Annotated in this window: 51 protein-coding genes (2 of these 51 only partly in view); 24 read left to right on the top strand and 27 right to left on the bottom strand. The window is 39.7% G+C overall.

From position 1 onward, the window contains the following. A protein-coding gene (gene mutY / locus HJC33_RS05915) for an A/G-specific adenine glycosylase (RefSeq protein WP_171657877.1) crosses the window boundary here: on the bottom strand, positions 1-26 show its start. The gene continues 1,012 nt to the left of window position 1, outside the view; 26 of the gene's 1,038 nt are visible here — the first part of the coding sequence; it begins with the start codon at positions 24-26; its stop codon lies beyond the left edge, outside the window. A 122-nt stretch (positions 27-148) separates the two neighbouring features. Between mutY and HJC33_RS05910 the strand changes: the two genes are divergently transcribed. The 4 genes from HJC33_RS05910 to HJC33_RS05895 all read left to right on the top strand — a co-directional run bounded on the left by HJC33_RS05910 (position 149) and on the right by HJC33_RS05895 (position 5,201). Beyond that, positions 149-439 (top strand): HU family DNA-binding protein, encoded by a 291-nt coding sequence (locus HJC33_RS05910; protein ID WP_036380395.1) that lies wholly within the window; start codon positions 149-151, stop codon positions 437-439. Positions 440-711: 272 nt separating this feature from the next. After that, positions 712-2,259, top strand: a complete 1,548-nt coding sequence (locus tag HJC33_RS05905) for an Rne/Rng family ribonuclease (RefSeq protein ID WP_171657876.1) — start codon at positions 712-714, stop codon at positions 2,257-2,259. 91 nt (positions 2,260-2,350) lie between these two features. Next, positions 2,351-4,714: an alpha-L-rhamnosidase-related protein gene (locus HJC33_RS05900; protein WP_171657875.1), complete on the top strand. Its 2,364-nt coding sequence runs from the start codon at positions 2,351-2,353 to the stop codon at positions 4,712-4,714. Between the two features lie 4 nt (positions 4,715-4,718). After that, a complete protein-coding gene (locus HJC33_RS05895) occupies positions 4,719-5,201 on the top strand; it encodes a regulatory protein RecX (protein ID WP_171657874.1) in 483 nt (160 codons plus the stop codon). A gap of 4 nt (positions 5,202-5,205) precedes the next feature. Here HJC33_RS05895 and HJC33_RS05890 read toward each other — a convergent pair whose 3' ends face one another. The 6 genes from HJC33_RS05890 to bioA form a co-directional block, all read right to left on the bottom strand. Further along, positions 5,206-6,075: a cupin-like domain-containing protein gene (locus HJC33_RS05890; protein ID WP_171657873.1), complete on the bottom strand. Its 870-nt coding sequence runs from the start codon at positions 6,073-6,075 to the stop codon at positions 5,206-5,208. A gap of 60 nt (positions 6,076-6,135) precedes the next feature. Next, positions 6,136-7,236, bottom strand: a complete 1,101-nt coding sequence (gene bioB, locus HJC33_RS05885) for a biotin synthase BioB (RefSeq protein WP_171657872.1) — start codon at positions 7,234-7,236, stop codon at positions 6,136-6,138. 127 nt (positions 7,237-7,363) lie between these two features. Continuing rightward, positions 7,364-8,794, bottom strand: a complete 1,431-nt coding sequence (locus tag HJC33_RS05880) for a flotillin family protein (protein WP_171657871.1) — start codon at positions 8,792-8,794, stop codon at positions 7,364-7,366. A 5-nt stretch (positions 8,795-8,799) separates the two neighbouring features. After that, entirely contained in the window at positions 8,800-9,375 is a 576-nt protein-coding gene (locus tag HJC33_RS05875) for a hypothetical protein (RefSeq protein ID WP_171657870.1), read from the bottom strand. A gap of 112 nt (positions 9,376-9,487) precedes the next feature. Further along, positions 9,488-10,666, bottom strand: coding sequence for a beta-ketoacyl synthase N-terminal-like domain-containing protein (locus tag HJC33_RS05870; RefSeq protein WP_171657869.1), 1,179 nt, complete (start codon positions 10,664-10,666; stop codon positions 9,488-9,490). A 9-nt stretch (positions 10,667-10,675) separates the two neighbouring features. Next, positions 10,676-11,962 (bottom strand): adenosylmethionine--8-amino-7-oxononanoate transaminase, encoded by a 1,287-nt coding sequence (gene bioA, locus HJC33_RS05865; RefSeq protein ID WP_246245498.1) that lies wholly within the window; start codon positions 11,960-11,962, stop codon positions 10,676-10,678. 63 nt (positions 11,963-12,025) lie between these two features. Here bioA and HJC33_RS05860 point away from each other — a divergent pair, with 63 nt between their 5' ends. Together HJC33_RS05860 and HJC33_RS05855 are read left to right on the top strand one after the other, a co-directional pair. Then, positions 12,026-13,507, top strand: a complete 1,482-nt coding sequence (locus HJC33_RS05860; protein ID WP_272620752.1) for an ArnT family glycosyltransferase — start codon at positions 12,026-12,028, stop codon at positions 13,505-13,507. 256 nt (positions 13,508-13,763) lie between these two features. Then, positions 13,764-15,317, top strand: coding sequence for an ArnT family glycosyltransferase (locus HJC33_RS05855; protein WP_171657868.1), 1,554 nt, complete (start codon positions 13,764-13,766; stop codon positions 15,315-15,317). Here HJC33_RS05855 and bioD read toward each other — a convergent pair. From bioD to HJC33_RS05840, 3 genes are read right to left on the bottom strand one after another with little or no spacing between them, the layout of a single operon-like run. Beyond that, positions 15,249-15,863 carry a dethiobiotin synthase gene (bioD, locus tag HJC33_RS05850; RefSeq protein WP_171657867.1) on the bottom strand — a complete coding sequence of 205 codons (615 nt, stop codon included), beginning with the start codon at positions 15,861-15,863 and terminating at the stop codon, positions 15,249-15,251. The genes HJC33_RS05855 and bioD overlap by 69 nt on opposite strands. 2 nt (positions 15,864-15,865) lie before the next feature. Further along, positions 15,866-16,246: a putative signal transducing protein gene (locus HJC33_RS05845; protein WP_171657866.1), complete on the bottom strand. Its 381-nt coding sequence runs from the start codon at positions 16,244-16,246 to the stop codon at positions 15,866-15,868. Then, entirely contained in the window at positions 16,239-17,399 is a 1,161-nt protein-coding gene (locus HJC33_RS05840; RefSeq protein ID WP_171657865.1) for an aminotransferase class I/II-fold pyridoxal phosphate-dependent enzyme, read from the bottom strand. The genes HJC33_RS05845 and HJC33_RS05840 overlap by 8 nt, the downstream gene beginning before the upstream one ends. Positions 17,400-17,436: 37 nt before the next feature. Here HJC33_RS05840 and HJC33_RS05835 point away from each other — a divergent pair, with 37 nt between their 5' ends. Then, positions 17,437-17,970: a GNAT family N-acetyltransferase gene (locus HJC33_RS05835; protein WP_171657864.1), complete on the top strand. Its 534-nt coding sequence runs from the start codon at positions 17,437-17,439 to the stop codon at positions 17,968-17,970. Between the two features lie 50 nt (positions 17,971-18,020). On the opposite strand, the gene HJC33_RS05830 is transcribed toward HJC33_RS05835, so the two are convergent. The 6 genes from HJC33_RS05830 to HJC33_RS05805 all read right to left on the bottom strand — a co-directional run bounded on the left by HJC33_RS05830 (position 18,021) and on the right by HJC33_RS05805 (position 27,573). Then, the gene (locus tag HJC33_RS05830; protein WP_171657863.1) at positions 18,021-18,299 is read right to left on the bottom strand and encodes a F0F1 ATP synthase subunit delta/epsilon; all 279 of its coding nucleotides are present in this window, start codon (positions 18,297-18,299) and stop codon (positions 18,021-18,023) included. A gap of 2 nt (positions 18,300-18,301) precedes the next feature. After that, a complete protein-coding gene (atpD, locus tag HJC33_RS05825) occupies positions 18,302-19,813 on the bottom strand; it encodes a F0F1 ATP synthase subunit beta (protein ID WP_171657862.1) in 1,512 nt (503 codons plus the stop codon). A 162-nt stretch (positions 19,814-19,975) separates the two neighbouring features. Then, positions 19,976-22,735, bottom strand: a complete 2,760-nt coding sequence (locus HJC33_RS05820) for a TonB-dependent receptor (protein WP_171657861.1) — start codon at positions 22,733-22,735, stop codon at positions 19,976-19,978. Positions 22,736-22,944: 209 nt separating this feature from the next. Next, positions 22,945-24,792, bottom strand: a complete 1,848-nt coding sequence (gene glmS / locus HJC33_RS05815) for a glutamine--fructose-6-phosphate transaminase (isomerizing) (RefSeq protein ID WP_171657860.1) — start codon at positions 24,790-24,792, stop codon at positions 22,945-22,947. Between the two features lie 136 nt (positions 24,793-24,928). Next, positions 24,929-26,758 carry a DUF4270 domain-containing protein gene (locus tag HJC33_RS05810; RefSeq protein ID WP_171657859.1) on the bottom strand — a complete coding sequence of 610 codons (1,830 nt, stop codon included), beginning with the start codon at positions 26,756-26,758 and terminating at the stop codon, positions 24,929-24,931. Between the two features lie 5 nt (positions 26,759-26,763). Next, positions 26,764-27,573, bottom strand: coding sequence for a glycogen/starch synthase (locus HJC33_RS05805; protein WP_171657858.1), 810 nt, complete (start codon positions 27,571-27,573; stop codon positions 26,764-26,766). A 102-nt stretch (positions 27,574-27,675) separates the two neighbouring features. On the opposite strand from HJC33_RS05805, the gene panC reads away from it, so the two are divergent. Genes panC through radA form a run of 5 tightly spaced genes read left to right on the top strand, consistent with a single transcriptional unit; the run spans position 27,676 to position 32,442 of the window. After that, positions 27,676-28,524 carry a pantoate--beta-alanine ligase gene (gene panC / locus HJC33_RS05800; protein ID WP_171657857.1) on the top strand — a complete coding sequence of 283 codons (849 nt, stop codon included), beginning with the start codon at positions 27,676-27,678 and terminating at the stop codon, positions 28,522-28,524. Positions 28,525-28,537: 13 nt separating this feature from the next. Further along, positions 28,538-28,888, top strand: a complete 351-nt coding sequence (gene panD / locus HJC33_RS05795; RefSeq protein ID WP_171657856.1) for an aspartate 1-decarboxylase — start codon at positions 28,538-28,540, stop codon at positions 28,886-28,888. Positions 28,889-28,890: 2 nt separating this feature from the next. Further along, the gene (locus HJC33_RS05790; RefSeq protein WP_171657855.1) at positions 28,891-29,856 is read left to right on the top strand and encodes a lysylphosphatidylglycerol synthase transmembrane domain-containing protein; all 966 of its coding nucleotides are present in this window, start codon (positions 28,891-28,893) and stop codon (positions 29,854-29,856) included. Positions 29,857-29,882: 26 nt separating this feature from the next. After that, the gene (locus HJC33_RS05785) at positions 29,883-31,025 is read left to right on the top strand and encodes an alpha/beta hydrolase (protein ID WP_171657854.1); all 1,143 of its coding nucleotides are present in this window, start codon (positions 29,883-29,885) and stop codon (positions 31,023-31,025) included. 55 nt (positions 31,026-31,080) lie between these two features. Continuing rightward, positions 31,081-32,442 carry a DNA repair protein RadA gene (radA, locus tag HJC33_RS05780; RefSeq protein ID WP_171657853.1) on the top strand — a complete coding sequence of 454 codons (1,362 nt, stop codon included), beginning with the start codon at positions 31,081-31,083 and terminating at the stop codon, positions 32,440-32,442. Positions 32,443-32,585: 143 nt separating this feature from the next. Here the strand turns inward: radA and HJC33_RS05775 are convergent, their stop codons facing one another. Then, positions 32,586-33,626 (bottom strand): NADP(H)-dependent aldo-keto reductase, encoded by a 1,041-nt coding sequence (locus tag HJC33_RS05775; protein WP_171657852.1) that lies wholly within the window; start codon positions 33,624-33,626, stop codon positions 32,586-32,588. Between the two features lie 63 nt (positions 33,627-33,689). Next, a complete protein-coding gene (locus HJC33_RS05770; protein WP_171657851.1) occupies positions 33,690-34,454 on the bottom strand; it encodes an exodeoxyribonuclease III in 765 nt (254 codons plus the stop codon). Positions 34,455-34,606: 152 nt separating this feature from the next. Here HJC33_RS05770 and HJC33_RS05765 point away from each other — a divergent pair, with 152 nt between their 5' ends. The 7 genes from HJC33_RS05765 (at position 34,607) to HJC33_RS05735 (ending at position 41,153) form a co-directional block, all read left to right on the top strand. Further along, positions 34,607-35,068 carry a hypothetical protein gene (locus HJC33_RS05765; RefSeq protein ID WP_171657850.1) on the top strand — a complete coding sequence of 154 codons (462 nt, stop codon included), beginning with the start codon at positions 34,607-34,609 and terminating at the stop codon, positions 35,066-35,068. A 20-nt stretch (positions 35,069-35,088) separates the two neighbouring features. Then, on the top strand, positions 35,089-35,640 hold the full coding sequence (locus tag HJC33_RS05760; RefSeq protein WP_171657849.1) for a cysteine hydrolase family protein: 552 nt from the start codon (positions 35,089-35,091) through the stop codon (positions 35,638-35,640). Between the two features lie 41 nt (positions 35,641-35,681). Continuing rightward, a complete protein-coding gene (locus HJC33_RS05755; RefSeq protein WP_171657848.1) occupies positions 35,682-36,788 on the top strand; it encodes a Gfo/Idh/MocA family protein in 1,107 nt (368 codons plus the stop codon). Positions 36,789-36,820: 32 nt separating this feature from the next. Beyond that, on the top strand, positions 36,821-38,884 hold the full coding sequence (locus HJC33_RS05750) for a TonB-dependent receptor family protein (protein WP_171657847.1): 2,064 nt from the start codon (positions 36,821-36,823) through the stop codon (positions 38,882-38,884). A gap of 63 nt (positions 38,885-38,947) precedes the next feature. Further along, positions 38,948-39,373, top strand: a complete 426-nt coding sequence (locus HJC33_RS05745) for a lipocalin-like domain-containing protein (RefSeq protein WP_171657846.1) — start codon at positions 38,948-38,950, stop codon at positions 39,371-39,373. Positions 39,374-39,624: 251 nt separating this feature from the next. Next, positions 39,625-40,107: a RuvC family protein gene (locus HJC33_RS05740; protein WP_171657845.1), complete on the top strand. Its 483-nt coding sequence runs from the start codon at positions 39,625-39,627 to the stop codon at positions 40,105-40,107. A gap of 5 nt (positions 40,108-40,112) precedes the next feature. Continuing rightward, positions 40,113-41,153: a serine/threonine-protein kinase gene (locus HJC33_RS05735; protein WP_171657844.1), complete on the top strand. Its 1,041-nt coding sequence runs from the start codon at positions 40,113-40,115 to the stop codon at positions 41,151-41,153. Positions 41,154-41,456: 303 nt separating this feature from the next. Here HJC33_RS05735 and HJC33_RS05730 read toward each other — a convergent pair whose 3' ends face one another. After that, complete coding sequence (locus HJC33_RS05730) at positions 41,457-41,648, bottom strand: hypothetical protein (RefSeq protein WP_171657843.1); 192 nt, start codon at positions 41,646-41,648, stop codon at positions 41,457-41,459. Between the two features lie 328 nt (positions 41,649-41,976). Between HJC33_RS05730 and HJC33_RS05725 the strand changes: the two genes are divergently transcribed. Then, positions 41,977-42,546: a hypothetical protein gene (locus HJC33_RS05725; protein ID WP_171657842.1), complete on the top strand. Its 570-nt coding sequence runs from the start codon at positions 41,977-41,979 to the stop codon at positions 42,544-42,546. Positions 42,547-42,567: 21 nt separating this feature from the next. Here HJC33_RS05725 and HJC33_RS05720 read toward each other — a convergent pair whose 3' ends face one another. Both HJC33_RS05720 and HJC33_RS05715 read right to left on the bottom strand, forming a co-directional pair. Next, positions 42,568-44,109 (bottom strand): glycine--tRNA ligase, encoded by a 1,542-nt coding sequence (locus HJC33_RS05720; RefSeq protein WP_171657841.1) that lies wholly within the window; start codon positions 44,107-44,109, stop codon positions 42,568-42,570. Between the two features lie 36 nt (positions 44,110-44,145). Then, a complete protein-coding gene (locus HJC33_RS05715) occupies positions 44,146-45,042 on the bottom strand; it encodes a hypothetical protein (protein WP_171657840.1) in 897 nt (298 codons plus the stop codon). 35 nt (positions 45,043-45,077) lie between these two features. Between HJC33_RS05715 and HJC33_RS05710 the strand changes: the two genes are divergently transcribed. After that, positions 45,078-45,779, top strand: a complete 702-nt coding sequence (locus HJC33_RS05710) for a ComF family protein (RefSeq protein WP_171657839.1) — start codon at positions 45,078-45,080, stop codon at positions 45,777-45,779. A gap of 71 nt (positions 45,780-45,850) precedes the next feature. Further along, on the top strand, positions 45,851-47,467 hold the full coding sequence (locus HJC33_RS05705; RefSeq protein WP_171657838.1) for an Ig-like domain-containing domain: 1,617 nt from the start codon (positions 45,851-45,853) through the stop codon (positions 47,465-47,467). Here HJC33_RS05705 and HJC33_RS05700 read toward each other — a convergent pair. The 4 genes from HJC33_RS05700 to katG form a co-directional block, all read right to left on the bottom strand. Then, positions 47,454-48,227: a nitrilase family protein gene (locus HJC33_RS05700; protein WP_171657837.1), complete on the bottom strand. Its 774-nt coding sequence runs from the start codon at positions 48,225-48,227 to the stop codon at positions 47,454-47,456. The two genes, HJC33_RS05705 and HJC33_RS05700, sit on opposite strands and share 14 nt — an antisense overlap. Before the next feature lies 1 nt (position 48,228). Beyond that, the gene (locus HJC33_RS05695) at positions 48,229-48,852 is read right to left on the bottom strand and encodes an NUDIX hydrolase (RefSeq protein WP_171657836.1); all 624 of its coding nucleotides are present in this window, start codon (positions 48,850-48,852) and stop codon (positions 48,229-48,231) included. Between the two features lie 7 nt (positions 48,853-48,859). Then, the gene (locus tag HJC33_RS05690; protein ID WP_171657835.1) at positions 48,860-49,339 is read right to left on the bottom strand and encodes an ankyrin repeat domain-containing protein; all 480 of its coding nucleotides are present in this window, start codon (positions 49,337-49,339) and stop codon (positions 48,860-48,862) included. 92 nt (positions 49,340-49,431) lie between these two features. Beyond that, the gene (katG, locus tag HJC33_RS05685; protein WP_246245497.1) at positions 49,432-51,654 is read right to left on the bottom strand and encodes a catalase/peroxidase HPI; all 2,223 of its coding nucleotides are present in this window, start codon (positions 51,652-51,654) and stop codon (positions 49,432-49,434) included. A 263-nt stretch (positions 51,655-51,917) separates the two neighbouring features. On the opposite strand from katG, the gene HJC33_RS05680 reads away from it, so the two are divergent. After that, positions 51,918-52,448: a lipid-binding SYLF domain-containing protein gene (locus HJC33_RS05680; protein ID WP_171657834.1), complete on the top strand. Its 531-nt coding sequence runs from the start codon at positions 51,918-51,920 to the stop codon at positions 52,446-52,448. A 186-nt stretch (positions 52,449-52,634) separates the two neighbouring features. Next, complete coding sequence (locus tag HJC33_RS05675) at positions 52,635-54,038, top strand: purple acid phosphatase family protein (protein ID WP_171657833.1); 1,404 nt, start codon at positions 52,635-52,637, stop codon at positions 54,036-54,038. 38 nt (positions 54,039-54,076) lie between these two features. Here the strand turns inward: HJC33_RS05675 and HJC33_RS05670 are convergent, their stop codons facing one another. Next, entirely contained in the window at positions 54,077-55,441 is a 1,365-nt protein-coding gene (locus HJC33_RS05670; RefSeq protein ID WP_171657832.1) for a DUF5689 domain-containing protein, read from the bottom strand. Positions 55,442-55,453: 12 nt separating this feature from the next. Then, positions 55,454-57,671: the 3' portion of a TonB-dependent receptor gene (locus HJC33_RS05665; protein WP_171657831.1), read on the bottom strand. The gene runs 518 nt beyond the window's last position; the window shows 2,218 of its 2,736 coding nt (coding positions 519-2,736); the start codon falls outside the window, past its right edge; its stop codon occupies positions 55,454-55,456.

Here is a 57,671-nt window from a genome sequence, read left to right as displayed (position 1 = left end):
GCCAAAATTTTATGGGAAAAAGACATGCAGGAAAATACTATTGGTCAAATGTAGCAGTTTATATACTTAAAATTAAAGGCTTTAAATGAAAGATTAATTTTAATTTTTATATTTGCAAGCCTAAAAAAACAGAAAATAAATAGACGAAATGACGAAAGCAGATATTGTAACTAGAATCTCAGAGAAACTAGGAATTGAGAAAGGAGACGTGCAAGCGACAGTTGAATCTTTTATGGAGGAGGTAAAATCGTCCTTGGAGAATGGTGATAATGTGTATCTAAGAGGTTTTGGAAGCTTTATCATTAAGACAAGAGCAGAAAAGACAGGTAGAAATATTTCCAAGAATACTACTATTAAAATTCCTGCACACAACATCCCTGCCTTTAAACCTGCCAAAGTTTTTGTTGAAGGTGTAAAGAGCAATGTTCAAGTAAAATAAATAAACTAACATTAAAGGAATAACCATATGCCGAGTGGTAAAAAAAGAAAAAGACATAAGGTAGCTACCCATAAGCGTAAAAAACGCAGAAGAGCTAACCGACACAAGAAAAAGTAGTTGTTGCAACTACTTTTTCATTTTACACACATACGTTCTTTGACATAGAGATTCGGGAAAAAGAATTTCAATCGGTCTGAAAAAAGATCGATTCAGCATATTGTTTAATCATTTATTCCAGAAAACACCACTGGAATAACATAAAATCGATTCAGGTGAATAGAGAACTAATTGTTAGATCTAGTCCTGATGCAGTCGATTTTGCCTTACTGAAGGATGGAAAACTAATCGAATTACACAAAGATGAAGACGACAATAACTTCTCCGTTGGGGATATCTTCCTAGCCAAGATTAGAAAGCCGGTAACCGGTCTTAATGCGGCGTTTGTCAATGTGGGTTATGAAAAAGATGCATTCCTGCACTATCATGACCTTGGTCCGCAATTGTCCTCCATGTTGAAATTCATTAAAAAAGTTAGGACAGGGAAGCTTAAAGATTATTCCCTAAAAGATTTTCCATTTGAAAAAGATATCGACAAGAATGGCAGCATCAACGATGTTATCAAAGCCAATCAGTCACTATTGGTACAAATTGTAAAAGAACCCATTTCCACTAAGGGCCCACGTATTAGTTCAGAGCTTTCCATTGCTGGACGTTACTTGGTCATGGTCCCGTTTTCTGACCGTGTATCCGTCTCTCAAAAGATAGGAAGCAAGGAAGAAAAGGACCGACTCATTCGTTTGGTGAAGAGTATCAAGCCCAAAGGATTTGGTGTCATTATACGTACCGTTGCAGAAGGCAAAAAAGTTGCAGAACTAGACAAAGATCTCCAGAATTTGTTGTCCAAATGGACAGCAATGTGCAAAAAATTGCATCGAGCTCCGCATCCATCAAAAGTTTTGGTAGAGGTCAATAGAGCCTCCTCCATTCTTCGTGATGTATTCAATGATTCCTTTACAGGAATTCATGTTGATGATGATACGCTCCATAATCAAATCAAAGATTATTTGCATGAAATTGCACCCAAAAAAGAATCCATCGTAAAACTGTATTCAGGTTCTGCCCCCATCTTTGAAAAATTCGGAATTGAACGTCAAATCAAAACCTCTTTTGGAAGAACAGCTTCCATGAGCCGAGGTGCCTACCTTGTTATTGAACACACGGAAGCATTACATGTTATTGACGTAAATAGTGGCAACCGCTCCAATAAGGCCAAAAATCAAGAAGATACTGCACTGGAAGTAAATCTTTTGGCCGCTGCGGAAATCGCAAGACAATTACGATTACGGGATATGGGAGGAATCATTGTAGTGGACTTTATTGATATGACCAAAGGTGAGCACAGACGAAAATTGTTTGATCAGCTTCGGGAAGAAATGAAGGACGATCGCGCAAAACACAAGATTTTGCCACCCAGCAAATTTGGTCTTGTTCAAATAACAAGACAAAGGGTACGTCCAGAAATGAACATAAAGACCAGCGAGGAAAATCCTAATCTTTCGGGTTCTGAAGTAGAGGCTCCTATAGTCTTGATAGACAAAATCCAAGCGGATTTGGAAAAGATCCTAAAAGGACGCCACAAGAACGGAATTGTATTGAATTTGCATCCGTTTATTGCAGCATACCTTACCAAAGGATTTCCTTCTATCAGAACCAAATGGTACATGGATTTAAAAAAATGGATAAAAATCCAACCTAGGGATGCCTATAAATACCTAGAATACCGTTTTAAAGATAAAGATGGTAAAACTATAAGACCATAAAAAAGCGACTCCGATTTGGAGTCGCTTTTTTTGTTTAAAACGGTATGAAGACAAAATGCTACTTTTGATAAATCACCAACAGCATTCAAAAATGAGATTCATTTACGGCATTCTGTTTATTTTTTTGATGGCAAACTGTTCCAAAAAGATAGAGCCCGAGCTATCAACATTGCTTACAGATGCTCCCTCCATCAAAGGGAAAAATGCATATTTGGACTCTCCTTATGTAACAGCTGGTGATCGTGTTTATATGGTCGGCCATCAAAATGGCAGCTTTCCTAATCTTGGTTGGCATATTAAGGGGGAAATGGGCGGAATTTGGAATCATCCCATAAAACTTATGGATGGGTTTGATGCTGATTTAATAATTGGCAAAGATACCCTAAGTTTAAATCAAGCTACAGAATTTATAAACTATCCCTTTGCCAATAAACATAGTTTTGAATGGCCTTCCAAAAATATTACAGTGGAACGCTTACAGTTTGTGCCAGATGCATTGCAAGGAATTGTTGTTCAGTATATCATCAAATCCAAACAGAATTCCACTCCTTCTTTATTCAATTTTACCGGACATACAGACCTTAGGCCCACTTGGTTGGGAGAGCAAACCCAAATGATCGATGATAAAGACTCTGCTTCATTTGAAGCTGGAAAATGGGTGGTAAAAGACCAATCCAATCCTTGGCTCAACATTTTTGGATCCGACCGTGTTCCAACTGAGCATCAAACAGTAGCAGCTTCACAAGAAAATGGCATTTCTAATATATTGACTTATGAACTCCCATTGGATAGAGATTCACCCACAGTCATCAATTTTTTTATTGCAGGTTCTTATCAATCCAAAGAAGATGCCCTGGACACTTATAATCGAATGGCCCAAAATCATTTCGATTTACTTACTGATAAAAAAGCCCGCTACAAGGCTTTAGCTGAGCAGACTAAACTCACCATACCGGATAAAACCTTGGAACAAACTTTTGAATGGCTCAAATACAATTGTGATTGGCTAGTGCGTACAGTTCCAGAAATTGGAACGGGTATTGGCGCGGGAATCCCAGATTATCCTTGGTATTTTGGTGTTGACAGCGAATATTCCTTGCAAGGTTACATGGCTGTCGGGCAAAGAGAAGTTGTGGAAAAGACCATTAAACTGCTGGACAGTGTCTCTAGGGCAGTAAATGGTAATGGAAAAATCATACATGAAATGTCCACCAACGGAGCTGTTTTCAACAAGGGTAATATCAATGAAACCCCCCAATTTGCTTCCTTGATTTGGGAAACGTACAAGTGGACAGGAGACAAGAGCTTTTTACAGAAATATTTCCCAACCGTTCAAGCTGGTCTAGATTGGCTATTGTCTGAAAACGATAGCAATAAAAACCTATTCCCAGATGGTTTTGGCATGATGGAAATTCACGGTTTGGATAGTGAAATGATAGATGTTGCCTCCTATACCCAAAGAGCATTTCATGATGCATCGCAAATTGCAACAGAGTTAGGGCAGCAGGAATTGAGCAAAAAATATGCAGAACTAGCGGCCAACCTAAAAAACAAAATCAATTCAGAATTTTGGTCAGAGGAATTTGGCTCATTTGCCGATTTTTTAGGAACCGATGAACAAGCCATTCATTTAATTGAAGATGCTATCGTACGTGCAGATACTTTGAACAAACCTTGGGCCATTGAAGAATTGGAAAACACTAAAAAACAAATCTTAAACAATCCTTCAAACCAACTAAAACCTTTTGTATTACACCACAATTGGGTGGTGAACACACCCATGGAAATGGGCATAGCTGATTCCGCAAAAGCTGTCATCGCTTTAGAAACTGCTAAAAATTTCACCAATCCTTTTGGCATGTTCGTCACGGGAATTGATCGCGATGCATCTGCGGGAAAGGATTTTGGTTCTTTTGAGGGGAGCAAAGTGTTTTCGTATACAGGAGCAGTCATGACACTGCCTACAGGAGTACAAGCCGTTTCCGAAAGCAATTATGGCCGCCCAGATGAAGCTTTGGAGTACCTAAAAAGAATGTCCCGTACTTTTAGCTATGCGCTCCCCGGCAGCATGTATGAAGTATCCCCAGACTATGGCATGATGACCCAAGCTTGGAATATTTATGCTTTTGCAGTTCCTGTAGTTCGGCATTTTTTTGGAATCAAACCTACGGCGCACCAAAAAACCATTATTATTGAACCTGAAATGCCAAGTGATTGGGATGTTGCTTCTTTGGAAAATGTAGCCATTGCGGATAATGAAATCTCTATATTTTATACAAATACTGGAGATGAGTTGACCATCGATATCCAACAAACCCAGCCAGAATGGCAATTACAAGTAATTTTATCTAAAGGCACTTATGCAATAGTAGAAGGGAAAGGTGAAATTTTAACTGATGGTAATAAATCCATTATTATTGGTTCTGGAAATCGATTAACACTGACCAAAAAGTAACTTCATGTCCCTTCGGTCTTTTCAGAACAAACATATATCGGTACAAGAAGCACAAAAGAAAATGGAACGTTTTTGTGCTTATCAAGAACGTTGTCATCAAGAGGTTCATGAAAAATTGAAAGGGATGCGGATGATTCCTGAAGCAATAGACCATATCATTACTCATTTAATCCAAGAGAATTATCTCAACGAAGAACGGTTTGCCCAAACTTTTGCTCAAGGAAAATTCAGCATAAAAAAGTGGGGCAAAAATAGAATAGTGCAAGAACTGAAACAACGAAAAATCTCCGTTTTCAATATAAAAAGCGCCCTATCCCAAATTGAAGAAGAGGATTATCTGATTACTTTGGATGAATTGGCCCGCAAGCGCCTTACACAAATCAATGAGACCAACATCCAAAAACGAAAGAAAAAATTAGCAGATTATTTGCTGTATCGAGGATGGGAAAGCAATCTGGTTTACGCCAAATTGCAAGAATTGATTTAGCCACCTACTTTTGAACCAATACTTTTTGGGTACGAGCCACGGCACGCTCATTTTTCCAATCAATCCATTGTTGTCCTTTGAGTCTGCGCATAAAATTATCAAAATAGCGCATAAAGAAAATGTTGTAGACTGCCTTTCCAAAATTTCTGGGCTTTCTGGCTATGGCCCGCAAACTCATAGAAAATCCCGGTGAAATATATTTCATGTGGTGCCAATAGCCTTCCGGAATGTACAATACATTACCATGTTCCAGATGCGCTATATGACCTTTGGCATATTGCAAAGCCGGCCATTTCTGAAAATCTGGGTCTGCAAAATCTATATCTTCCCTTGTAATCAATGAATGGGGAATTTTATACAAAAATTTGGTTTCGGACTGCGGAAAAAGGATACACTGCTTTTTTCCTTCAAAATGAAAATGGAAAATATTGGCCAAATCAATATCATAATGCATGAAAGTATGCGAATCGCTTCCTCCAAAAAATAACATGGGCAATCCTTTCATTAATCGAAGGCCAAAATCTGGATATGAAAAATCTTTTTGTAGCTGAGGAACTTCTTTTAGAACATTCCACAAAAAAATACGGTATTTGGTGGGTTTACTTTTTAAAAGATCAATGTAATCCCGCATCTTCATTTTGGCATGTGGCTCATTGAACCCCTCATCATGCTTTACAGGACGATCATCATAGAGAGGCACTTCTTTTTCACCAGCCACTTGCTTGATGTACTCCAAATCCCATTTAGAGTATGCTGGCCAATCCTCCACAAAGCGTTCTATAACAACTGGCTTTTGGGGTCTGAAGTATTTGCGCAGAAATTCCTCTTTTGAAAGAGTCTGCTCCCTAGGAATTTGTTCAAGGTTAAGCTTCAAAATTTCAATGAGTTTGAAACTACTAAATTAGCAAAAAGCTTTTTAAAAGGTTTTGATTCCTTAGTCTTTGGAGACCAATCCAGACTTTTGTCGTACAGCTTCGTTACGTTCAATGGTATGCCCAGGCCTTGACCATTTTGGCTTTTCACCCATAGCTGTGTATTGAGAGTCTTCTGCTTCAACAGTTTGGGGGTGTACGTGTTTCAAAAACGGCTTTTGAGGGTTTAAACCCAGTTGTGCAAACATTTCCATATCCTCATTTACATCTGGATTTGGGGTAGTCAATAGTTTATCCCCAGCAAAGATGGAATTGGCTCCTGCGAAGAAACAAATGGCCTGACCCTCCCTACTCATTTCAGTTCTACCAGCAGAAAGTCGGACTTGGGTCTCTGGCATCACGATTCTGGTTGTTGCCACCATACGTACCATTTCCCAAATATTGACCGGCTTTTCGTTTTCCATGGGGGTTCCCTCAACCGCAACCAATGCATTGATAGGTACAGACTCTGGTTGTGGATTAAGTGTTGCTAATGCAACCAGCATTCCAGCTCTATCTTCTAAAGCCTCTCCCATACCGATTATCCCTCCGCTACAAACAGTAACATTGGTTTTGCGCACATTCTCAATGGTCTGTAAACGGTCTTCGTAACCACGAGTGGAAATAACTTCTTTATAATATTCCTCTGATGTATCCAAATTGTGGTTATACGCATAGAGACCTGCCTCTGCCAATCGCTTTGCTTGATTTTCTGTGACCATTCCCAACGTACAGCAGACTTCCATATCCAATTTGTTGATGGTACGGACCATTTCCAAAACCTGGTCAAACTCAGGCCCGTCTTTTACATTACGCCATGCCGCTCCCATACACACTCTAGAACTCCCGGAAGACTTGGCCCTAAGCGCTTGAGCCTTTACTTGTTGAACAGACATCAAATCATTGCCCTCAATGTCAGTATGATATCTAGCTGCTTGCGGACAGTATCCACAATCTTCTGGACAACCACCAGTTTTAATGGAAAGTAAAGTGGAAACTTGAACGGTATTGGGGTCGTGATGTTCCCTGTGTACAGTTGCAGCTTCGTAAAGCAATTCCATTAAGGGTTTATTGTAGATTTCAAGAATCTCTTCTTTAGTCCAGTTGTGTCTTGGTGTATTCATGGTCTAGAATATATCAATTTCAAAAATAGTCCTAATTCCGTTAATGGTACAATTATATCTCGTTAAAAAGAAAAACCCCATGACAATTGTCATGGGGCTCTTTCATTGAAAAGTGTTCAAAAAGCATCTATTCACCTTTGTTGTCTTTCTGGTCAGAATCTTCACTTTCTGTTTTAGGTGGACTAGGAATTTCCTTGCCTTTTAAGTACTCAGGAAGTTGCATCCCTGCCATATTGAACATTTCTTGTAGAGGCGGTACAGATTTGTACATTCCTGATATAAAATTGGCAGTAGAATTTTTACCATCCTCTGTCTTGGTTCCAGAATCCCATACGGTTACCTTATCAATTTTAATATTCTTAATGGCTTCTGCTTGTTTTTCAACCAGTTCTGGAAGTTTATCTGCAATCAATAATAAGACCGCATCCTTTGGATTGTCCCCAGCTGCTTTTACAATTTTATCAAGACCTTCTGCTTGTTTGGTCAATACTTCAAAAATACCTTTCGCCTCAGCCTCGGCTTTGAACAAAATTGCATCAGCTTCACCTTTAGCTTTTCTACGAATCATTTCAGCTTCGGCCTCAGCTTCTATCTCTACTTTTTGTTTATCAATCTGCGCTGGAATTACAATATCAGCCATTTGTGAACTACGTTCACGTTCTGCCCTTGCATTCTCAGCTTCGCGCTCCGCAGAGTATGACTCTTCCAATGCCTTAGCTGCCTGTACTTTTTCGGCAGCAATTGCAGTTCTTTCTGCTTCAGCTTCACGTTGACGCCTTAGTGAATCTGAGTTTGCCACATCAATTTTCGCCAAGTTTTCCCCTTCCACAGCTTTTGCATTGGCAGCAGCAACTTGTGAACGTTCATCCTGTAAAGCATTGGCTTCTCCAATAGCACCATCTCTGTTTTTTTCAGCAACCGATTTACGGGCCGCATTAATGGCATGGGCAGCGGCTTCTTTACCTAAGGCTTCAATATAGCCAGACTCATCTACTATATCAGTAATATTCACATTGATGAGCTTAAGACCTACTTTCTTCAACTCTGATTCTACACTGGTTGAAATATTGGAAAGAAATTTATCTCTATCCGCATTGATTTCTTCAATATCCATGGAAGCAACTACCAAACGTAATTGTCCAAAGATGATTTCTTTAGCCAATTCCTGTACCTCTGGTAATCCTAGCCCTAAAAGACGTTCAGCGGCATTTTGCATAACCCCTGGCTCTGTAGATATCCCTATCGTAAATCTTGAAGGCACATTCACCCGTATGTTCTGTCTACTCAAGGCATTCGTCAAATCCACCTCTATGGAAATAGGCGTTAAATCCAAGAATTCATAATCTTGAATCACCGGCCAAATAAAGGCGGCTCCACCGTGAATACATTTTGCTGAGTTACCAGAACCCACTTTTCCATAAACCACGAGAATCCTATCTGATGGGCAACGTTTATACCTTCTGATGAAGGAAATAATAATGATAAAGAAAAATAATATGGCGAACCCTATAGCCAACAGTGTGGCTCCTCCGCCCATTTGCAATGGTAATGTTATCATGTTGATTATTTATTTAAAAGGTTAACAATTAAAATTCCTGTATCGGTGACATCATGCACTTTCACCACATTTCCCTGAACCAAATCATGGTCTTCATCAGTCAAAGCTTGAAGTTCGCGTAAGGTTCCTTGAACATTCACACTCACTTTACCAATGCGACTTCTATTGGCTCCTACCGTTAGATATACTTCACCTATTTGGTCTTTGGCATTTTTTAAATTCAGCGTTCCACTACTTTGTAGTTTCCCCAAATAATAGAAAAGTGATGCCATGGCCAACATCATCAACAAACCACAAATTACCGAGATAATTATAGTAAGGCTTGTTGACAATCTATTATCGATACAGGCTAGTCCTGACCATCCAAAAATGGTCAAGAACCCCATAAGGTTTTTAAAAGAAAGGAACTGAAAACCTATACCAGTGTCACCATCAATATCGGCATCCACATCGCCCATATCCTCAATATCACCACCCATTAAGGTCATGACAATGAGTACTAAAAATATGGCGGACCCTGCAATAGCAACTATCCAATAGATTTTTTCAAAAAGCGTTAAAGCTGCGAACCAGTTTTCCATGGTATTACATTTAAAGTTGTTGGTAGTAAAAGTTTAAGATAAGACTTTGTATGGAAATTCGAAGGTCTTATTCGTTATCATTTCGCCATTAAACATGACGGATAATATTAGGTCATTTGGAAAGTAAAACAGATACAGCATTCCCTCCAAAACCAACAGCATTTACCAATACATTTTTAATGGTTTTTGGAAGTATTGGGTATTTTACAAACGGAACGGGCAAAGGCCTCTGGTGGGTAAGCATTAGGATGGCCATTTCTAAGCTGAGCATCCCAGAAGCTCCGAAAGTGTGACCTACTTTCCACTTATTTGTCGTCAGAAATGGAATTTTGTTACAGCATATTTTTTTTATGGCAGCAACTTCAGAAGCATCGCCTTTTATGGTTCCCGGAGAATGCATCACAACAGCATCCACTTCTTCGGGTGGCATTTCTCCAAGTGCCATTTGCATGGAATCTTGAAAACACTGTGCATCAGCTGAAATAGAAACATTATGTGTTAAGGGTTCTGTAGCATACCCTATTCCCTTAATCAAAGCTAGGGCATCAGGATTTTGACCCTTTTCCAAACATGCCGAGGCCGAAGCTTCTCCCAAAACCATCGTGTTTTCTGTCTTTTCCAAATCAAATGCTCTGCATGGGAATTCATGATTTCTCGACTCCACTCGTGGCGACATTCTGCTATAAATTTTTAATGCTTGTATTTGGGCAATGGTAAATGGAGTCAAAGGTGCTTCACTACCTCCTACCAAAAATTTATCGGTCATTCCACTTTGAATCCAAGCAACTCCGTTTAAAAGGGAATGCAAAGCCGTGGAACAGGTAATGGAGTGCGATATTTCTGGCCCTTTGGATTTTAAATCGTGTGCTACCCAAGAAGAAATGTTTCCTAATGTTGTAGTGGGTGATGAAAGTGTGGCTGATTTTCCGTTCTTCAAAAATTCTTCATGATATTTTTCAAAAAGTGCGGTCGCCCCTCTTGATGAGCCTATATTCACCCCAAAATTGGATTCATTTGTCCACCCTGCTGCTGCAATTGCTTTTCTTCCGGTATAAATTGCATATAGGACAGTATCATCCAAATGTTTGTAGCGAGCATCTGAATTGCGAAGGTTTTCAATTTCTTGCTGTACCAGATTAGGCAAAGCGGAAACCCAAACGCTTTGCTCACCAATTTTCTTTTGCGTTAAAAAATGGTCATTGTTGTTATATGCACTCCAAACTTCATTCGAATGCTTTCCTAAAGCAGAAATGGATGATAAAGCGGTAATTGAAATAGGCTCTTTTAACATGCAATTTGGTTATACCAATTCAAAAGTTGATTTGATAACGTCATAAATCTTCTCCATTTGCTCTTTGGATGTAATAAAGGGTGCCAAAATATATATGGTATTCCCCAATGGACGTAAAAAGACACCATTTTCCATTAAATGAGTAAAAAGCTTATCCCTTAAATTACCATATCGTTCCATTTTAATATCCAAATCCAACGCATAGATGACACCTAGTTGTCGGGTGTTGGCAACCTTTGGATGGTTTTTGATTTCTTCATCAAACTGTTGATGCCATTGCATAATATTTTGGATGTTTTCCTGGACTTCATCTGTCTGCAAGAGTTCCAATGCAGCCAATGCAGCCGAGCAAGCCAATGGATTTGCCGTATAGGTATGTCCGTGGAACAATCCTTTCGACACATCATCACTATAAAAAGCATTATAAACCTCCTCAGTACAAGTAGTAAGGCCCATAGGAACCAATCCAGCGGTAAGTGCTTTGGACAAACACATAATATCTGGTTTGGTTTCCAAGAAATCCGAAGCAAAAAAACTACCTGTTTTTCCAAAGCCCGTCATTACCTCATCGGCAATGGTGAGTACTTGATGGTCTTGCAATAAAGCCAAAATTCTATCAAGACCCTCAGCATCATGCATTTTCATAGCAGCAGCGCCTTGAACCAAAGGTTCATAGATAAACCCCGCAATGTCATTGTTTTGTAATCTTTTCCCTAGGTGGAATAAAATAGCATCGATATTATTTGGGGTCGGAACCGGGATACGTTCCACTTCAATAAAAAAGTCTTCAAAAGGACCATTATAAACAGAAAGTCCTGAAACCGACATGGCGCCAAAGGTGTCACCGTGAAAGCCTTCCTCAAAAGCTAAGAGCACATTTCGTTTTTTCCCTTTGTTAAAATGGTACTGCAATGCCATTTTAATGCCAATTTCGGTGGCGGTGGAACCGTTATCTGAAAAGAAAAGCTTCTCCTGATTACTGGGAAGTATTTTTATCAATTCTTCGGATAGTTTGATGGCCGGTTCATGGGTAAAACCGCTAAATACTATTTGATCTAGCTTTTGCATTTGAGCTGATACCCTTTCTAAAATATACGGATTGCAATGCCCATACATACATGTGTACCATGAGGCAATCCCATCTATATATTCCTTTCCATCTTCGTCAAAAAGCAATGACCCTTTGGCATTGGTGATTGCCAACATTTCTGAGTGGATCTTATGCTGGGTCAAAGGATGCCAAAGATGTTTTTTGTCTCTTTCAGATAGTTTTTTCGATACTATAAAATCTGTCAAACCCCTTCATTTTATCTATATTGCAAAGATCATAATTAAAAGCCAATAAACTCCAACCAAATTGTGACCAAGTTAACCAACCCTTTTTCTAATCTAGATTATAGGTCTTTAGACTGGAAGACCGTTTTTTGGATTTTGTTCTTGGTGGCCCTTTTTGTTAGGTTTCCCTTTTTCTTTAGGGACTATATTGATCGGGATGAGAGCACTTTTATTATTATGGGGCAGTCGTGGGTGGATGGCCATTTGCCCTATACGCAGCTTTGGGACCTAAAACCTCCCATTACATTTTTGTTTTTTGCGGTGATCATTAAGTTTTTTGGCAAAAGTTTTATTGCGATTCGACTGTTCGGTAGTTTAATGGTTGCACTGACCGCTTTGTTCACCTATGGCATAGCCACTAAAATAACCTCCCAAAAAATCGCCTTTTGGTGTGCTCTTTTCTGTGTTTTCTTTCAAAGTCTTTTTGGAAGTCTTCAGGGAGTCATGAGCGAACATATCAGTATTTTGTTTTTTGTAGCGGGCGTTTATTTTTTGTTTGCCAAGAATCATTGGGCATGGTTTTTCGCAGTAGGGATTCTATTTGGTTTATCCGTCATGTCTAAACTGAACATGGCTTACCCATTTGTTTTTTTATGGTTGTATTTAGGGCAAGGTTTTTTGGAAAAAGACTATAAAAACACCTTGAAAAAATTGGTTGTGCTTGGATTGGGCTTCGTCTTTCTTATTGCATTGACAGTTGTTCCTTATTACACACAAAACCAAACGAATACCTGGTGGCTTTCCATTTTTAAAGCCCCTTTGGCCTACTCAGGTTCAAAACAACATTCCATTTATAACGTGCTCCCTTTTGTTCTTGTTACGCTCTCACTTTTGATTGCCGGTTTTGGTTTTAAGCTGATTGACATCACATCAAAAAAACTTCAATTCTTATCTATTATAATTATTGGGATTTTGTTGTCCTTTATGCAAGCGGGTAAAGTAAACGGACATTATCTCATCCAGCTCTATCCTTTTATATTGATCCTGATAGGAATGGCTTTGGGAAAACTGCCCAGCTTACAAAAACCTTTGAGATTAATAACGGGTATACTCCTTGTACTTATCCCTATGGAATCTTATTTAGAGTATGCCAATATCGTTTCAAACAAAATCAATAAAGGTTCTTTTTTCAACGGAGAAGGCATTGATGTGCCCATTTACATAACAGAAAACAATCTAGAAACCAAAAATATCTTTTTTACAGAATATCATATTGGTTATTGGGTACTCGGAGCAACTCCTCCAACCAAAGTGTCGACACATCCAAGCAATATAACCCGAGAAGAGCTTTTTCCTTTTATGGAAAACGAGCAAAAAACCAGTATGGAGGAACTACGTTATATTTTAGAAGTACTACAACCCAAAACTATAGTGGCAAGAAAAGGCAAAAGTATTTTTGATGGTAAGTTTACACAAATCAACGAATACATTAATGACTACTTATTAGAACATTATTTCTTAATTGAAACAATAGATAGAGGATTAATCTACAAAAGAATCCATTGATTGCTTTTCAATGATTTTCAACCTTAACAATATTTCCACAAAACGACCGTTGTGAGATTGGGTTACTTACAATTACCCGCAGCATATAATTTACCCCATACTTAAAAAACTAGAAAAGTACCCTTTTTAGAGTTTTAATGTAAACCTATATGTTGTGACGGTGAAAGCCATTTTTCTTTGTATTAAAAGAAGGGATAACTTTTTGACCTTGCTTTTTATATTTCTCTATTTGATTTCATTATTTCTAAATCTTGAAATGGCACCGTTTTATAATGAAGAGCCCAGACGATCGATAATTGCCATGGAAATGATTTTCAATCATAACTATGTAGTAACCACCTTATTTAACGATACATTTTATGACCATCCTCCTTTATGGTATATTATCCTATCCCTATCATGCAAAATATTTGGAATGGATAGTGAATTTGCTTTCAGGTTTCCTTCGGCACTATCGATGTTTCTAACAGGTTTAGTGGTTTATTTTATGGGAAAAAAACATGTAAATCACTCTTTTGGGGTTATTGCTTCATTCTTATACTTAATTTCTGCAGACTTATATTTTTTCTTTTCAAATACAGCAGAAATAGATATATTTTTCTCTCTTTTGGTTTTGCTCAGCATGTTGAGCATCTATCACTTTTATGAACAAAAAAAATTTACTTCACTTTTTTTATTTGCCTACTTCTTTTGTTTTTTAGGTTTTTTGACCAAAGGAGTAGTCTCTTTTGTTTTTTTGGCTATATCTCTATTAGTATTTTTCATTCAGAAGAAAGAGTTCATCAAACTGTTTCTACCCATCCATTTTTTGTCCATGTTTTGCTGTTTGGGAGGAATATTTCTATTCTTTTATATTTATGGACTATACGACGACCCTTATTCCTATATAAAAGGAATGTGGGAAATAACACGAAATAAGTCCTTTCTAGAAAAGAAAAATAATGCCTTTATATTTCATTTTTTATGGTTTCCCATTAATATGCTGGCAAACCTATTTCCAGCCACTTTACTTATTATTTTTCTGTTTAAAAAAACAGTGATTGGTAAAATCAAGAGAAACAGATACATGGTATTCTTAATCATGATTTTCTTTTCAAATTTTATTATTTATTGGTTATCGCCAGGTGCCAAATCTCGATACACTTATATGTTTTATCCCATTGTTATAAGTATATTGACCTATGCTTTTTTATTTGACAATGAGGAGTATAGTTGGAAGAAAAATATATTCTTTAATGTTCTTTGTTTTTTGTCCTTTACACTTGGGGTATGTTGTTTTATACTTCCTTTCATTGATTATTTCAAAGTAATTGATGGGATTTCTTATTACAGCCCTCTTTTGGGGTTATTGGCTTTATTGTTATTTTTTCTTCAACTAAAAAGAAAATATTTTTGGGATAAACTCATTTTTGGGCTAACAGGCATTGTTCTAATCAAAGTGATGTTTTCCCTTGTTGTGTACCCTATAAAACAGCACAAAAGTCACTCATCCATATTCAAAAGTCACGCAAAGAACATATTAGAAATTACAGGTGATGATTTTATTTTTCTATTTTCAAAAATCAATGCTTTTGACCCCCACAAGATTGGGGATTTTTATAAAACTGCCGCTTATATGGAGCTTTTTGGACACCAATTCCTAAGAAAAACCTCATCTTTTCAAAATAATGGTTATTACATTCTATATAAGGAAGAACTAAAAGGGCAAAAAATCCTTTATTCTATTGATGATGATAAATGGTTAAAAGCGGGAAAGAGTACTCTGAAAATAGGGAACATATTTTTGAATGACCTTCTTATCAAATTTTGACTCCTCATTAATCCGTCCAAGAAATGTAGCGCCCGTTTTTTTCAGAATTATGGTTTCTGTTGTCGGGTGCTCATCCCCACTGAAAATAACCCCAACTTTTAACTGCTTTTCTTGAAGTTTTTCGATAGTCAATAGGGAATGGTTGATACTTCCCAGATAATGTCTTGAAACTACAATAACCTTATAGTCGAGTTGAATCAAGTCAAAAATTGTATCGGTATCGTTGAGGGGAACCAATAAACCGCCCGCACCTTCAATGACCAAATGGTTATCCGTTTCTGGAGGAACCACTTGGGCAAGTTCAATGGTAATATTATCTATCTCTGCAGCGGCATGTGGACTCATAGGGGTATTCAAGGCATAACTATTGGGATGAACAACAGTTTTATCGTTGGAAATCAACCCTTTGATTTTATGACTGTCTGAATGTTCTAAGTCCCCAGCTTGTATGGGTTTCCAATAATCTGCTTGCAACGCTTCCACCACAATTGCTGATGCAACCGTTTTACCTACTTCAGTTGAAATTCCAGTTATGAAGAGTTTCATGCTTAAGCTCTTGAGAGAAAATTACAATTATTACACTTATATTTTTTGGATTCTAAAAAAGGAAACAACTTATAAAGCAATGTGTCCCGTGCATAATACACTTCACTTTTCTGTGCCTTGCAGTTAGGGCATGTAATTAGATTTCCATTTTCGTCGGTGGCGTAATTCCGGATTTCATCATATATGGTTCTAGCCTCTTTTTCATCATATTTATGAACCAGTAGCTTCACTCCACCCAAGGCATTGCTTGCAAAAGGATCTATACTTACGGTATTGTCATCCTTCAATTGCACTTCAATACCTTCGGATTCCAACTTTCCTTTGATGATTTGCACATCGGCCAAAAACTCAAAAGTTCCAAGAATCACCCAATCCTTACTCATGACTGTATTTTGAAATTAAATTCAACATTTCCCCAATTTCTTTTTTTGTATTGAATGCATGCAAACAAATACGTAGACGCTCATTTCCTTTAGGAACTGTAGGAGTCAAAATTGGGCGTACATCAAATTGCTTGTTTTGCAACAGTTGAGCACACTCCTTTACTTTTTGATTCCCTTTTAAAACGACCACCTGAATGGCCGAATCACTGGATAAAAATAAAGGTTGCAGCCCTAAACTGCTTATCGTCTCTTTGAAAAATGCAATATTTTCATGCAATCCCGCAATTAGGGACCTTCCTTCCTTACTTTCCAAAAATCGATGTGCGCCCAAAATACAGCCCACCGTATGCGGTGGTAGAGCAGTGGTATAAATAAAGCTACGGGCAAAATTCACCAAATATGTTTTCAAGGTTCCATCGCACAATACTGCGGCTCCATGACAACCCAATGCTTTTCCAAATGTAACAATTCGGGCAAAAATTTGGTTTTGTAATTCCAATTGGGGTAGCAATCCTTTTCCATTTCCAAATACCCCTACTGCATGAGCCTCATCCACAATCAGCTGCAATGCATTATCCTTGCAATAGTTTGAAAATTTCTCCAAATCCGGTGAATCCCCATCCATAGAAAAAATAGATTCTGTCACTACATAAATTTGGGAATCATCCCCTTTTGATTGACGCCGGACGGATTGCATTTTTTTATCCAAATCTTCTACATCATTATGAGCAAATTTGTAGCTTTTGGCATCACTCAATCGGATACCGTCCCGAATGCTGGCGTGTACAAGCTCATCGAACAAAATAATATCTCCCCGTTGTGGAACTGATGAAAAAAAGCCAATATTGGCATCATACCCAGAATTGAAGACCAAAGCTGCTTCTGCAGTATAGAACCTTTCCAAAAAGCTCTCAAGCTCAGTATACAGATGGTGGTTCCCCGTAAGCAATCTGGAACCTGTTGAGCCATTTACTTGTGAGGAATTTTTCAAAAAATCTGAAATGTTCCCTGAAATTATTTCGTTTTGGGCAAAACCTAGATAGTCATTGGAAGAAAAATCAACCAGATTTGGAATGACACACAACTCTCTTAAAGCTCCATCTTGGCGTCTTTTGTCAAGTTTTTGCGCAAGCTTTTTGGGTAATTTTGCCATAGATCAAATGTACTATCTTTATTGAAATCCTTTTCGCATGTTATCCTACAAACAGGCATCAACAAAAAATGAGTTGGAACAAATTCTTGCGCTTCAGCAAGTGAACCTATTCAAAAGCCTATCTTCAAAAGAAAGAGAAAAGGAAGGCTTTCTGACCGTGGAGCACAATCTAGACACTCTTACAGCAATGAACAAGGAATGTGGGCATATTATAGCTTTACAAAATAATCATGTGGTAGGTTACGCGCTATGTATGCACCCCAAATTTTCAGATTCAATAGAGGTGTTAAAGCCTATGTTTGCTGAAATCAATAAAGTAATAAAAGGCAGCAAATCCAATTATATGGTCATGGGTCAAGTCTGCATAGCAAAGAGCCATCGAGGTCTAGGAGTTTTTAGAAATCTATACCATACCATGAAAAATTGCTTGCCAGAAGGTTTTGATAAAATCATCACCGAAGTAGATACCAATAATATACGCTCTATGAATGCACATAAAGCCATTGGGTTTAAAGAACTTTCCCAACACAGGGTGAATGAAACAATATGGTCCATTATTGCATTACAATAAAAAAGCCCAACTCAAAAGAATTGGGCTTCTATATTTTTGTTTGAGGAAACTTAGTCCGCTAAAACAATAATCTTATTGTCTTTCATCTCAACAGTTCCACTGGTAATAGCAAGTACCGTTTCTCCATCGGTTCCTTTGGAAAACTTATTTTGGAACTCTTCGTCAATGGCAATGTCTCCCTTTACTTTAACCTTACCTTCTTGCAATAAAGAAACAATAGGAGCGTGGTTTTCCAGCATTTGAAATTCGCCATTTATTCCAGGAACAGTAACGGCAATTACTTCTCCTGAGAACAACGTAGCTTCTGGTGATACAATTTCTAAGAACATAATTATTGTGCTTCAGCCAACATTTTCTCTCCTGCCTCTATGGCATCCTGTATGGTTCCCTTAAGGTTAAATGCAGATTCTGGAAGGTGATCCAACTCTCCATCCATAATCATATTAAATCCTTTGATAGTGTCCTTGATATCTACCAATACCCCTGGAATACCTGTAAACTGCTCAGCTACGTGGAAAGGCTGAGACAAGAAACGCTGCACACGTCTTGCTCTACCAACAGCCAATTTATCCTCTTCTGAAAGTTCTTCCATCCCCAAAATGGCAATGATATCTTGAAGTTCTTTATAGCGTTGCAACAATTCTTTTACACGTTGTGCACATCCGTAGTGATCGGCTCCTAAAATCTCTGGAGTCAAAATTCTTGAAGTAGAATCCAAAGGATCTACAGCAGGGTAAATCCCCAACTCAGCAATCTTACGTGAAAGTACAGTAGTAGCATCCAAGTGAGCGAAAGTTGTAGCAGGAGCAGGATCCGTCAAGTCATCCGCAGGAACGTAAACTGCTTGTACCGATGTAATAGAACCTCTTTTTGTAGAAGTAATCCTTTCTTGCATGGCACCCATCTCTGTTGCCAAAGTTGGCTGGTAACCCACCGCAGATGGCATACGACCTAGTAGAGCAGATACCTCAGAACCAGCTTGAGTAAAACGGAAAATGTTATCCACAAAGAACAATACATCTTTCCCTTGTCCGTCTCCAGAACCATCACGGAAATATTCGGCAATGGTCAATCCAGAAAGTGCCACACGAGCACGTGCTCCAGGAGGTTCGTTCATCTGACCAAAAACAAAGGTTGCTTTGGAATCTTTCATGGCATCTTTATCCACTTTGGACAAGTCCCATCCGCCTTCTTCCATAGAATGGAGGAAATCGTCTCCATATTTTATAATACCGGACTCCAACATTTCGCGAAGCAAATCGTTTCCTTCACGAGTTCTTTCCCCAACACCAGCGAATACTGAAAGTCCACCGTGCCCTTTGGCAATATTGTTAATCAACTCCTGAATCAATACGGTTTTACCAACACCGGCACCACCGAACAATCCAATTTTACCCCCTTTTGCATAAGGTTCAATCAAATCGATAACTTTGATTCCTGTAAAAAGCACCTCTGTAGAAGTTGAAAGATCTTCAAACTTAGGGGCCTCCCTGTGAATAGGAAGTCCGTTGTCTCCAGTTTTTGGAAGGTTTTCCATCCCGTCAATAGCATCCCCGATTACGTTAAAAAGTCTTCCATAGACTTCTTCACCGATCGGCATTTGAATGGCATTACCGGTGGCAACTACTTCAACTCCCCTGCTCAATCCATCCGTTGAGTCCATTGAAATGGTTCTTACGGTGTTTTCACCAATGTGCGATTGAACCTCCAAAACCAATGCGGAGCCATCGTTTTTCTTAATTTCAAGGGAATCGTAAATCTTTGGGATTTCTGTTCCCGATTCAAACTCAACATCAATGACCGGGCCGATAATTTGGGCAACCTTTCCTGTAACTTTAGACATTACTGTGTTTATTTTTAATTGAATACGAGGAAAAAACCGTTTTTTTTCCGGCTGCAAAGATATACTTTTCCCTTTTTAATCTGAAACTAATATCTTGTTTTTTTGACAAGAAAAAAGGCACTGATTTTTACAGTGCCTTTTCTATAATATTGTGATTTTCTGTTATGGATTGATCGTCCATGAAACATAATAAATGGAACCTATATTTCCTGTTCCCACTGCGGTGAAATACTCATCACCCAAAATATTGGAACCACCTGCCTTAAATATAGATTTTATACTTGGAACCGAATAGTTAATCTGTGCATCCAATACTGTAAACGCAGGGACGTCGCCATCTGCAAAGGAAGCCTCCCAAAAATAACTATCACTCCATCTATAGTTTACATTAAATCCAAAGTTTTTAAACAGTTCCGTATTTCCAAAAGAAGCCTTTACCTTGTGTTTTGGTGTATTGAAATTGGTTCTAAAGTCTGGGAATCTTGCTTTGTCAAAATCCAATTCGGTATAGGTATAGTTAACACCCAAATCAAAGTTTCCTATTTTGGTATCCACACCTACACTACCTCCATAAGAGTTAATATCCACAGTAGAGTTGGTATAAGTTTGATAAGCTTGGAAGTCCCCATTTTGCAGTGCCAATAAAGAAAGTGCTCCATCGCCAGCTGTACCATAAAAAGGAACTACGGTAGTGACATTTGCAATAAAGTCTGAATAACTGTTGTAGTAACCGCTCAAATCAATAGTGAACTTTCCAATCTGACCTCTATACCCTGCTTCAAATGCGGTAATCTCCTCTGGTTTGATTACCGAAGTATTTACCGCTTCAGGTGCTCCACTTTGAACAGAATTCAATGAAAAGGCATTTTCATAGGCAGCACGACCAACAATGTCAACAGTGGACTGGCCAATCAATGCCTGACCGCTTTGGCTTACATCAAAAGTCCTAACATCCCTATCCAAATTATCAGGAGCGGAACCAACCAAGATAGCGGCACCTGCATTCAACCCAATAAACAAGTCTTGCGTAGTTGGGTTTCTAAACCCTTGCTGAACAGAAGCCCTTATGTTATGATTTCTATTTTCACCGGCTGTGTAAGATAATGAGAGCCTTGGCGAAAGAAATCCATCGAAAAACTCATTCTTATCATATCTTGCAGAACCTGTAAACTTAAATCTGTCGTTGAGAAATTTCTTCTGTAGTTGGGCATAGGCACCATACTCATTATAACTTATGGGACCATCAAAATCAGTAAAGATGGTTCCACTGGAATTCAACTCATATTCTCTATATGAACCTCCTATTTGAATATCAGCCCAATCATCAATTAAATGCGCCAAGTTATAATTACCATTAAGATGTCTAAACTTGGTGTTATCAATAAATTTTGCTCCCGTTGTTAAATCGCCATCATTAGTCACTGTATTGAAAGCACTCTGAAATCCTGGTGTTCCAGGAACAAGTCTTCCGGTATCTGCAACTTGTCTTGCAGCGGCATGGGCAGCTGTAGAAGCTTGTTCAGGGGTTAATCCACCTTGCTGTATTCCCCCTAAATAGGTTGGAATATAAGTTCCGGCATATTCAGTAAACCACTGTGTATCGGATTTCCATGATCTATTGATGTTGATTGCTGCAAAACGAGTATCATAGGCATCACCAGAGTTTTCAGAAACAATATATCCTCTTAAAAAGAAGTTGTCATTTTTGATTTCCAATTTGTGTTGCTGCATAGAGAACCCACTCACTGCATATCTGTTGGCACCTTGATAGATAGTGGTACCTCTACCTATTCTTCCGTTATAGATCAATTCCAAATCTGTAGCGAAAGGACGATAGTGAACTGCGAAATCAGTCTTCACACTTTCCGCATTGTAGTTGGCTAATGCTCTTTCTTCATAACCCGTTCTGGAAACAACAGCAGTACCAACAGTTCCACTTGGAAGTCCCGCAGCAGCATCAAAATCTAAAAGTGTTGATACCTCATCACCATAAACATTAAGTCCGTCATAAGCTGGGTTTGAACGATCAGCTCCGGGGTTATTCAAATCAATAATACTGTTTGCGTGCCAATCTTCACCTTTCAAAACTGAAAAATTGGCTTTTACGGCCAACTTATCATTAAAGGCATGCGCCGCCCTAATTCCAAAGTCATAATAGTTATTGTCTCCTGCAGCTTCTTGAGAAGTAATCCCTGTTTTTCCATAAGCACTGATTCCCTGAAAATCAAAAGGACTTTTACTCCTCATGAAGAGAATTCCGTTAAAAGCACCAGCCCCATATAGTGCAGAAGATGCTCCAGGGAGTATTTCAATACTTTGCACGTCCAACTCAGACATCCCCACCAAGTTCCCCAATACAAAGTTTAGACCAGGCGCAGTATTGTCCATACCATCTACCAATTGCAAGAATCTATTGTTGGCAAAAGTGGCAAAACCCCTGGTGTTGATAGACTGAAAGGTTAAACTATTGGTATTCATATCCACACCTTTCAAATTCTGTAATCCACCATAAAATGATTCTGCTGTGGTTTCTTTAATATCATTCAAGCCAAATCTTTCCACAGAAACTGGTGACTCAAAAATACGTTCCGGAGTACGTGATGCTGATATTACAATTTCATCCAAAATAGTAGATGCTTCCCTCAACACAATATTTAATGTTTGATTATTGGAAGTTACATCGGCTACGTAATCTGAAAAACCTATACTGGTAAACCTTAGTTGAAAGGGCGGTTGTTCCGATGTCTCAAAAGTAAAATTTCCATCAAAGTCAGCAGTGGCTCCTTCCGCTTTCCCAACCAATACAACATTGACTCCAGGAATAGGCTCATTATTTTCATCAACTACTTTTCCCTGAACTCTTGTCTGTCCATATGCCAGTGCTCCAAACAACATTAGGGAAATTATCGCTAGTCTTCTCATAGCTTTGAATTTGAGTTAAATTTGATTTAAGTATATGTTAAGTTAATCGGGTGGAAGATACATTTTTTTTCATTTGATTTCTAGTAAATTGGAAAAAATTATGCATGCATAATACTTTTTTGTTAAAAAAAGAGATGTATATCTACGTATTTAATAAAAAAGACACCTAAAAAGGTGCCTTTTTCTATTAAAAATAGATTTTTGAAAAGTTACTCCACAGTAACCGATTTTGCCAAATTTCGAGGTTGATCCACATTACAACCACGCATTACGGCTATGTGATAGGAAAGCAACTGTAACGGAATTGTTGTCAATAAAGGAGTAAGACTTTCCGAAGTCTCTGGAACCTCAATAACATGGTCTGCCAATTCTTTGACCGTTTTGTCTCCTTCAGTAACAATAGCAATAATTCTTCCACTTCTGGACTTAATTTCTTGAATATTGCTTACCACTTTTTCGTAATGTCCCTTTTTGGTAGCGATGACAATGACTGGCATTTGTTCATCAATCAATGCAATGGGGCCATGCTTCATTTCCGCAGCGGGATATCCTTCAGCATGGATATAACTGATCTCCTTTAATTTTAATGCTCCCTCCAATGCTACTGGAAAATTGTAACCTCTTCCCAGGTAGAGGCAATTACTGGAGTCCTTATATATCTCTGAAATATGCTCAACCAACTCATTGGATTCCAATGTTTTTTCAACTTTGGCTGGAATTGACTCCAATTCAGTTAAATATTCATGGAATTTTGAGCTGGAGAAAACACCTTTTTCTTGGGCCAACTTCAATGCAATAAGTGTCAATACCGTAATCTGAGTTGTAAATGCCTTGGTAGATGCCACTCCAATCTCAGGTCCGGCATGGGTATAAGCTCCCGCATCCGTTTCACGCGCAATTGACGAACCCACTACATTGCAAACCCCAAAAACAAAAGCGCCTTTTTCCTTGGCAAGTTTAATGGCTGCCAAAGTATCTGCTGTCTCGCCAGATTGTGAAATGGCAATTAAGATATCATTCTCTGTAATTACAGGATTTCTATATCTAAACTCGGAAGCATATTCAACTTCAACAGGTATTCTGGCCAAATCTTCAAAAATGTACTCAGCTACAAGGCCAGCGTGCCATGAAGTACCACATGCCACAATAATGATTCTATTGGCATTCATGAACTTTTCAAGGTTCTGATCAATGCCAGCCATTCTTATAATACCTTGATCTGCCAATAATCGACCTCGGTAGGTATCCAAGATAGCTCTAGGTTGCTCATAGATTTCTTTGAGCATGAAATGATCGTAACCCCCTTTTTCTATCTCTTCCAAATTCAATTGAAGTTCCAAAATATTTGGATAGGCAATTGAATCGTCCTTGATTTTTCTTAGTTTGATTTCCTTCCCTATGCGGATAATAGCCATCTCCTCATCTTCCAAATACACGGCATTATTGGTAAACTCAATAAATGGTGAAGCATCAGAAGCAATAAAATATTCATTTTCACCGATACCTATGGCCAATGGACTTCCCAATTTGGCAACAACGATCTCATCGGGTTTATTCTTATCAAAAACAGCAATGGCATACGCTCCCACAATTTGGTTAAGAGCTATCTGTACTGCGTGACCCAGTTTAACCCCCTCTTTCTTCTTGACTTCCTCAATAAGATTAACCAACACCTCGGTATCTGTATCTGATTCAAACGTGTAACCTCTCCCAATCAATGCCTTTTTAATGGATTCATAGTTTTCTATAATTCCATTGTGAATGATCACCAAATCTCCAGAATTGGAATAATGAGGATGCGAATTGGTATCATTGGGAACACCATGGGTAGCCCAACGTGTGTGACCTAGTCCAAGCTTTCCTTTGAGGGCTATGGTATTTTCAGATTTATTTTTTAGGTCCTCAACTTTCCCTTTGGTCTTGGAGAGATGGGTATTTTCTCCATCAAACAGTACGATACCTGCACTGTCATAACCTCTGTATTCTAAACGTTGCAGTCCTTTTATAATAATTGGATAGGCGTCTCGATGACCAATGTAACCGACAATTCCACACATAAGATCAGTTTTGAATTAATGAATTGGTTATTGGATTTAGATTTCCAAAATTATATCCTATTCATCTAAATTAAGACAAACAACGCGCGAAAAACGACAAACAACCAAAAAATAACTATAAGAAGAAGTTAAATAATCAGTTGGTTTCAGTAAAATAGATTTCCAATTGCAATTTTTTGGCCTCATTCTCTTCGGCCACATTGCTTCCAAATAACACAGTTCCCATAGGGTTTATGGTTGACATTAAAGGCAAGTCTATTTCTTTAGGGTCAGCAGTTGCTACTGATTCACGTACAGTGGCGATTCCAATATTTGAAGTCAAGGTCAATGCCAGTTTTGCATTGGAAGAATCTCTTACTATTATATTATTGATGTGCTCCGTAATCCTTATGGAATATTTTACACCGAGATCTTCTTCTTTTTGTATGATTCCATCGTGATTCAAAAAAAGCCCAAGTGGCTCATCAATCACATTGTTTTCTGTAAGAATATTATACAAGGGTTGATTGGTTTCAGCATTGTACAGATAAAGTCTTGGCGGTTCATATGCTGAATCTCCTAACGCATCTCGATCCACATAAAAGGTCAATTTGGCCTCATTGATAATCCAGTTATTGGCTTTTATTTGATTTATGATATCCGCCCCGCCATTTTCGGCTTCATCAAACAATCTTATTTCTGTAGTAGTTCCAGCGCCTTTTACATATATTCTTGAAGCATTTTCACCATTATCCAATGCATTAAGCACATTTGGAGGAAATATCTCATTTTCAAAAGTATTTATAGCGTTTCCAGAAATGGCACCATTACTATTAACGAGAAGGTTTAAGACAAATTCACTCTCAGATTTGACCACCTCCTCCTCTGTGGTATCATAGTCATCATATTCGTAAACAATTGTGATATTGGCTTGGGTAAGATCAAAAAGGAACATCAGGTCTTCCATATCCTGCACATCAGAAATTGTAATATGGATTCCCCGGAGAAAATCCCTGAAATTATTTTGACTCAACAATTCTGATTGACCTTCCTTATCTAAAATGTTTTGTTGGAAGAAATCATTGTTCAACGGAATCTTGATTCCTGGATTAAGTCTTGATTCAACCACCGTCTCATTTTCTTTTACATCGGTATCAGGATCATCTTCTTCGAATGTGAGCATTTCCATGTTATCAATAACCACGGTTTTGCTTTCTGGAATGCTAAGTTCCTCCCCTATAAAACCAGAAAAATCTTGAGTTGAAAAATACTCTTGTACTTCTTCAAAATTGGAATTGGGATCTAAATCACGAAGAAAGAAAGTAGATCTTGAAACCGTTACATCAAAAGATAAATTTCTATCCCCAAAAATACTGTCCAAATCAAACGTCCTTGGAAAAATGTTGGCCACAAACCCCTCTTCTGTACCATCTGAATCTTTATCAAGTGGGTCAGAACCTATGATTCGTTCTTCATTATCTGTAACTCCATCAACATCAGTGTCAGAGGTTGGGTCCGAGGGATCAGCATCTAACTCATTCTGCACCCCATCACCATCACTATCTTGTAAAGAACTTGGTGGTTGCTGGTAGGGAATATACAGATATACTTCCTTTACAGTTTCATTTTCTTCAATTGTGGAAGCAGAATCATCTGAATCTGCAGTATCTTCTGTAGCTTGTGAAGAATCCCCAAAAGTGGGATTGTTGCTAGGTAAAGAGAGCTGAGAAACAATGTTTGCCCTTCTTTTGCCATAAACAGGATCATTGAAGCTCCCCAATTGATATAATGGCAAGCCATTGGTCTGTACGGCTTCTATACTTCTGTTGAATGCAAAAACGTCGTAGACCTGTTTTCCAGTGCTAAAAGGTTCCCCTCCAACAACACCCTCACCAATGGTCTGCAAATCTTCTTCTTCACAGGAAATGTTAAGTAGAAACAAGGCTCCAACCAAGGCTGAAACTTGAATAGCCCTATAAAATTTCATGCAATTTATTTTAGAACTTCTGTTTTATAGAAATTTGTGTATGCTTCTTCTGCTTCTTGAAGGGAAACATAGGGCAATACCGGTTTGGATAGGCTTTCGATGTGTTCCTTTAAATCATCGGACACCTCTTCCGAGGCTAAAATAATGGCATCAGAATAATCCGCTGCAACTTTTAACAAATTATTATAGTCCGGCTTGGAAAGAGAAGCAACACTTTCTTTTTCAATACCATCAAAGGCAATTTTATCTATCATCTGATTGTCCAGTTCGCCCTCAAAACCTCTATCATAGATAGAAGTCACTATTTTACTGTCGGCAAACAAAGGTTCGTCAGCATAATATTTTCTCAAATAAAGTGGAAGCATGGATGCCATCCAACCATGTACATGAATGATGTCTGGGGACCAATTCAATTTCTTAACTGTTTCCACGACACCCTTGGCAAAGAAAATGGCTCTTTCATCATTATCTGGAAAAAGATTGCCCTCAGCATCCGCAAATGTGGCCTTTCTCTTAAAATATTCTTCATTATCTATAAAGTAAACCTGAATCCGCTCCCTAGGTATAGATGCAACTTTGATGATCAAGGGCATATCCATATCATTGATGACCAGGTTCATCCCCGATAAACGAATAACCTCATGCAATTGATGTCTTCGTTCGTTGATATTCCCGTACCTTGGCATAAAAATGCGTATTTGCCCCCCGCTACTATTAACCATTCGAGGCGCTTCGTACGACATTAAGGAAACTGGATTCTCTGGAAGGTAAGGCACTAATTCAGAAGATACAAACAATATCTTTTTACCATTCATAAACACTTTCTTTTGCTAATCCGAAAAACGTAGCTGCAAAATTACAAAAATTATGCCGATTACCAGTATTTATAGTATTTTTGCACGCTTTTACTCCTGTTTATGCACATTTTTCACCAAAAAAAAGACCTGTCGCACTTCTTTCAGAAGGAAGCTCATAGCTCCCAATCCATAGGCTTGGTTCCAACTATGGGTGCTTTGCACCAAGGTCATATTTCATTGGTAAGAAGAGCCCTCTTGGAAAATGATTTGGTGGTCGTTAGCATCTTTGTAAATCCTACACAGTTCGACAAAAAAGACGACTTGGAAAAATATCCAAGAAATTTAGAACAAGACCTTGGGATTTTAGGTCTTGTATCCAACAATATTGTTGTTTTTGCCCCATCTGTAAAAGATATCTATGGTGATAATGTGACATCAGAATCCTACGAATTTGATGGATTGGACAAGGTTATGGAAGGTGAGTTCAGAGAAGGTCATTTTGATGGTGTTGGAACAATCGTGGAACTCTTACTAAGAGCTGTGGCCCCTACCAAGGCTTACTTTGGGGAAAAGGATTTCCAACAGCTGCAAATCATCAAAAAAATGGTGGAATCCAAGCAATTGCCCTTTGAAATTATTGGTTGCCCCATTGAGAGGGAACCCCATGGACTGGCCATGAGTTCCCGTAATGAACGACTATCAAAAACGACTAGAGAAGAAGCAGGATTCATTTACAAAACCCTACAGACTGCCAAACAAAAATTTGGCACGGAAAATGCTAAATCTATAATAGATTGGGTAAAATCCGAATTTGCAAAAAACCTTGTTTTTAAGTTGGAATACTTTCAAATAGCTGATGAGGATACATTAACTCCAATTGTCAAAAAACAAGAGGAAAGAAAATATAGGGCGTTCATTGCCGTTTACGCAGATGACGTCCGCTTAATAGACAATCTAAGATTGAATTGATTAATTTTGCGCCATGCAAGTAGAAGTTGTAAAATCTAAAATTCACAGAGTTAAAGTAACTGGAGCCGACCTCAATTATATTGGTAGTATTACCATTGATGAAGATCTTATGGATGCTGCAAACATCATTAGAGGTGAAAAGGTCCAAATTGTGAACAACAACAACGGTGAACGCTTAGAAACCTACGCCATTCCTGGACCTAGAGGTTCAGGGGAGCTTACTTTGAACGGTGCTGCCGCCCGAAAAGTGGCCGTAGGTGATGTGCTGATTCTCATCACATATGCTTGGATGGATATTGAAAAAGCAAAGTCATTCAATCCAGCATTGGTATTCCCCAACGAGGAAACCAATCTTTTGAACTAGTTTTGAGCAATTCCCTTAAAAAATTTCTGAAAATAGTTATCCCGATTGCATTCGGGTTGTTTTTGGTCTGGCACTCCTATGCTTCAACCACTCCTGAAGAAAGGAAACAGATTATCCATTACATTTCCAACGCCAGTCCATTTTGGGTAATTGTATCTGTGGCCATTGGAATTTTAAGCCATATTTCTCGTGCAATTCGATGGAACTACCTTTTAGAACCTATGGGCTACAAACCCAAATTATACAATAACCTGCTCATTGTACTCATTTCATATTTTGCTAATTTGGGCATTCCAAGATCAGGTGAAATTTTAAGGGCAACCGCATTGACCACTTATGAAAATGTCCCTTTTGAAAAAGGTTTTGGCACCATTGTCACCGAAAGAGTCATAGATCTGTTAATGCTTTTGTCAATCATCATCATCACCTTGATTTTACAAACAGACATTATTTTGACTTTTTTGGAAGACAAAGGAGTTAACCTAATCGGTTCTTTTGGACTACTCCTGGTTGGTATTTTGGGGCTTTTTGCAGCCACAGTAATCATCAAAAAATCCAAGTCCAATTTTGCCTTAAAGGTTAAATCTTTTTTAAATGGCTTATTGGATGGCGTGCTCAGCATATTTAAAATGAAAAAAAAGTGGCCTTTCATATTCCACACCTTACTCATTTGGGGAGCTTATATCGCCATGTTCTGGGTCATTAAACATACCGTTGCAGAAACCATAAACTTATCTCTGGGCGAACTATTGGTTGGCTTTGTGGCCGGGGCTTTTGCCATGTCCACCACCAATGGAGGAATTGGACTTTACCCTATAGCCGTAAGTGCTGCTTTGGGCATATTTGGCATTAGTGCTGTTTCCGGTGATGCCTTCGGGTGGATCATGTGGATCGCACAGACCCTAATGGTTGTTTTTTTTGGCACAATATCCTTCATTGTACTACCGTTATTGAATAGAAATAGGTAAACCCCTGCCAACTAAAACATATACCCATGAAAAAATGTCTATTCCTGCTAATAGGCTTAATTTGTTTTAACCTCGGAGCCCAAGTCAAAAAAGAAATTTTTGAATCTTTTAAACTTCAGGAACGTAGGGATGTTTCCTATTACTTCCCTGAAGATTATTCCGAAGAAACCAAATATCCGCTCTTGGTGGTTTTGGATGCAGACTACCTGTTTGATTTAGTTGTTGCCAATAACAAATTTTATAGCAGTCAAGGTCGTATGCCCGAAGCTATAATAGTCGGTATTCATCAATCAGAAAACGACCTGCGTTGGGATGACTGTGATTACGAGGAAAACTCTGGTCTTCCTACAGAGAAAGGGGCAAATTTTTATGAATTTCTAGGCACAGAAATCATTCCATATTTAGAAACCAGTTACAACATTGCACCCTTCAAAATGTTCATAGGGTACGATATCACCGCCAATTTTGGCAACTACTTTTTATTCAAGGATAAATCCTTTTTCAATGCCTATTTGAGCATTTCTCCAGTTCTGGCCCCAGAAATGGAAAGTAGAGTTCCATCTCGCTTATCAGCTTTGGACCAAGAAATTTTCTATACACTGGTTGTTGAAAAGGAAAAAACGGATGACAGACAGCGAATCCTTCAGATGAATCACTCCATAAAGTCCATCACCAAGGAAACCCTGCATTATGCTTTTGATGAATATGAGGATGCCGACCATACTTCCATCGCCGCATATGGTATCAGTAAAGCCTTTGACAATATTTTCAATGTATTCAAACCCATAAGTCCAAAAGAATATAAAACAGAAATATTGACCTCAGATGAACCAGCGTTCAGCTATCTGGAAAACAGATACAACACCATTGAAAAGTTTTTTGGTTTTGAAAAACCCGTTGAACTCAATGACATTATGGCCATTTATGCGGCCTGTTTGAAAAAGGATGATTTTGAATCTCTAAAACCATTGGCAGAGTTGTGCAAGAAGGAATATCCAGATACCATGATGGGCTTTTATTTTGAAGGCGAGTACTATGAAGAGCTGGGGGAGCCCAAAAAAGCATTCAAAACCTTTGAAAAAGCCTTTCAACTAGAGGAAATCGACTTTTTGACCAAGGATATGGCCTTAGAAAAAATTGACGCCCTAAAAGCCGACTTCGGGTACTAAAAACCTGTTTCTTTATTGGACTTTGTTATCTTAGCCAAAACCGAAACCATAGGTTATGGCCAAGACCAAAACAGCTTTTTTTTGTCAGAACTGCGGCGCTCAATATCCCAAATGGATTGGCCAATGCACCTCATGCAAGCAATGGAACACCATTGTGGAAGAAGTTGTGCAAAAAGAAGAAAAAAGAAGTTGGAAAACGGATGCCCCAACATCCAAAAAAGCCAATAAACCCCTTCGTGTTTCCGAAATTACCCATAAAAAGGAAGTACGAATAGACACTTTGGACCAAGAGTTCAACAGAGTTTTGGGTGGAGGTTTGGTTCCTGGCTCCTTAACACTTTTGGGAGGTGAACCAGGCATTGGCAAAAGCACTCTTTTGCTTCAGATTGCCTTAAAGTTAAATTATAAGACCCTATATGTTTCTGGGGAAGAGAGTCAGCGACAAATCAAGATGCGGGCAGACCGTATTCTACCCAACAGTGAGAATTGTTTTGTACTGACAGAAACCAAAACACAAAGCATTTTTCAGCAAATAAGTGCCTTGGAGCCCGATTTAGTGGTCATCGATTCCATACAAACCCTACACACGGATTATATTGAATCTGCAGCTGGAAGCATTTCTCAAATTCGGGAGTGCACCGCAGAACTCATCAAATTTGCCAAAGAAAGCCATACCCCGGTTATTTTAGTGGGGCACATTACCAAGGATGGCACTATTGCTGGTCCAAAAATCTTGGAGCATATGGTGGATACCGTGCTTCAATTTGAGGGTGACCGAAATTACGTCTACCGTATTTTACGTTCCCTAAAAAACCGATTTGGTTCCACGGCAGAATTGGGCATTTATGAAATGCAGGGCAGTGGCCTTCGCGAAGTCAATAATCCTTCCGAAGTGTTAATCTCCAAAAATGATGAAGACCTCAGCGGCACGGCCATTGCCGCCACAGTAGAAGGCATGCGCCCGCTTCTGATTGAAATTCAGGCTTTGGTGAGTACAGCGGTCTATGGAACACCTCAACGTTCTGCAACTGGGTTCAATGCCAAACGCTTGAACATGCTCTTGGCCGTTCTTGAAAAAAGAGCAGGCTTCAAACTAGGGGCCAAAGATGTCTTTTTGAACATTACCGGAGGTATTTCAGTGGATGATCCTGCCATAGATCTAGCTGTGATGGCCGCAATTCTATCCAGCAATGCAGATATTCCTATTGAAAAAGGAATATGTTTTGCTGCTGAAGTGGGTCTTGCAGGAGAAATTCGCCCTGTGCAACGGATAGACCAACGCATTTTGGAAGCCGAAAAACTAGGGTTCACTAAAATCTTCGTCTCCAAAAACAACAAGATGGGCTTAAAACAAACCACTATTCAAGTGGAACTGGTCTCCAAAATTGAAGATGTGGTCAGTAATTTGTTTGGATAGCTTTTAAAAGGTTTTATTAAACCTCTCCCCAAAGGTCACCTCAAGCGCAGTCGAGAGGTCTTCAAAACACATAACCGGTCATTAGGTTTCAACTCCACTCAACCTAACAGAGATACCATTGCCAAAAACAATACCATTTTCCTTTAAGGCGCCGGATTAGGTATGGCATTGTGGATAGCCTCGATTCCGTCCAAAACCTCATCTGAAAGATCTACATCAATACTCCCTATATTTTCCTTTAGCTGTTCCATGGAAGTAGCGCCAATAATATTGCTGGTCACAAATGGACGGGTGTTTACAAATGCCAAAGACATTTGTGCCAAACTCAAACCATGATCTTGTGCCAATTGTTGATATTTTCGAGTAGCTTCCGTAGCAATCTCGTTGCTATAGCGGCTGTAAGCAGGAAATAAAGTCAATCTAGCTTTCCTTGGAGGTATTTCGGTTAAATATTTACCACTCAAAACACCAAAACCTAAAGGAGAATACGCCAAAAGTCCAATATTTTCCCGCATTGAAATTTCGGAAAGCCCCACTTCAAATAGTCGGTTGAGTAAGCTGTAGGGATTTTGTATGGTCTTCATTCTAGGCAAATCTTGATGTACCTTGCTTTCTTCCAAAAAGCGCATCGTTCCCCAAGGAGTCTCATTGGACAGCCCCACATGTCTTATCTTCCCTTCGGTCACCATATCCCGAAGGGTTTCCAGAACCTGATGTATATTATCTTCCCAAGCATCTACAAAATGGGCATTGTAGCCTCGTTGTCCAAAATAATTGGTATTACGCTCTGGCCAGTGAAGTTGGTACAAATCAATATAATCTGTTTGTAATCTTTTTAAGCTTCCCTCCACAGCTTTAATTATAGAGTCACGACTAAAACCTGTAGTTCTGATGTGTTTGGTGAATTCTGCTCGTCCAGCAATTTTAGTGGCCAGAACCACTCTATCTCTATTCCCGGTCTTCTTGAACCAATTCCCGATAAATTCTTCGGTAACTGCGTAGAGCTCCTTTTTAGCAGGAATCGGGTACATTTCTGCTGTATCAAAAAAATTGACCCCTTGATCGAGGGCATAATCCATTTGTTCGTGACCTTCCTCTTCAGTATTTTGTCGACCCCAGGTCATGGTGCCCAAACAAATTTTACTAATACGGATATCGGTATGTGGAATTCTAGTGTACTTCATAGTTTCATAGCTTCAAGACTTCCAAAATTAGGCAATCCCATCCACTGATATTTAAAACAATTGTTATTTTTCAATCTCCAACAGAATAGGGCAATGATCACTGTGTTTCGCTTCTGAAAGAATAACGGAACGTTTTAAGCGGTCTTGTAAAGATTCGTTGACCATGCCATAATCCAATCGCCAGCCTTTATTGTTGGCCCTGGCGTTGGCCCGATAACTCCACCACGTATAATTATGCGGTTCTTTGTTGAAATGTCGGAAACTATCAATAAACCCACTTTGGATAAAATTACCGATCCATTCACGTTCCACAGGCAGAAAACCTGATACATTTTTATTCCTCACCGGATCATGAATATCGATAGCTTCATGACAGATATTATAATCTCCGCAAACAACAAGGTTGGGTCGTTCTTTACGTAACTCATCTGCATATTTTTGAAAGTCGGCCATATAGGTCAACTTGTGTTCCAAACGATCCAAGTTGGTTCCCGAGGGCAAATACATGCTCATGACGGACAAGTCCCCAAAATCTGCTCTTAGGTTTCTTCCCTCATGATCCATATAATCAATTCCAGTACCATATTCTATGTGGTCGGGTTCCTCCTTGCAAAGCAAAGCCACTCCACTATACCCTTTCTTTTGGGCGCTGAACCAATAATGATGGTTGTAACCAATGGCTTCCAATTCGGCAACTTCAACCTGTTCCTTCATGGCTTTGGTCTCTTGAATGCAAACAACATCTGGGTCAACAGATTGCAACCATTCGGTAAAACCCTTTTTCATGGCGGCCCTGATTCCATTCACATTGTACGATACTATTTTCATGCTGAAATTTTGTCTAAAAATAACCATTGCATTTCGGTTCTTAAAATGATCCTATCCAGGTTAAAGATTTACTGTGGTTTCTACATTTCAGATTGCTGAAGTCAAAATATAGATTATTTTTATTCTCAATATCAACCTAATATTCATGTAAAATGAAAATCAAAAGACTTATCTTTCTATCGTTTTTTATAGGGCTGCCATTCATAAGCCTCAAATCTCAGGAAATAACAATGTTTGCAGGATTTTGGGATTATCAATACTATCAAGATGATAAACGAATTACCAAAAAAAACCTTGTTTCTCTTTTGGAGAAAGATGAGATTGCCTATTCCCATTGGAAAAAATCGAAAACTTTTAGTGCATTATCCTATGTCTCTTTTGGTGCTGAAATAGGTTTCTTTGTTTGGCAACTCGATAATCACTCTAAGAATAAAAGTACAACTGGACCATTCATTGGTGTAATGAGTTCATTTGCTTCATTCCTAACTTTTGCCTTGTTATCTAGTTCGCAAAAGAAAAAATCAATATTAAAGTATAATGAGGGTCTTAACCCAAAATCTGCTTTTAAAGTTGTCCCGTCCAAACAAGGAATCGGTATTGCGCTTCAGTTTTGATTGTTTAAGATAGATATAGCATGCAAGCTCTAATTTTAATAGATATCCAACAAGGTTTGCAGGAAATCGACTTTTATGGCACCGAGCGCAACAATCCAAATGCAGAGGCCAACAGTCAAAAAATATTAAATGCTTTTAGGGAGAAGCAGCTGCCCATTTTCCATGTCCAGCATTGTTCCACAAACCCAGAATCCCCATTACATCCCTCAAAGGAAAGTAATGCGTTTAATCCGTTGGTTGAACCTTTGGAAAGTGAACCTATCATCAAAAAACATGTGAACAGCGCTTTTATCGGAACTGATTTGGAAGAACGATTAAAGTCCCAAAACATCACCGATGTGGTCATAGTTGGCCTTACCACGGAACACTGTGTTTCCACCTCTACCCGAATGGCCGCCAATCTTGGCTTTAACGTCACTCTAATTTCCGATGCCACGGCTGCTTTCGATAAAAAAGGAGTCAATGGAGAACATTTTAGTGCAGAATTGGCCCATAGCATTGCGCTGGCCAACCTCAAGGACGAGTTTGCAACAGTAATCAACACAGCAGCCTACTTGGAGCAACTTGGGTAATTCCTTCTTATTTTTATACAATCATCACTAAACTTATGGTCATGTTTCGCACCTATGTAGCCCTAGTTTTCGCTTCACTTTTGATGTCATTTTTTGGCATTTCACAAGAACAACCCTTAAGGGTTGGGGTGGCCGGCCTTACCCATACCCATGTACATTGGATCTTGGGCAGGGAGGATTTGGGCGATATTGAAATCGTTGGCATTGCAGAACCCAACACAGATTTGGCCCAACGCTATGCCAAGCAACATGGTTTTTCAATGGATTTGGTCTACAGCAGCCTCGAAGAAATGATTGCAGCCACAAAACCTGAAGCCGTAACCGCCTTCGGAACCATTTACGACCATTTACAAGTAGTGGAGGTTTGTGCGCCCAAAGGCATCCATGTGATGGTGGAAAAACCGCTGGCCGTAACTATGGCCCATGCCCAAAAAATGGCTGCGCTGGCAAAAATGCACAACATCCATTTGCTCACCAACTACGAAACCACTTGGTACCCCACCAATCACAAAGCGAAAGAACTATTGGATCAAGGTAAAATTGGGGATTTGCGCAAGGTCATTGTTCGGGATGGACACCGGGGCCCCGTAAAAATAGGGGTGAACAAAGAATTTTTGGACTGGCTGCAAGACCCTGTGCGCAACGGCGGCGGAGCCATTACCGATTTTGGCTGCTACGGGGCCAATTTGATGACTTGGTTGAAAAATGGCGAGCGACCCAACACCGTTACCGCTGTTACCCAACAATTACAGCCCGAAAACAATCCGAAGGTGGATGATGACGCCACCATTATTTTAACTTATGACGATGCCCAAGCCATTCTGGAGCCCTCTTGGAACTGGCCCATCGGCAGAAAGGACATGGAACTTTATGGCCTTACCGGAGCCATTTATGCCGATAACCGAAATACGCTACGCATCCGGATGGCGGAAGGTTACGATGGTTATGATGAGGAGCAATTCACCCTTGAGGAACGACAAAGCCCTAACAATGATCCTTTTGCCATGTTGGCAGCAGTAATCAAAGGGAAATTGACCTTGCCTCAGCATGATTTGTCCTCTCTGGAAAACAATCTCATTGTGGTAGAAATTTTGGATGCCGCCCGAAAAAGTGCCCAAAAAGGAAAGACCATTAAACTGAAAGACTGATTTATAAAAATTTCATTCTACCTTCACGCTCCATGAAAATCTGCTTCACTGTCCTGCTTCTTTTTTTCACCTCCTTTTTGATGGCGCAAGAGGTTCAATTGGATTCCGTGACCCAATTGGAAGAAGTTATCGTGTTGGAAGATGCAGTCCCCAAAAAAGCTACGGGCATTACAGCTTCCTCCATTGTAGGGCCATCTACTTTTGAAAAGTTCAATCCTGTGGACATTGCCTCCGCTATCAACCAAATTTCTGGGGTCTATATTCTTTCCGGAGCCTTGAACACCAACCGATTTACCATCCGAGGTGTAGGGGCAAGAACGCCATTTGGCACGGATAAGCTCCGTATGTATTTTAACGGCATTCCGGTGACGAATGGCACGGGCACCTCCACTATTGAGGCTTTCGATTTTGAGAACCTGGGCGCCATAGAAGTCATCAAAGGCCCCAAGGGCACCACCTTTGGTGGTAATCTGGGCGGCGCGGTGCTGTTGAACACCCTTCCGTTGGATGTGGACCGCACCCGAATCAGCAATACCTTTACCATTGGTTCCTACAACATGTGGAAAGACAATCTTTCCTTTAGCCACCGGGAGCGCAAATTCAGTCTGCGGTTCAGCTACAATCATTTGGAAACGGATGGCTTTCGACAGAACAACGGCATGACCCGCGATGGCCTGCTACTGAACACCAACTTCCGCCTCAGCAACAAAAGTGAGCTGGGCCTGCTCGTCAATTATATTGATTACACCGCACAGATCGCCAGTTCGCTCAACGAAACCGATTTTTCGGAAAATCCCCGGCTGGCCGCCGCCAATTGGTTGGCCGCACGTGGGTTCGAGGACAACAAATACACCCTTACCGGTTTGTACCATAAATGGCAACTTGCCGACCAACTGAAGAACACCAGCAGCATTTTTTACACCCATCTGGACCATTACGAACCGCGCCCCTTCAATATTTTGGACGAGATCACCAACGGTTACGGTTTTAGGAGTTTGTTTGAAGGCGTTTGGGGCAGCTCCAACTACAGTTTTGGCGGAGAACTCTACAAAGACGAATACGCATGGAGCACCTACCGAAACCTGTTCCGGGACAATGATGGGGATGGCAGCCTACAAGGTGCCCAGCTAAGCGATAACAAAGAGTTCAGGACGCAACTGAACCTTTTTGGCACGTTCACTTATCCTTTTACAGAAAAGTTTTCAGTACAATTGGGGCTGGCTTTGAACCAAACCGATTATGATTTTAGGGACTTGTTCAACACCGGGGAAGAAAATACCTCTGCGGAACGCAATTTTGACCCTATTCTGCTGCCCAGCCTAGGATTGCAATACCAATTTAACAAAGGGCATCTTTACGCCAATGTAAGCCGTGGATTCTCCAATCCCAGTTTGGAAGAGACCTTGACCCCCGATGGGGTGATCAACCCCGATATAGCCCAAGAAACCGGCATGAGTTATGAACTGGGTGGGCGATGGCGGCCTTTGGACCGCAAACTTACCGTGGGGCTGGCCCTCTACCGTATGGACATTAACAACCTTTTGGTGGCCCAACGGGTGGGTGAGGACCAATTTATTGGTCTCAACGCTGGGGAGACCCGCCACAACGGATTGGAACTGGATGCCAAATACATTCTCCGCCTCTCCCAAACGCTGGCGCTCTCACCTTACCTGAGCTATACCTTTAACGACCATAGTTTTGTGGATTTTGTGGATGGCGACAACGACTACTCCGGCAACCCCTTGACCGGAGTGCCCAAGCACCGGGTAAGTTCTGGGCTCACCGTACACCATACCAACGGCCTACGGTTGAACTTGACCCACCAGTATGTAGGCGAAATTCCCCTTACCGATGCCAATACCTTGCGCAGCGAAGCCTTTAACCTTTTTAATGCCAAATTGAGCTACCACAACCGTTTGGGCGACCATTTTTCTTTAGGACTTAATGCAGGACTGAACAACCTGTTCAACACCAACTTTGCCCAAAGCGTATTGATCAACGCCGTAGGCTTTGGTGGCGCCCTGCCCCGCTATTTTTACCCCGGTAACGGTAGAAATTATTATGGAGGTATTCGTTTAGGGTATCAAATATTGTAGTCTGGAACAATATAGCTATTGCAGTCTCGTTTTGGTTTGAATATCAACCTTAACTTCAACATCATGAGAAAAACTTTTACGTATTTTTTTGCACTTTTTTTCCTTTTTATTTCTTGCTCAACTGATTCTGAAACACCTGAAGAAAATCCAGAAGATACTGTTTCGTTAATTGGAACTTGGTATTTTATATTGTATTTGGATGATGAAGGGGAAGAACCTGCCACAGAATGTGATGGCAAGGACTACCTGACCTTTAAAGAAGATGGTTCTTTTGATTATGGATACCATTACATTGTAGGACAAGAATGTGAGAATACCGGGGGAAACCAGACTGGAGCGTGGTCTTATATTACTGATAAAGTCATAGAATTGGACTATGGCAACAATGACACATATGAAGTTCCATTTTCCATTGAAGATAATGTACTGACTTTAACTCTTGACGAAGGGGAAGGGGAATACCAAGAAAAATATGAAAAAGAAGAATAATTAAAAAAATATCTGTTCTTGCTAAAGCACGCTTTTTCTAGCGTGCTTTTTTTATCATAATTGTGTGATAATCTCACTCTCTTTTACCCCAGTAATGGTAGAAATTATTACGGAGGGGTACGGTTGAGCTATATTTTCTGACAGAAAAATTGAATTCTTACAATAATTATCGTTTATACGCTATATTAGGGGTGTATGGATGTAACATACATCTATATAAATAAGTTGTAGCACATTAAACCAAACATTGAATGATAGGAATTGGATTAAGAGTTTACTCTAACAAAAAGATATTTTACGCGATTATTGAAGAAACTGATGATAGTTACAATTTTCTTACAGTTGACACAATAAATGTTCCACTTGCAATGGAGGAACCCGAACGATTAAATTATATTAGAAATACTATCATTGATATTATTGCCGAATATCAAATTGATAATGCTCTTGTGCGCGTAAAGGAATCTCTCTATAATGTAGGCAAAAGAGATATAGAAAGGTTTTACATAGAAGGTGTTCTTTTAGAATCTTTAGCTGGTAGTACAGTCAGTAAATATAAATTAGGACAGATTGCTACTATTGCAATGTTATTGGAAATTGAGAGAAAGAATTTTAAGAAATTTGCAGACAATGAATTAGAGTTTGAAAATATTCCGAATGAAATAATATGGTCTTCTATTTCAAAAGAAGAAAGAGAAAGTATTTTAGCTTGTCACGCCTCACTAAAATTATAAAATAGATGTCATCATTAATTACAGAAGCAAAACTAAATTTTAAGCTTGGAAAAAGGATTGGAAAAGGCGGAGAAGGTGATGTCTTCGAGGCTGAAGACCATCAATTAGATGCATTACTTGCGGTTAAAAAGGTAGCTCATACAAAGTTTAAAGATGAGTCTCTCTTTTTTGAAGAATCAAAAAAACTATATTTAACAAGACACAGAAATGTAGTAGCAGTAAACTACGGTTGTAAAGATGACGACCATATTTATTTAGCGATGCCTTTCTATCAAAATGGTTCGTTAAAAGGTATTTGTGATAGTAGATTTTTGAGTTCAAGAGAAATAATAAGGTATGGATTACAGTTTCTTTCTGGTTTACACCATATACATTCAAAAGGACTTATACATTTTGATGTTAAACTTGAAAATATCCTAATTTCAAAATCAAATCAAGCCTTGATATCTGATTTTGGTCTCGCACAGCACACAGGAAGTTATGGATTTGCCAAGGTATTTGGCACAACTCAAGTGTATGCACCACCAGAACTTTTTGACCAAGCAGAACATAATTTAAAATTTGATATATATCAAGCTGGAATAACTCTTTTGCGTATGTGTATTGGAGATAAAATATTTGTTCATCAAATAAATCAAGCTTTTATAAAAAGAAACGTAAAGGCTGATGCTCACTTTATTGAGAGATTAAAAAATGGTCAATTTCCTGATAGGAGTTTTCATTTTCCACATATCCCAAAACCTTTGAGAAAGGTAATAGCAAATGCATTACATCCAGACCCTAATAGTCGTTACAATACTGTTTTAGAAATGCAAAACGATTTAGCTAAAATAAAAGATAGTAATGATTGGTTATTTCAAACCGACTTTAAAGGAAATGACACTTGGACAGATGGAAATAGAGAAGTAAAAGCAACTTTTGAAGGAACGAATTGGACTGTAAAAAGTACCAAAAATAAAAGACAGAAAAAGGAATTTTGTGAAGCCAAACTCAACAAAACTGAAAAAAATTCGTTACTTTATAAAGCGTTTACGTCAAAATGGTAATGGCAAAAAAGAAATCTACATATAATAAAAAAAGTAGAAACGACATTTCCAATCCTCACCGATGTAAAAGTCATAGTGAGCTATTACATTCTGCAAATGTGAAGAAATACGATGGAAATTATGAAATAAACAAACTTGACAATGGACGCATAATTGTAGAAACAATGAAGAAATAACGTGCTACGATAATGTATAAAAAATAGCGGTTTAGGTGTAAATCTGAACCGTTTCTTATTTAATTAAGTACATTATTTTCAAAAATGTTAGTGAATAAAAATCCGCTACTTTTCATATACAAAACCGTTACCCCAACACCCTCCCCAAACCTCGTAAAGTTTCCACTACATCCTGTATTTCACGTGGGGTAAATACCTCTTCATCCACATAATGCAACATATAGATAAGCTCATTGAGTTGTTTGGCGAGCTGTTCGGGAGAGCCATAGGTGTCCTCAATCCATAGATTTAATTCAACGAGCTGTTCGGTTGTTAACATGGGAGCAAATTACTCCAAAAAATGAGGGGTTGTTACTACTCATTAGTAGCCTCACCCTAAATTCAGTTCAGGGTCGCGCCGCCACCAAACCATGCAATGCCGAAACGGAAGGTAAGTGCGCTGCAAAACAAGTTGTCACCTCGAGCGCAGTCGAGAGGCCTTTACCAGCCTTTCTAGTTACCTTAAGGTTTCAACTGCGCTCAACCTTACAGCCATAACTTCAAAAGTGACTCATCTATACCTTCATTCCTTTAATCAACCCATAACCGTCATTTATATATTGATTACCCACATTGCTACCTTTTGGTGCTATTTTGCCTAAAAAAATATGGAGCAAACACCATTTCAAGAGCTGGTAACATTGTCGGCAACCATAAAGCGTCTTTTTGCTGGTGAAAACTTCCGTATAAAAGGAGATGCAGTGTGCTTCACCATTCAAATCCGAAACGATTATTATATCCTTTACCTGCTTCCGGTGTTTTGGGTACTCTTTATTCCCAACCTAATGATGGCCCATGGCGACAACAACTTTAAATTCTGGGGAATTATCATTGCACTTACAGTAGCTTCTGGAGCATTTTTATGGTTCTATACAATTTCCAAAAACATCATTGTAAATACCCAACAAAAGATCATTACACAATCGAGGAGCAATGTTTTTAAAAAACCGATTGTAAAACCCAATAGTATTGCATTCCGAGACATTAAGGGGTTTTCATCCAAGGCAATTCCGGCAATTCTGGGCAGGTATGGACATCGAATGGCGCACCGTAAAATCTATATTGCTTACGGGCAACAAAAAAAACATCTTATTGACATTGTTGTTGGTCCACAAAGTTTTAAGGGGTACGCTACTTTTATCAATTGCCTCAACAGCGTTATAAAAGAGAATAGGTGATTACCACACGGACAAAAACAACTATATTTTCTGCAACCAATAGCGCATGTCCACCTCTTTAGAAATGATGCCCTTTACATCTGCAATGGCAACCCGTTGCTGCTCCATGGTATCCCTATGGCGAATTGTCACGGTGTCATCTTCCAAGGTTTGATGGTCCACGGTAATGCAAAATGGGGTTCCAACCGCATCTTGGCGACGGTAGCGACGCCCAACGGCATCTTTTTCATCGTACACCACATTGAAATCCCACTTTAGTTCATCCACTAATTTTTGGGCGACTTCTGGTAGGCCATCTCTTTTCAACAAGGGAAGCACTGCAGCCTTGGCCGGTGCCAATACCGCGGGAAGCTTCAATACCGTTCTGGTAGTGCCATTTTCCAGTTCTTCCTCTTGCAGGGATCTGGAGAAAACTGCCAAGAACATACGATCCAAACCAATGGAAGTTTCCAACACGTAGGGTACATAGCTTTTATTTTCTTCGGGGTCGAAGTACTGCAGCTTTTTGCCTGAATATTCTTCGTGCTGACCCAAATCGAAATCGGTACGGGAGTGGATTCCCTCCAATTCTTTAAATCCGAAGGGGAACTTAAACTCAATATCAGCTGCGGCATCCGCGTAGTGTGCCAGTTTTTCATGGTCGTGGAAACGATAATTGTCCTCTCCCATTCCCAAAGAAAGGTGCCAGTTCAAGCGCTTTTCCTTCCACTTTTCGTACCATTCCTGTTGCGTGCCAGGTTTAATGAAGAATTGCATTTCCATTTGTTCAAACTCCCGCATACGGAAAATGAACTGTCGGGCCACAATTTCATTTCGGAATGCCTTTCCAGTTTGGGCAATCCCAAACGGAATTTTCATTCGGCCTGTCTTCTGTACATTTAAAAAATTGACAAAAATACCCTGTGCGGTTTCTGGACGGAGGTACAAATCCATGGCTGAATCTGCAGAAGCTCCCAATTTGGTTCCAAACATGAGGTTGAACTGCTTTACATCCGTCCAATTTTTGGAACCTGAAAGGGGACAGGCAATTTCCAACTCTTCAATCAAGGCTTTTACATCTGCTAAATCCTCATTTTCCAAAGATTTGCCCAAACGCTTCAATATGCCATCGGCCTTTGTTTGATAATCCAACACCCGTTGGTTGGTGGCCAAAAACTGGTCTTTGTCAAAAGCGTCACCAAAACGTTTGGCGGCCTTGGCAACTTCCTTATCTATTTTAGCTTCAATTTTGGCCACATAATCCTCGACCAAAACATCAGCACGATATCTTTTTTTAGAATCCTTATTGTCAATCAAGGGATCATTGAAGGCGTCCACGTGACCCGAAGCTTTCCAAGTGGTAGGGTGCATAAAAATAGCGGCATCTATGCCCACAATATTGTCATTGAGCTGTACCATGGCCTGCCACCAGTACTCCCGTATGTTTTTCTTCAACTCTACCCCGTTCTGCCCATAGTCATAAACAGCACTGAGGCCATCATAAATTTCACTGGATTGGAACACATACCCATACTCCTTGGCATGGGAAATCACCTTCTTAAAAATATCTTCTTGATTTGCCATGCGGCAAAAATAGAATTTTAGCCCAAAACAAATACGCTATTTCAACTGAAATTCAGTAGAGGAGAGCAGTCTTTCGTCCTCAAAAACATTAAGGGTATAAATTCCCTCTGTAAGGGAGCCTTCTGGAACAGTAATGGCATCACAAACACTGATTTCCTTTCCGGTATAGATAACCTCCACTTTTTTGCTGTATGTATTGCCACTCACCGAAATGGTACTGGCATTATCCTCTACCACAGCCATGTTAGGGTCTAAAAATTGAAGGTATAATATTTTTACATCACCGCGCTGATTGGCATCGCTCAAAATGGTGACACAACCACGTAGTTTTTCAATTGTGGAAGCTTTGTTGGTCTTTATGGGTCTTCCGGCACGCAATCTGAACCCGCTACCTTCGGCATTTTGTAATTTCAGGTAACTTTTGATGCGCAATTCCCGGGTCAACTCTTTATTGGTTTCCCGTAAAAGCGACTCTGTCTGCTCTAAATTAGTTGCTTTCCCCCGAAGATCTTCTAGCTGTTTTCGCGTTTCTTCATATCTGCTCGCCAATAAACTGTTGTTATAGCGAAGAAAATTGTTCTTGAGCTTAAGGCTATCAAATCTCAGCTCCAACCTGCGCAATTCTGTTCGGGTTTCTTTCAGTTTGGTTATACTGAAGTTCAATCGGCCCACGGAATCCAATAATTGCTCCACCCGGAAGCGTGAAGTCTGCAGTTCAATATCATTTACTTCATTAAGACCAGATAGTCGGTCCACCTCGGCCTTCATAAGGGTCAAGTCTTTTACTAAAAGTGATTTTTCCTGTTCCAAGAAAATCATTTGGTTCTTGGATTGCGCGTAGCTATAATAAAAGGCAATCAATATCCCCACGATCACAGCGATTAGTGCCGCAAAAATAATCTTGTAGTTGAAAGTGTTATCTTGGGGGTTCATGGATTAACAGACTACTAAAAACGTAATAAGATTTGATGCCTAAAAGGACGGCTAAGATACTAAACGAGATTAACAACATCCTATTGCCAAGGGTGTGTTTTGGATGTAATGCCCAATTATCCAGAGGAGAACGCATTCTATGTACCGTTTGTCGACATGATGTGCCACTCACCGATCATAACTTTGAAGATGAGAATACCACTGACCGCATATTTTACGGGAGAATTCCCATAAAAAAGGCAGCTTCTTTCGTCTTTTTTACAAAAAATGGGATAATCAAAAACCTTTTGCATTGGTTAAAATACAAAAATCATGAGGAAATAGGCGGGTTTTTGGGGGACTGGTGCGGCGCCCAGTTGGAAAATGATGAAACGCTTCAAACAGTGGATGTAGTTGTTCCTGTTCCCTTACATCCAAAGAAACAAAAGAAAAGAGGCTATAACCAAGTGGCCCTTTTTGCCCAAAAAGTGGCCGAATCCATCAAAGCAGAATATAGAGATGACGTACTGATACGCACCTTGAACACCAAAACACAGACCAAAAAAGACCGTTTATTACGTTGGGAAAGCATTCAGGAAGCTTTTCAACTCAACCCTTCACTACAAAAGCAATACCAACATATTTTATTGGTTGATGATGTAATTACCACTGGTGCCACCATTGAATCTTGTTCAAAAGCACTTTTTCAAATGAAAGGCCTTCAAGTTTCGGTATTGAGCATTGCCGTTGTATCCTAGGGTTAAAATTTGTGAATTCGGTCACTCCATTTTCAAATTAGTTGTTTCTTTGTCCCACATTGATTTTTAAGATGGTGCATCTAAAAAAATTATTGAGCTTTATCTTTGTAATTCTGATGGGATTGGCCCTTTGGCAATGTGCTAAAAGAGGTTCTATTTCTGGAGGCCCCAAAGATATTACTCCTCCTGTAGTGGTAAGAACAGAACCGGATAATTTTACCACTAATTTCAAGGCAGAAAAAATCAGGTTGTATTTTGATGAACTCATCAAACTTCAGGATGTGCAAAATCAACTTATTGTGTCCCCACCCTTAAAATATCTCCCTGAAATAAGTCCTCAAGGCGGGGCCAGCAAATATGTGGAAATCATTTTAAAAGATACCTTAAGGGAAAATACCACCTATACCTTAAATTTTGGACAAAGCATTACGGACAATAACGAAGGGAATCCCAACAGTTATTTGACCTATGTTTTCTCCACAGGTGATTATATAGATTCCCTATATCTTACTGGGGCCGTAAAGGATGCCTTCAATCGAACAGCAGACGAGTTCATCAGTGTGATGCTTTATGAAATCGATACAGCCTATACGGATTCAACCGTCTACAAAACCCCTCCGTTGTACATTACCAATACCATGGATAGCCTTCCCATTTTTGAGCTTAAAAATCTGAAAGAAGGGAATTACGCCTTGTTTGGACTGAAGGACGTTAATAAAAACAACCTTTTTGACCAAAGTCAGGATAAAATAGGTTTTTTGACAGATACGATTACCCTTCCCAACGATTCGGTTTATCTGTTGAATCTTTTTCGAGAACGTCCAAATTATAAGGTTTCCGTACCAAGTTATGTGGCCAAAAACCGGATTATTTTTGGTTTTCAGGGAGAGCATGAAGATATTAGCATTGAGTCTTTGACAACGTTGCCAGATTCTGTTCAAACCCTTATCCTAAAAGATAGAGAAACTGACACCTTAAATTATTGGTTAACGCCCACCGATATCGATTCCATCATTTTTACGGTAAGCAATCCTAAACTGGAAGTCATTGATACTTTTACCGTGAAGACCAGAAAATTGCCTTTGGATTCCCTCGAATTGCGTCCTTCAAAAAGTGGAACGTTCAATTTTGAAGACGCTTTCAGTCTTTTGGCCAGCACCCCCATTGCAAATGTGGACACCTCCAAAATTGCTTTTTATAAGGATACTTTAATCGCTCCGTATAATTATCAGGTGGATTCCTTGATCAATAAAATTGATTTTGATTTTGAAACCGAACCCAATCAGCGGTACGTTTTCACCCTATTGCCAGGAGCAGTAACCGATTTTTTTGGCATTCAAAATGATACATTAAGCTACAGCATTAACACTGGAAGTTATGCCGATTATGGAAATCTTCGCCTGAGATTGGGTGGTGCCGTGCGCTATCCATTAATTATTCAGTTGACCAACGACAGGGAAGAGGTCCAACGGGAATTAATGGCCGATGAATCCAAAATTTTTGAATTCAATAACCTCAATCCCGGAAATTATAGAATCAGGGTTATTTTTGATGACAATGGCAATGGTGAATGGGACACGGGGAATTATCTGCAAAAAATCCAGCCCGAAAAGGTGAGCTATTATCCAGATGTCATAGATGTAAGAGCCAATTGGGAATTGGAACAGAACTTTATCATTTCAGAATAAACTCATCCCTATCCCCTAGAAACTTAAGTTTGCCTCTTGTAGATTCAATATGATTCTTGTCCAAGGTGGCATACAATATTTCTTCTTTTTCTGAATAGGCCTGTATATTTCCCAAGGTGTCATAAACTCCCGAATGCCCTGGGTATTCGTAACCCAATCCATCCAATCCAATCCTATTTACCCCTATGCTGTAGGCCATATTTTCAATAGCACGGGCTTTGAGCAAGGTATCCCAAGCTGTAATTCGAGGTCTTGGCCAGTTGGCAACATATATAAGAGCATCATAATCCTCTGTATTCCTTGCCCATACCGGAAACCTTAGGTCATAACAAATCAGTGGACAAAATGTAAATCCCTTGTATTCCACAATCAATTTCTCATTCCCTGCTTCATACACGGCATCTTCCCCAGCCAAGGTAAAAGTGTGTTTTTTATCATAACTTTTGTAAGTACCATCCGGAAAAACGAAGTACAATCGGTTAAAATTCTTTTCTGTTTCAGTGAAAACAATACTGCCCACAATGGCAACTTGCAGCTCCACGGCCATTTGTTGCATCCATTCCAATGTAAGCTTTCCTTCGGAGACATCAAGAGATTGTGGAGTCATCGTAAAGCCTGTGGAGAACATTTCAGGTAAAATGATGACTTCAACCTGACTATTGATAGATTTCAATTTTTCTTGAAACATGGACCTGTTGGCCACAGGATTTTCCCAGTGTAAGTGCGATTGGATAAGGGCTATATTGAGCTTTTCCATCATCCTAATCAAAATATACCATTTCTGATGAAGACTTGCTTAAATGGAAAAGTTGATGTAGCTGACTTTCCAAAATTCGCTCAAGAGAAAGTTCTGGAAGCTTATCCAACGGAAAAAAATCGGCTCCCAACATATCAAAACCTGGTTTGAGTTCCCCACCAACCATTCTGCACAAAAACATCAATTTATAAATATAATAGGGTTCTGGGGGATGGGGATGTACTTGCTTGTCATATATTGCCAGTAGTCGGACAACCTCAACTTTTATACCCGTTTCTTCCAGTACTTCCTTTACTGCAGTTTCAGAAGGGGTGTTCCCGATATCTGCCCACCCACCAGGAATGGTCCATTTTCCATCAACGCTTTCTTTGGCCATCAAGATTTCGTCCTCATCATTCAAAACAAAGCTCCTTACATCCACTTTTGGGGTAGGGTAATCTTTCTGCGGCATGAAAAAATCTTCAATAGTCCCCAGAGGTACATTGGTCATACTTTCCATTAATTGGAAACTTATATGTTTCAACTCTTCATACCTTTCTCGATCATAGGGATCTTGGGCATATACCAACCCTGTCTCTGAAATAGCTTTGATACGTTTAACAAAATTGAGTTGTTCTCTTAAGTCCATAAGGGGATTATGTGTGTGTTTCTAACAGGTCAACCAAAGGTTGAATGCCTTGCATTTTTGCATGGTCCAAAGCGGTATTTCCTCTTGCATCTTTGGTATCTGTATTGGCACCATGCTCTAAAAGCAATTGGGCAATTTTCATTCTATTGAATGTTGCTGCATAAATAAGGCATGTGGCGCCCATGGCGTTGGATTGGTTGACATTGGCTCCTGCTTCAATCAACTTTTTGGCTATTTCCGCGTATCCTTTAAAGCAAACCCCCATCAAAGCCGTATTACCTGTGCCATCTTTGGTGTCCACCATAGCACCACGGACCAACAAGGATTCCACCAAATCTAAATGTCCATAATAAGAGGCCAACAATAAAGGTGTGGAACCTCTTTGGTCTTTGGTCTCCAAAAGGGTAGCATCTACATCCAACAAATTTTCCATGGCTTCTGTATTGCCATTTCTAATGTAGTTGAAAAAATCTTCTTTGTTACTCATTTTACAGGTTGAAGTTATAAAAAAACTGCCACAACTTTTACGCGTTGTGGCAGTCTATTTTAATTTTCTTTTTCTGATTTTAAACCTTGGTTCTAAGCCAAATCAAATCTATCTAAATTCATCACTTTGGTCCATGCAGCCACAAAATCCTTTACAAATTTGTCTTGTGAATCGCTGCACCCATAAACTTCGGCCAATGCCCTTAATTCGGTATTGGATCCAAAAATCAAATCTACACGGGTTCCTGTCCATTTCACGTCTCCAGTCTTGCGGTCACGTCCTTCAAATACCTCATCATCTTCAGAAACTGCCTCCCACTTGGTTCCCAAATCCAAAAGATTTACAAAGAAATCGTTGGTCAAAGTTTCGGGTTTATGGGTAAACACCCCGTGATTTGATTTATCAAAGTTTGCGTTCAATACACGCAATCCACCAACCAATACAGTCATTTCTGGAGCCGTTAGTGTAAGCAATTGTGCCTTGTCCACCAATAATTCTTCAGTTGGCACACTGAACTTTCTCCTAGCATAGTTGCGGAAACCATCCGCTTGTGGTTCCAAAACTTCAAAAGACTCCACGTCAGTCTGCTCTTGGCTCGCATCAGTACGACCCGCGGTAAACGGAACGGTGATATCACTACCCGCATCTTTTGCTGCTTTTTCAACCCCAGCTCCACCAGCAAGAACAATCAAATCTGCCAAGGAAACTTTTTTATTTCCAGATTGTGCACTGTTGAACTCTTCTTGAATTCTTCCTAAAGTATCCAACACTTTGCCCAGTTGCTCTGGGTTATTGACCTTCCATGTATTTTGTGGTGCCAATTGAATGCGTGCTCCATTGGCTCCCCCTCTATTATCAGACCCTCTAAAAGTTGATGCAGAAGCCCAAGCTGTGGATACCAATTCAGAAACCGTCAACCCAGATGCAAGGATATTGGCTTTTAAATCCGCTACATCCTTATCATCTACCAAATCATGATCTACAGAAGGAACAGGATCTTGCCAAATCAACTCTTCTTGAGGTACTTCTGGACCTAAATAACGGGAAACAGGACCCATGTCACGGTGAGTCAGTTTAAACCAAGCTCTGGCATACGCATCAGCAAACTCCTCTGGATTTTCCAAAAAGTGCCTTGAAATCTTTTCATATTCGGGATCAAATCGAAGGGAAAGATCCGTGGTCAACATGAACGGTGCATGTTTTTTAGTTGGATCATGTGCATCTGGTACAGTTCCAGCCCCTGCGTCATCTTTTGGTTTCCACTGGTGTGCTCCAGCTGGGCTTTTGGTTAATTCCCATTCGTAACCGAACAAGTTTTTAAAGAAAGAATGGCTCCATTGAGTTGGAGTATTGGTCCAAGCTCCTTCCAAACCACTAGTAATGGTATCTGAACCTTTTCCACTTCCAAAGTTATTCTTCCAACCCATGCTCTGCATTTCTATGGAAGCTCCCGCTGGCTCTGCCTCAACATATTCTGCATCTGATGCGGCACCGTGCGTTTTACCAAAGGTGTGTCCTCCAGCAATCAATGCTACAGTTTCGTAATCGTTCATGGCCATACGCCCAAAAGTTTCACGAATATCTTTTGCAGCGGCTACTGGGTCAGGGTTTCCATTTGGTCCTTCGGGATTTACATAAATCAATCCCATGTGTGCGGCGCCCAATTGGTTTTCCAACTCACCTTCTTCATCGTATCTAGCTTTGTTCCCCAGCCATTCGGCTTCAGAACCCCAATAAATATCTTCTTCTGGTTGCCAAATATCAGCCCGTCCTCCAGCAAAACCGAACATTTTAAGTCCCATGGATTCATGTGCAACGTTCCCGGCCAAAATCAAAAGGTCTGCCCAAGAAATTTTCTTTCCATATTTCTGTTTGATGGGCCAAAGCAGTAGTCTTGCTTTGTCCAAGTTGGCATTATCCGGCCAACTGTTCAAAGGAGCGAATCTTTGATTACCAGTTCCACCTCCTCCGCGACCATCGGCAATTCTATAGGTTCCAGCAGCATGCCATGCCATTCGGATGAAAAACGGTCCGTAGTGACCAAAATCTGCAGGCCACCAATCTTGGCTATCTGTCATAACCTCAGTAAGGTCTTTTTTGATGGCATCCAAATCCAAGGATTTGAATTCCTTCGCATAATCAAAACCCTCATCCATAGGGTCAGCAAGGGAAGAATGCTGTCTTAGGATGTTTAAATTCAAATAATTGGGCCACCAATCCCGGTTTGTAGTACCTCCGCCAGCGGCTTGATTCAATTCGCCATTTAAGAAAGGACACATGCCTGCATCTGCCCCATTAGCTAGTTCTTTACTCATGATAAATATGTTGTTTTTGTTTAGATTTTTAACCAGACTAAAGTTACGAAAATCACTCTCCACACTATAGACGATTCATATTAAAATACTATTAATTCATAAGGATTGTCTATTTATAGTGTTAATTGGTTTTTCGAGAATTTTCCTGGAAAAGGCAAACCAGAATAGGGGCTCTTCTTTTTGTTAACACTTATTGGCAAACCCTTTTCTTATTGGATGGGGTTTGTTTTTTACTTTTGAGATAGATTTTAAATGAGAACGCTATGAACAAAATGAAATCTTTTGCTTTGCTATTACTACTATTGGTTGGTACTGTAACCATGGCCCAAAGTAAGAAAGACCGAAAAATTATGAACGACGCCAAAAAGGCAAAAAAAACACTTTTGCAAGCAGATAGTGGATTGGAACGCTTTTTTGAGGAATCTGCAGGTTATGTACTTTTCCCTAATGTAGGAAAGGGTGGTTTTATTATTGGTGGAGCCTCAGGAAATGGTGTTGTTTATGAAAAAGGTGAAGCTATTGGCATGGCCAATCTTAAAAAGTTGAACGTTGGTCTTCAGGCTGGCGGACAAGCTATAATTGAAATCATTTTTTTTGAAACCCCAGTGGATTTGGAACGTTTTAAAGAGGGTAAATTCCAGTTTTCAGCTGAGACTTCGGCAGTCGCCCTAAAATCGGGAATTGCCTTTAATGCAAAATATAAGGAAGGTATTGCCGTTTTTGCATTGCCCAAAGCTGGACTTATGGCAGATGCTTCAGTTGGCGGTCAAAAGTTTGGATATAAACCATTCTAACAAATCTCTTAATCCAAAAAAGAAACGATATTACAAAGGAGCTATTTTTGCTCCTTTTTTCATTTCTGAAGTCAACAAGACGGTAATTTAAATTTCCGTTAATTATGAATGTTTTCCAATGAATTCAGCCTGAATTACTGGACTTTTGTAATTACATCAAATCCAATATCAGAAAACCAAAAACACATGAAGCTACATCTATCACATTTTACACTAGGTCTACTATTTCTTTTCGGAACCTTAGCCTTTGGCCAAGATAAGGGTGAGGAAGCACATGGTCATAGTCATTATCAGTATCATTCTGGGGTACCTGCCCACAAACTTATCTTTCCATCCAAAGTGCCAGATAGGATTATTGTCAACCTTACTGAAGACCCAACACACAGTTTTGCGGTAAACTGGCGAAGCGAACAAAGTGTAAAAGAAGCTTTTGTTGAAGTAGCTCCTGAAGGACATGGCCCTGATCATCGCCTACCGGGTGTAGCCAGACGCATCAAAGCAACTACCCAAATGTTCGAAAATGAGAACAAAAGGGATAATGAGCCTTTGGTGAAGGCAGCCTACCATTCTGCCCTAGTTGATGGATTGGAGCCTGGCAAGACCTATGTGTACCATGTTGGCTACGGAGATGACATCAATGCACCTACGTGGAGCGAGTGGTTCCAAATTACAGTTCCAGATATGGATCAGAACAAGCCTTTTAGTTTTGTTTATTTTGGAGATGCGCAGAACGATGTAAAATCGATGTGGTCCAGAGTAATCCGAAAATCCTATCAGATGGTGCCCGAAGTTGATTTTATGATGCATGCTGGGGATTTGATCAATCATAGTGAATCCAATCAGGAATGGGGAGAGTGGTTTTATGCTGGCAGTTATCTTCATGCCACCGTGCCGAGCATCATGACTCCAGGAAACCATGAATATAAAGGAGGGGATTTATCAGTTTTATGGGAACCGCAGTTCAATTTGCCCAAAAATGGCCCTGCTGTTGATTTTGAAGAAACTTTTTACACCATGGACTACCGCAATATGCGGTTGGTTTCCATAGATGCCAAATATTTTAATAGCCATGCCAAGCATCGGGACATCATTATAGCGTGGTTGGACAAGGTATTGTCTGAGAATACCAAAACATGGACCACACTATTTTTACACTACCCCATTTATTCCACGGCTAAGGGACGCGACAACAAAGAACTCCGCGAAGGGTTAAAACCTTTAATTGACAAATATGGGGTTGATCTAGTGCTTCAAGGTCATGACCACACTTATGCCAGAGGATATGATGCCAACAATGGTGAGGGTAAAACAGTAGTCTCTGATGCGGGAACGGTCTATGCCGTTTCGGTAAGTGGACCTAAAATGTACCAATCGCAAGATCGGGATTGGATGTATAAAAGAGGTGAATTTACCCAGCTGTTCCAGATAATCTCTGTGGAGGGCAACAAACTTAAATACCAAGCTTTTACACCACTGGGCAGCTTGTACGATGGGTTTGAACTGCAAAAGGCCGCTGACGGCAGCAAAACCCTCACCAACTTGGAAGCGGAAGTTCCCTTACGTTTGAAAAAGGATTTTGTGAAGGAGTAGGACTTCTTTAGAATTAGGGGTTTTTGGAATTATAAGAATCACTCCCTTAAACTAGGAGTAAAATCTTCTGGCGCGTTTTGTGGTTGTTTAATGGTCCCTGCTTCTCCTGTGTCGTTGTATAAGGTCCACTCTTGAAAGTTGTAGTTGGGATTCCCTATGGTAATATCTGGGTTCCGAACTGCTCGCCCATCTTCAAATTCATGGTTGGTGCCAGACCCATCCTCGCCAATTATACCAAAAGCATCGATTACAGTTCCGAAGGGATCCACTAATTCTATGTTGTCATCTCCATTGGAATCTGCCGGGGTATTGGTAGACACGCCTGAATCTGGAGAGAAACCATAGACCAATTCAAATTCTGGAGCATTTGGGGAAATAACCAAAGTACTCTCTGCTTCAATCACAAGCCCAGATAAGTCTATGGAAGAGCCTGCTTCGGTATTGGCATTGGTATACCGTCGAAGCGTCCATAAGTTCAAATCCAAGGGCTCAGCATCTGAATTGTAGAGTTCTACAAACCTTGCTCCTGAATTGTTCTCTGGGTCGGCCAATTCTGAAATAAAAATATGGTTGGATGTAAACTCGGTAATAACTTCTGGGCAGCGTTCTTGGGTAAAATCAATATCGTGCAAATCTCGAATAACCAAGCTGGGTGCAACTCCATTCTTGAGAAGAACCGCGGTTATGGTCCCATTACTTTCAGGTAATAGCTCTGCCTGAAAATCTGCGTATCCGCTATTGACCATCACAATTTCGATTTCTTCACAATCTTTCAATCTTCTTTCGGTTTCCTCTCCTTCAATGGCAAAGGGTTGCCCTAAATCCTCCTCTACAAATTCCACGGCATCAAGGCGCACTAAAGTGTTGGCCGGAAGCTCATCAATATTGGAGATTGTAGTTAAAGTAGGTTCAACTATTTCCGCAGTAGCACAGGAACGAAAAATATGTTCTTTCACCTGAAGTGCGGGCAACCTTCCTACTGAAATATTGCCAAAAGATGTAAAGGCACTTCCTATTTTTAAGTCTTCTCCACTTTTTCCCAAGTAAAGCCCTTTCAGTTTTACTAAAACCTTGCTTCCTTCTTCGTACCAAAAATGGGATTCCCTAAGGTCAATCTCAATTTGTAATCCTTGGGTGGGATTTGCTGGAGTATCTTGCAGATAAAGTTCTCCATAAAAGTTTCCTGCGCGATCCGAAGAAATGACATAACCCTCCAAAACCAAATCTTCATGTATTTGTATGACTTCCTCTTCCAAAAAACCTTCAAGCTCGGCGAAGCTGATATTTGCTTCTAAATCTTGGGTACAAGATGCTTCCAAACGGTCAAAATCTCTTCCGTCAACACATGACAAGCCTAGCATCAACATAAAAAGTGCTACAGATGTATTTAAGATACGTTTCATAATTATTGCTGATTAAAAGCTTATGGCCAAATTCAAAAAATAGGTTCTCCCGAAGCTGTACCAGTACTTTGGCCCAAAGGATGGGCTGCCACTCTGATTATCCTGAGTCAATTGCCCATAATTGCCATTTCGGCTCTGTTCATATCCCCCAGTTCTGAAAATGGAACTGAAAAGGTTGTTCACGCTGGCAAAAACACTGATGTATTTCTTGCCAACAATCCAAGATTTTCCTCCAATCAAATTCAACAGATAGATTTCATCCAGTGGATGTTGCTGTAATAATTCAGCTACATTTTCATCGGTTGCATCTGGAAAACGCGCTCCAGTTTCTGGGTCTAGAAGAAAGCTTTTGGTCCGTGTAATTGTAGAAAGACCGCTATAATTATTGGTCAAATAGTTTGCACTGGCTCCAACCCACCAATATTTAGGGCTTCGGTACTCAATTCCGAAGGCAATTGCAGTTTGAGGCCCCTGAGCCAACCTTAAATCTTTCAGATTGGCAATGCCCAAATCGATATTCCCTTCTGGGGCGATGAGGTCTTCTTCAGCTCCCGCGGTATCAAAATTTATTTGGATTGATGGGTCACTGGCGTAAACATAGTGTCCCAAATTTCCAACCACTGATAACTTTACACTTGATGAGGCTTGATACTCCATTCCAAATTCAATCCCTTTATGAAGTCTATCCAACCCAGTGATGACTTCTTGAACAAAATCTGACCCTAAGCCAGAATCCACAAAAAAGAAATTGATGTCCGTAGTATTTTGAAAACGGGTATAAAATGCGCTCACCCTTCCCGTGATGTCCGGTAGCCGAATAAAATAGCTAAGGTCTACAGTGGTAATGGTTTCTTTTTGAATTTCTGGAACCACAGTATTGTTCTCTCTTGGGTTGATGAAAATATTCTGAATGGTAGGCGGTCTTTCCAATTTAGCTCCGTTTACTGAAAACCAATGCCTTCTTGTTAGGTAATAGCTCAATCCTCCTTTAAATGACAGTCCACCTATTGATACTTTCTCGCTTGGCCCCATGGAATTCTCCAAAAAGCGCTCATTGGCAAACAGGCCATTTCGTTGCACGTTAAAATTTACAAAAGAGGCTGACGCTAAACCGTTCCAGTTTTTTCCACCCATTTCTAACTGGCCAAAAGCATCCATTTGTGAAGCTTCCAGTTTGTAGTTGTAATTGAATTTTTCTCCTGCAGTTTTGGTCAAGCTTCCCTGGACATCGTTCAAAGTGTTGGAAAATGAATCCATGTCCTCATGGAAATCGGCACCTAATAAATCTTCTATCTGGGCAAAATTCTGGGAAGTCAATTTTTTAAAATTAAACCCGCCTCCCAACTTGATATGTTCATTGATACTATGGGTCACTGCGGTTGAAGCCATAATCTGATTGTCCTTGACAACATCATCATAAAGTAGATAAGCCGCTTTTCCAGTATTGGCAGTATTGGCCTTGTAAAGATCTGCCCATTGTAATTGAGGCGTATTTAAAAGTCCTTCCTTTGCCAAATTTGCATTGTAAAAATCTGCGCCTATTGAGCTGTTTAAATGATAGCTGGGCAAGTATCTGTAATATGTAGGGTCTGGATTGGGCGCATTAAAATAACCCAACCTGCTTCTGGAATTGGTTCCAAACTGATATCCAATTCCAGTGGTCCAGCTCCATTTTTTGGACCTTACAAAGTAATTGAACATAAAAATGGGCTCAAAAATGTCTCGCTCCCTAGCATTTCTGATTTTTTCATCCTGATTGCCCCAATATGGATTATATTGACTCCCCATCAAATCAAAAACTTCCTCTGTAATAGCTGCTGAACGTCCTCTCCTGTTTCGGGCCAGAATAGCCGTTAATGCAACTGCATTGGTGGAATTTATCTGATATTCCAAAGTGCCGAAAAGAGAATAGGCATCGTATAAAGTGCCTTCCACATATCCTTCTTTGGCCCATCTTCGTGAAGTTGAAACGGAGTAAGCCAATCCATTTTCTTGTAATCCGGAATTATATGTGGCCATCAATCGTCCCCTATAAGTTCTATTGGAAGCAGAGCTGGACAATCGAATCCCGGGTCTGAACCCAGAAGGTCTCATGTCAATATTGGTGTTGCCCAATATTCCTCCAAAAGTGAAGGGATTGACGGCAAGTCCGTTGGTAAATTCTTGATTTCTTACTATATCATTGAGTCCTCCCCAATTATTCCATTGTGGTCTTCCATCAAAGAATTTA

It is taken from the genome of Flagellimonas amphidinii (assembly GCF_013090115.1).
GTDB lineage: Bacteria > Bacteroidota > Bacteroidia > Flavobacteriales > Flavobacteriaceae > Flagellimonas > Flagellimonas amphidinii.
The sequence above is the reverse complement of the archived record's forward strand: the minus strand, read 5'-3'. Positions and strand labels throughout refer to the sequence as shown.

Excerpts from the sequence above, each read along its gene's own strand:
- HJC33_RS05705 (WP_171657838.1), top strand. The coding sequence starts at position 45,851 with ATGGTGCATCTAAAAAAATTATTGAGCTTTATCTTTGTAATTCTGATG.
- panC (WP_171657857.1), top strand. The coding sequence starts at position 27,676 with ATGCACATTTTTCACCAAAAAAAAGACCTGTCGCACTTCTTTCAGAAG.
- HJC33_RS05720 (WP_171657841.1), bottom strand. The coding sequence starts at position 44,109 with ATGGCAAATCAAGAAGATATTTTTAAGAAGGTGATTTCCCATGCCAAG.
- HJC33_RS05680 (WP_171657834.1), top strand. The coding sequence starts at position 51,918 with ATGAACAAAATGAAATCTTTTGCTTTGCTATTACTACTATTGGTTGGT.
- HJC33_RS05690 (WP_171657835.1), bottom strand. The coding sequence starts at position 49,339 with ATGAGTAACAAAGAAGATTTTTTCAACTACATTAGAAATGGCAATACA.
- HJC33_RS05670 (WP_171657832.1), bottom strand. The coding sequence starts at position 55,441 with ATGAAACGTATCTTAAATACATCTGTAGCACTTTTTATGTTGATGCTA.
- HJC33_RS05700 (WP_171657837.1), bottom strand. The coding sequence starts at position 48,227 with ATGATGGAAAAGCTCAATATAGCCCTTATCCAATCGCACTTACACTGG.
- HJC33_RS05875 (WP_171657870.1), bottom strand. The coding sequence starts at position 9,375 with ATGGAAAACTGGTTCGCAGCTTTAACGCTTTTTGAAAAAATCTATTGG.
- katG (WP_246245497.1), bottom strand. The coding sequence starts at position 51,654 with ATGAGTAAAGAACTAGCTAATGGGGCAGATGCAGGCATGTGTCCTTTC.
- HJC33_RS05695 (WP_171657836.1), bottom strand. The coding sequence starts at position 48,852 with ATGGACTTAAGAGAACAACTCAATTTTGTTAAACGTATCAAAGCTATT.
- HJC33_RS05710 (WP_171657839.1), top strand. The coding sequence starts at position 45,078 with ATGCCTAAAAGGACGGCTAAGATACTAAACGAGATTAACAACATCCTA.
- bioB (WP_171657872.1), bottom strand. The coding sequence starts at position 7,236 with ATGAATACACCAAGACACAACTGGACTAAAGAAGAGATTCTTGAAATC.
- HJC33_RS05760 (WP_171657849.1), top strand. The coding sequence starts at position 35,089 with ATGCAAGCTCTAATTTTAATAGATATCCAACAAGGTTTGCAGGAAATC.
- HJC33_RS05765 (WP_171657850.1), top strand. The coding sequence starts at position 34,607 with ATGAAAATCAAAAGACTTATCTTTCTATCGTTTTTTATAGGGCTGCCA.
- HJC33_RS05845 (WP_171657866.1), bottom strand. The coding sequence starts at position 16,246 with ATGAGTAAGGATTGGGTGATTCTTGGAACTTTTGAGTTTTTGGCCGAT.
- HJC33_RS05770 (WP_171657851.1), bottom strand. The coding sequence starts at position 34,454 with ATGAAAATAGTATCGTACAATGTGAATGGAATCAGGGCCGCCATGAAA.
- HJC33_RS05830 (WP_171657863.1), bottom strand. The coding sequence starts at position 18,299 with ATGTTCTTAGAAATTGTATCACCAGAAGCTACGTTGTTCTCAGGAGAA.
- HJC33_RS05880 (WP_171657871.1), bottom strand. The coding sequence starts at position 8,794 with ATGATAACATTACCATTGCAAATGGGCGGAGGAGCCACACTGTTGGCT.
- HJC33_RS05740 (WP_171657845.1), top strand. The coding sequence starts at position 39,625 with ATGATAGGAATTGGATTAAGAGTTTACTCTAACAAAAAGATATTTTAC.
- bioD (WP_171657867.1), bottom strand. The coding sequence starts at position 15,863 with ATGAAACTCTTCATAACTGGAATTTCAACTGAAGTAGGTAAAACGGTT.
- HJC33_RS05805 (WP_171657858.1), bottom strand. The coding sequence starts at position 27,573 with ATGAATGGTAAAAAGATATTGTTTGTATCTTCTGAATTAGTGCCTTAC.
- HJC33_RS05675 (WP_171657833.1), top strand. The coding sequence starts at position 52,635 with ATGAAGCTACATCTATCACATTTTACACTAGGTCTACTATTTCTTTTC.
- HJC33_RS05835 (WP_171657864.1), top strand. The coding sequence starts at position 17,437 with ATGTTATCCTACAAACAGGCATCAACAAAAAATGAGTTGGAACAAATT.
- HJC33_RS05870 (WP_171657869.1), bottom strand. The coding sequence starts at position 10,666 with ATGTTAAAAGAGCCTATTTCAATTACCGCTTTATCATCCATTTCTGCT.
- radA (WP_171657853.1), top strand. The coding sequence starts at position 31,081 with ATGGCCAAGACCAAAACAGCTTTTTTTTGTCAGAACTGCGGCGCTCAA.
- HJC33_RS05775 (WP_171657852.1), bottom strand. The coding sequence starts at position 33,626 with ATGAAGTACACTAGAATTCCACATACCGATATCCGTATTAGTAAAATT.
- HJC33_RS05820 (WP_171657861.1), bottom strand. The coding sequence starts at position 22,735 with ATGAGAAGACTAGCGATAATTTCCCTAATGTTGTTTGGAGCACTGGCA.
- HJC33_RS05810 (WP_171657859.1), bottom strand. The coding sequence starts at position 26,758 with ATGAAATTTTATAGGGCTATTCAAGTTTCAGCCTTGGTTGGAGCCTTG.
- glmS (WP_171657860.1), bottom strand. The coding sequence starts at position 24,792 with ATGTGTGGAATTGTCGGTTACATTGGTCATCGAGACGCCTATCCAATT.
- HJC33_RS05715 (WP_171657840.1), bottom strand. The coding sequence starts at position 45,042 with ATGAACCCCCAAGATAACACTTTCAACTACAAGATTATTTTTGCGGCA.
- HJC33_RS05725 (WP_171657842.1), top strand. The coding sequence starts at position 41,977 with ATGGAGCAAACACCATTTCAAGAGCTGGTAACATTGTCGGCAACCATA.
- HJC33_RS05910 (WP_036380395.1), top strand. The coding sequence starts at position 149 with ATGACGAAAGCAGATATTGTAACTAGAATCTCAGAGAAACTAGGAATT.
- HJC33_RS05840 (WP_171657865.1), bottom strand. The coding sequence starts at position 17,399 with ATGGCAAAATTACCCAAAAAGCTTGCGCAAAAACTTGACAAAAGACGC.
- HJC33_RS05750 (WP_171657847.1), top strand. The coding sequence starts at position 36,821 with ATGAAAATCTGCTTCACTGTCCTGCTTCTTTTTTTCACCTCCTTTTTG.
- HJC33_RS05755 (WP_171657848.1), top strand. The coding sequence starts at position 35,682 with ATGTTTCGCACCTATGTAGCCCTAGTTTTCGCTTCACTTTTGATGTCA.
- atpD (WP_171657862.1), bottom strand. The coding sequence starts at position 19,813 with ATGTCTAAAGTTACAGGAAAGGTTGCCCAAATTATCGGCCCGGTCATT.
- HJC33_RS05745 (WP_171657846.1), top strand. The coding sequence starts at position 38,948 with ATGAGAAAAACTTTTACGTATTTTTTTGCACTTTTTTTCCTTTTTATT.
- panD (WP_171657856.1), top strand. The coding sequence starts at position 28,538 with ATGCAAGTAGAAGTTGTAAAATCTAAAATTCACAGAGTTAAAGTAACT.
- HJC33_RS05735 (WP_171657844.1), top strand. The coding sequence starts at position 40,113 with ATGTCATCATTAATTACAGAAGCAAAACTAAATTTTAAGCTTGGAAAA.
- HJC33_RS05785 (WP_171657854.1), top strand. The coding sequence starts at position 29,883 with ATGAAAAAATGTCTATTCCTGCTAATAGGCTTAATTTGTTTTAACCTC.
- HJC33_RS05895 (WP_171657874.1), top strand. The coding sequence starts at position 4,719 with ATGTCCCTTCGGTCTTTTCAGAACAAACATATATCGGTACAAGAAGCA.
- HJC33_RS05855 (WP_171657868.1), top strand. The coding sequence starts at position 13,764 with ATGGCACCGTTTTATAATGAAGAGCCCAGACGATCGATAATTGCCATG.
- HJC33_RS05900 (WP_171657875.1), top strand. The coding sequence starts at position 2,351 with ATGAGATTCATTTACGGCATTCTGTTTATTTTTTTGATGGCAAACTGT.
- HJC33_RS05730 (WP_171657843.1), bottom strand. The coding sequence starts at position 41,648 with ATGTTAACAACCGAACAGCTCGTTGAATTAAATCTATGGATTGAGGAC.